Origin of the sequence: Rhodopseudomonas palustris (genome assembly GCF_034479375.1) — a bacterium.
GTDB classification, from domain to species: domain Bacteria; phylum Pseudomonadota; class Alphaproteobacteria; order Rhizobiales; family Xanthobacteraceae; genus Rhodopseudomonas; species Rhodopseudomonas palustris_M.
In genome coordinates this window covers 5,037,376-5,094,609 of sequence record NZ_CP140155.1, presented here as the reverse complement: position 1 = coordinate 5,094,609, position 57,234 = coordinate 5,037,376, and the positions used below count along the sequence as shown (strand labels likewise).

Genomic DNA, 57,234 nt, shown 5'->3' with positions numbered 1-57,234 from the left:
TGCCACGCCGCCGCGCGCGCGACGCCCGGATTCGTCAAGCGCAAGCTGTCCTACGCCGGCGACGTCAGCGGCATGAAGGTCAGCTACGCCGAAGAGCCGATGCGCAAGGACGAGTGGGTGCTGGTGCTGGTCACCGTCGCCCTGGCCGCATTGCCGCTGCTGCTGGTGTCGCCGCTGGCGCTGATCACCGGCCTCGGCTTCGGCGCGGCGCTGGCCGCGACGATCGCCTCATGGGCGAAGCGGCTGCTCGGCGGCTACACCGGCGACGTTCTCGGCGCCACCGAGCAGATGTTCGAGATCGGGTTTCTGCTGGGGGTGGCCGCGGTGCTGGCGGGGAATTAGTTAGTTCCCTGAGATTAGTCCGCCCGCTCCGTCTCCACCCCGCCGTCATGCCCGGGCTCGTCCCGGGCATCCACGAATGCGGCCTCGCGGCGCCCGAGAACGTGGATGGCCGGGACGAGCCCGGCCATGACGGAGTCGTGGGCCGCTGACGGGCCGCGCGCTGATCAGTGGCTGATCATCCACGGCCGCGCCGTCGGAAAGCCCTTGGCGCCGCTCCTGGTGCGGGTCTGCAGCCGCGCCGGCTTCTTCAGGCCGGAGCAGCAGCCGCAGCCCGGCGCGTGCTTGGCCTTGTATTCGCCGACGCTCATCGGCGCGTTCCTGCTCTTCTCGTTGGTGGCGTGCGCATTGCGCTGCGACGCCGGCATGCAGGAAAAATTCGGCGCGGTGAGAATCACCCGCGGCGACGAGGTCTCGCACACCGGGCACGGCTGCGGCTCCTCGTATTCCGACATCGGCCGCATGTCGGTGAACGGCCCGCAGGCGTCGCACATGTATTCATAAACTGGCATCGTCGTTTCCCTTGCGCTGACGATTTGGTCCCGGCGATGGAAGCGGGGCAGATGAACCGCACCGTCCCGCTCCCTTCGCGCAGGGAACACCGCCGTCATTGCGAGGAGCGAAGCGACGAAGCAATCCAGCTCAGTGCACGGCGCTCTGGATTGCTTCGCTTCGCTCGCAATGACGAACTTTCTCGTTACTTGTCCTGCGAGATCGGCATCTGGATGTCGCCCTTGATGTGTTTGACCGGCCCGGCCGACGACGGCATCATGTCGAAGTCGAAGATCTCGGTCGGCAGCCACAGCGTGGCGCAGGCGTTGGGGACGTCGACGACGCCGGAGATGTGGCCCTGCACCGGCGCGGTGCCGAGGATCGAATAGGCCTGGGCGCCGGAGTAGCCGAACTTCTTCAGATACTCGATGGCATTGAGACAAGCCTGGCGATACGCGACGGTGACGTCGAGATAATGCTGCTGGCCTTGCTCGTCGACCGAGATGCCCTCGAAGATCAGATAATCCTTGTAGTTCGGCGTCACCGGCGACGGCTTGAAGATCGGATTCTTGACGCCGTATTTCGACACGCCGTCCTTGATGATGTCGACCTTGATGTGCAGCCAGCCGGCCATCTCGATGGCGCCGCAGAAGGTGATCTCGCCGTCGCCCTGGCTGAAATGCAGGTCGCCCATCGACAGGCCGCCGCCCGGCACATAGACCGGGAAGTAGATCTTGGAGCCGCGCGACAGATCCTTGATGTCGCAATTGCCGCCGTGTTCGCGCGGCGGCACGGTGCGGGCGCCTTCCGCTCCCGCTTTCGCCTTGTCGTCGCCGGTGAGCTTGCCCATATGCGCGGTCGGCCCGAACGGCGGATTGGCGAGGCCGGGCACGCGGGTCGGGTTGGTGGCGATCAACGCGGTCTCGCGCTCGTTCCAGGTGGCCAGCAGCTTCGGATCGGGCAGACAGCCGATCAGGCCGGGATGGATCAGGCCGGCGAAGTTCACGCCCGGGATGTGGCGCGACGAGGTGTACATGCCCTTGAAGTCCCAGATCGACTTCTGCGCCAGCGGGAAGTGATCGGTGAGGAAGCCGCCGCCGTTCTGCTTGGAGAAGAAGCCGTTGAAGCCCCACAGGCTCTCCTTCATCGGGCCGACGTCGAGCAGGTCGACGACGAGAAGATCGCCGGGCTCGGCGCCCTTGACGCCGATCGGACCGGACAGGAAGTGCACGATCGACAAATCGATGTCGCGGACGTCGTCGGCGGAATCGTTGTTCTTGATGAAGCCGCCGGTCCAGTCGTAGGTCTCGACGATGAAATCGTCGCCGGGATTGACCCACGCCGCCATCGGAATGTCCGGGTGCCAGCGGTTGTGGACCATCTCGTTGTCGTAAGCGGACTGCGTGAGATCGACCTTGATCAGTGTCTCTGGCATCGGATGCTCCCCTTGTGACCAGTGGACTTGGTTGGATAGACGGACTCAGACGGACAGATATTTCGCGACCTGCGCCTCATCGACGCTGTCGCGCGCCTCGTCGCGGACGATCTCGCCGTTCTCGATCACCAGCACCCGGTCGGCGACGTCGAGCGCGAAGCTCAGCACCTGCTCGGAGACGATGATCGACAGGCCCTTGGTGTCGCGGATTCGCTTCAGGGTGCGGGCCATGTCCTTGATGATGGACGGCTGGATGCCTTCGGTCGGCTCGTCGAGCAGCAGCACTTTCGGCTTGGTGGCGAGCGCGCGGGCGATCGCGAGCTGCTGTTGCTGGCCGCCGGAGAGGTTGCCGCCGCGGCGGCTCTTCATCTCCAGCAGCACCGGAAATAGCTCGTAGAGATCGCCCGGCACATCCTTTTCGCCGGACACGACGAGGCCGGTCTCGATGTTCTCCTTCACCGTCATGGTCGAGAAGATCATCCGGCCCTGCGGCACGTAAGCCAGCCCCTTGGCGACGCGCTCGTAGCTCTTGAGGCCGCCGAGCTCGGCGCCCTCCATCGAGATCGAGCCCGAGCGCTGCGGGATGATGCCCATCAGCGATTTCATCAGCGTGGTCTTGCCCATGCCGTTGCGGCCCATGATCGCGACGATCTCGTTCGGCGCGACGTCGATGTTGAGCCCGTGCAGCACCTCGCTCTGGCCGTAGGCGACGTGCAGATCGTTGATAGCGAGCATCGGGATCTCCTCTAGCCGTGACGGCGGGCTCCCTCTCCCCGCGCGCGGGGAGAGGGTCGGGGTGAGGGGGCGCCTCCGCGAGTCGCAGAGGCTCGGCCGTGGCGAGACGCCCCCTCACCCGACCGGCCGCGCTGCGCGCCGCCGGTCGACCTCTCCCCGCACGCGGGGAGAGGTGAAGCTGCGCTTCGTCGAAACGCTTTCGTCATTGCGAGGAGCACCCGGATCGACGCTTCGCGTCGTCCGAGTACAGGCTCAGCGACGAAGCAATCCAGAGGCTCCGTGCTCGGAGCTGGATTGCTTCGCTTCGCTCGCAATGACGGGGGAGAGGCGGTGGGCATCAGCAACCTCCTAGTGGCCCAGATAGACTTCGATGACCTTGGGGTCGTTCTTGACGACGTCCATGGTGCCTTCCGACAGGATCTGGCCCTGGTGCAGCACGGTGACCTTGTGGGCGATGTCCTCGACGAACTTCATGTCGTGCTCGATCACCAGCACCGAGCGATCCTTGATGATGGTGTGCAGCAACTCGGCGGTCTTGACGCGCTCGGACACGCTCATGCCGGCGACCGGCTCGTCGAGCATCAAGAGGTCCGGGTCCTGGATCAGCAGCATGCCGATCTCCAGCCACTGCTTCTGGCCGTGGCTGAGCAAATCGGCGCTCTGGCCGAGCTTGTCCTTCAGGAAGATCGCCTCGGCGACTTCCTCGACGCGTTCGCGCACCGTCGGCGTGCGCTGAAACGTCAGCGCACCGAACACCGAGCGGCCCTGCGGATAGGAGATCTCCAGATTCTCGAACACCGTGAGGTCCTCGTAGATCGACGGCGTCTGGAACTTGCGGCCGACGCCGGCCTGGACGATCTGGTTCTCCTTCATCTTGGTGAGGTCCTTGCCGCGGAAGTGGATCGCGCCGGACGTCGCTTTGGTCTTGCCGCAGATCAGGTCGAGCACCGTGGTCTTGCCGGCGCCGTTGGGGCCGATGATCACCCGGATCTCGTTCTCCTCGACATAGAACGACAGATCGTTGACCGCCTTGAAACCATCGAAGGAGACGGTGAGCCCTTCCACCGCCAGCAGGAAGTCGGGTTGTTGATGGCCGATCAGCATGGTCACCTCCTCATTCCGCCGGTGTGCCGTCGGCGATCGGGCCGAACGATTTGCCGTTGCTGTGATCCGATCCGGATTTGCGTTTGCTGATCAGCCTGTCGATCAGCGGCTGGACGTGATCGCGCCAGATTCCGGCGAGACCGTTCGGGAAAATCAGCACCACCGCGATGAACAGCGCGCCGAGCCCGAACAGCCAGAGCTGCGGAAACGATTCCGACAGGCTGGTCTTGGCGAAATTGACCAGCAGCGTTCCGTAGACCGCGCCGAAGATCGACAGCCGGCCGCCGACCGCGGTGTAGATCACCATCTCGATCGACGGCACGATGCCGACGAAGGACGGCGACATGAACCCGACATTGAGGGTGAACATCGCGCCGCCGATCGCCGCGAACATCGCCGCGAGGCAGAACGCGAAGATCTTGAAATTGGCGACGCTGTAGCCGGAGAACCGCACCCGGTCCTCCTTCTCGCGCATCGCCACCAGGATGCGGCCGAGCTTGGCGTGGCGGACGAACAGCGCCAGCAGAATGCAGCCGAACAGGAACGCGACCTCGACGAAGTACAGCACCACCTTGGCGTGGTCGGGACGGATGTCCCAGCCCTTGAGGGTGCGCAGATCGGTGATGCCGTTGATGCCGCCGGTGTAGCCCTGCTGGCCGATGATCAGGATGGTCAGGATCGCGGCGATCGCCTGGGTGATGATCGCGAAATAGACGCCACCGACGCGCCGCTTGAACATCGCCGCGCCGATCAGATAGGCGAACACCGTCGGCACGATCAGGATCGCGAGGATCGTCAGCGTCAGGCTGTGGAACGGTTGCCAGAACAGCGGCAGTTGCGTGATCTGGTTCCAGTCCATGAAATCCGGGATGCCGGGCGTGGACTGGATCTTGGTGTTGGCGACGCTGGACGCCTCCAACTTCAGATACATCGCCATGCCGTAGCCGCCGAGGCCGAAGAAAACCCCCTGCCCGAGGCTGAGGATGCCGCCGAACCCCCAGCACAGCACCAGACCGAGTGCCACGAACGAGTAAGTCAGATATTTCGCGACCAGGTTCAGGCGGAAGACATCCAGCGACAGCGGCAGGATGACGACCAGGAGCAGAGCGAGCGCGGCGAGACCGATCAGGTCGGAGCGGCTGAGAAAGCGCGGGCTTTCCATGTCGATGACTCCTATTTGCGAACCTTGAGGGCGAACAGGCCTTGCGGACGCATCATCAGGATCGCGACGATGGCGAGCAGGGTCAGCACCTTGGCCATCGAGCCGGACATGAAGAACTCCATGGTCGACTGCGCCTGCGAGATGCTGAAGGCCGATGCGATGGTGCCGAACAGGCTCGCCGCGCCGCCGAACACCACGACCAGGAAGGTGTCGACGATGTAGAGCTGGCCCGAGGTCGGCCCGGTCGAGCCGATCATGGTGAAGGCGCTGCCGGCGATGCCGGCGATGCCGCAGCCGAGCCCGAAGGTGTAGCGGTCGACCTTCTCGGTGTTGATGCCGACGGCGCCGGCCATCACCCGGTTCTGCACCACGGCGCGGACCTGGCGGCCCCAGCGCGATTTGTACATCACATAGGCGACGGCCGCGGTGATCAGGAAGGTCAGGCACATCACGAAGATGCCGTTGATCGGCACCTCGATTGTGTCGGTGATCTGCTTGGAGCCGAGCATCCATTGCGGCAGCTCGACGCCGACCTCGCGCGCGCCGAAGATCGACCGATAGGCCTGCTGCAGGATCAGGCTGAGGCCCCAGGTCGCCAGCAGCGTATCCAGCGGGCGCTTGTAGAGATGGCGTATCAGTCCCCATTCGACCAGCATGCCGAGCGCGCCTGCGGCGATGAAGGCCAAGATCATGGCGACGAAGAAGTAGCCGGGGAACAGCGACGGCAGATAGGCCTGGAAGGCGTTCGACGTCATCCAGGTGACGTAGGCGCCGAGGATCATGAACTCGCCATGCGCCATGTTGATGACGCCCATCTGGCCGAAGATGATCGCCAGCCCGAGCGCCATCAGCACATAGACCGAGAACAGGATCAGACCCGCGAAGCCCTGCATCGCGAAGATCGCGCCGAGATCGCCAATGGAATAATCGCCGAACATGGAGGCTGGCCCCTGCTAGTTGAAGTGATCCGGACGCGGTGTTTGCCGGCGCCGCCGCCACACATTCCGGCCGTCATCGCCGGGCTCGACCCGGCGATCCATCTTCCGCGAAGAGTGATGGATGCGCGGGCAGCTTTGCGAAGACGCGCTTCGCGCTATTGCCCGCGCATGACGCGGAGTGTGTGTGGAAGCGTCTGCCGACGCTTACTGATAGCCCTTCGGGAACGGATCGGGCTCGACCAGGTCGGCGGTCTCGTAGACCAGCTCGTACTGGCCATCGAGCTTGGCTTTGCCGACGCGGGTTTTCGACCAAAGATGGTGGTTTTCGTGGACGCGAACGTAGCCTTCCGGCGCGCCCTTGAATTCCACGCCGGGCGAGGCCGCCGCCACCTTGTCGATGTCGAACGAGCCGGCCTTCTCGACGGTCAATTTCCACAGCCACGGGCCGAGATAGGCAGCCTGGGTGACGTCTCCGATCACCGTCTTCTCGCCCCACATCTTCTTGAACGCGGCGACGAATTCCTTGTTGTTCGGATTGTCGAGCGACTGGAAGTACTTCATGCAGGCGAACGCGCCCGCGATGTTCTCGCCGCCGATGCCGTCGATTTCGTCCTCGGTCACCGAGATCGTCAACAGCGTCTGCTTCGACAGGTCGATGCCGGCCGCCTTGAGCTGCTTGTAGAACGCGACGTTGGAGCCGCCGACGATGATCGCGTAGATCACATCCGGCTTGGTCAGCTTGATCTTGTTGATCACCGAGTTGAACTGGGTGTGCCCGAGCGGGAAGTACTCTTCGCCGACGACCTTGCAGCCCTTCAGATGGTTCTCGATGTGCTTGCGCGCGATCTTGTTGGAGGTGCGCGGCCAGATGTAGTCGGAGCCGAGCAGATAGAAGCTCTTGGCGTTCTTGGTCTTGTTGACCCAATCGAGGCCGGCGATGATCTGCTGGGTGGCTTCCTGGCCGGTGTAGATGACGTTCTTGGATTGCTCGAGGCCTTCGTAGAAGGTCGGGTAGTACAGCATGCCGTTGTACTGCTCGAACACCGGCAGCACCGCCTTGCGCGAGGCCGAGGTCCAGCAGCCCATCACGGCGGCGCATTTGTCGTTGACGAGAAGCTTCTTGGCCTTCTCGGCGAAGTTCGGCCAGTCGGAGGCGCCGTCTTCCTGGATGTACTTGATCTTGCGGCCGAGCACGCCGCCGGCGGCGTTGATCTGCTCGATCGCGAGCTTCTCGGCCTGCACCGAGCCGGTCTCGGAGATCGCCATCGTGCCCGTCACCGAGTGCAGGATGCCGACGGTGACCTCGGTATCGGTCACGGCGAGGCCGGTGGTGTTGACGACCGAGGTCGCCGGCGCCTGGGCGAACGACGTGCGCGGCAGCATCGTCATCGCCGGAATGGCCGCCATCCCCATCAGAAGCTTGCGCCGGAACGGCGAGTGAAGGCCCTGGTCTTTGTCGTCTGCCATGAACTACCCCTTCGTGTTGTTTGGACGCGTGTGCAGTCGGGGCAAACGATCGGCGAAATTTTCGGCTGTACCGATACGCAAGATCACGTATGTTGCATCGCAAGATCGCGACGTAGATTTTTCCACGCAACAAAGCGAGACGAACAACAAGGAGAAGCGCGTGGTTGGGCGGCAGCGCATAGACCGCGTTCGGCGCCAGTACAATCAATGGGTCGCCAACCAGACGCTCGAGGACTATGCGCTGCGCTTCACCGCCAAGAGCGCGCGACGCTGGTCGGCGCTGCGGGTCGCCAACACCGCGCTCGGCGCCATCTCGTTCCTCGCGCTGGAAGCGATCGGCGGCACCATCACGCTGAATTACGGCGTCACCAACGCCACCGCGGCGATCCTCGTCGTCAGCGTGATCATCTTCTGCTGCGGCCTGCCGATTGCCTATCATGCAGCCAGGTGTGGCGTCGATATAGACTTGCTCACGCGTGGCGCCGGATTCGGCTATATCGGATCGACGATCACGTCGCTGATCTATGCCTCATTTACGTTCATCTTCTTCGCGATCGAGGCTGTTATTCTCGCCAAGGCGCTGGAGCTATGCTTCGGCCTGCCGCTGGCATTGGGCTATCTGTTCAGCGCCGTGGTGATCATTCCACTGGTGACGCACGGCATCACGCTGATCAGCCGGTTTCAGCTCTGGACCCAGCCGTTCTGGATCCTGCTGCACATCCTGCCGTTCGCGGCGATCGCGATCAAGAGTCCGGAATCCTTCGCGGGCTGGACCGAATTCGCCGGCGCGCACGGCAGCCCCGACGGGCATCTCGACCTGCTGCTGTTCGGCACCGCCGCCTCGGTGGTGTTCGCGCTGGTGGCGCAGATCGGCGAGCAGGTCGATTTCCTGCGCTTCCTGCCGCGCGACCGCCGCACCTCCAAGGCGGCGTGGTGGACGGCGATGATCAGCGCCGGGCCGGGCTGGATCGTGCCGGGCGCGATCAAGCTGCTGGCCGGCTCGTTCCTGGCCTATTTCGCGCTGAGCCACGGCCTCGACATGGAGGATGCGGCGGAGCCGTCGCATATGTATCGCGAGGCGTTCCGCTACGTGCTGGCGCAGCCGGAACTCGCTCTGGCGCTGACCGGCGCGTTCGTGATGCTGTCGCAGATCAAGATCAACGTCACCAATGCCTATGCGGGCTCGATCGCCTGGTCGAACTTCTTCTCGCGGCTGACCCACAGCCATCCCGGCCGCGTCGTCTGGCTGGTGTTCAACGTGCTGGTGGCGCTGCTGCTGATGGAGATCGGCGTCTACAAGGCGCTGGAACAGACGCTGGCGCTGTATTCCAACGTCGCGATCGCCTGGGTCGGCGCCCTGGTGGCGGATCTGGTCATCAACCGGCCGCTGGGCCTGCGGCCGCGGCAGATGGAATTCAAGCGCGCGCATCTCTACGACATCAACCCGGTCGGCGTCGGCTCGATGGCGATCGCCACGGTGATGTCGATCACCGCGTTCTACGGCGTGTTCGGGCCGACCGCGAAGGCGCTGGCGCCGTTCGTGGCGTTGCTGGTGGCGTTCGTCACCGCGCCGGCGATCGCGATCCTCACCCGCGGCCGGTTCTATATCGCGCGCAAGCCGAAGCGTTCGTGGCAGAACCTGCCGGCGATCAAGTGTTGCATCTGCGAGCATTCGTTCGAGCCCGAGGACATGGCGCATTGCCCGGCCTATGCGGGGCCGATCTGCTCGCTGTGCTGCTCGCTCGACGCCCGCTGCCACGATCTGTGCAAGCCGCACGCGCGGTTCGACGCGCAGTTCGCCGACACGCTCGGCAAGCTGCTGCCGCAGCGCGTCCATGCGCTGCTCAATTCGCAGGTTGGGCACTATCTCAGCGTCTTCATGGTGTCGGCGGGGCTGGTCGGCCTGACGCTGATGATGATCTATCTGCAGGCCGCACCCGCCACCGACGCGCAGCAGATCCTGCTGGCGGAAATTCTCTGGAAGCTGTTCTTCGCACTGACGATCATCATCGGCGTGGTGACCTGGCTGTTCGTGCTGGCGCGGCAGAGCCGGCAGGCCGCCGAGGCGGAGACGCGGTGGCAGACCACGCTGCTGATGCAGGAGATCGACGCGCATCGCCAGACCGACGCCGAGCTGCAGCGCGCCAAGGAGGTCGCCGAATCGGCCAATCTCGCCAAGAGCCGCTACGTCGTCGGCCTCAGCCACGAGCTGCGCTCGCCGCTCAACGCCATCAGCGGCTACGCGCAATTGCTCGAACAGGACGCCAGCCTGCCGCCGCGCCCGCGCGACCAGATTCGGCTGATGCGGCGCAGCGCCGATCACCTCTCCGGGCTGATCGACGGGCTGCTGGATATTTCCAAGATCGAGGCCGGCCGGCTGTATCTGTCGCGCGACGAGGTGCGGTTCGGCGAGTTCCTGGATCAGCTCGTCGGCATGTTCCGGCTGCAGGCGGCCGCCAAGGACGTCGACTTCGTGTTCAAGCGCCCGCAATATCTGCCGCCGGTGGTCTATGCCGACGAAAAGCGGCTGCGCCAGGTGCTGATCAACCTGCTGTCCAACGCGATCAAGTTCACGCAAGAAGGCAGCGTGCATTTCATCGTGCATTATCGCAACCCGGTGGCCGAGCTCGAAGTACGCGACACCGGGCCGGGCATCCACGCCGACGACCTCGAGCGGATCTTCGCGCCGTTCGAGCGCGGCGCGCTCGGCGTGTCGCAGCCGCACACCGGCACCGGGCTCGGGCTGACGATCAGCAAGCTGCTGGCCGGCGTGATGGGCGGCGATCTCAGCGTCACCAGCACGCTCGGCCAGGGTTCGACCTTCCGCGTCAAGCTGCTGTTGTCGGAGGTCACCAATCCGACCCGCACCCGCGCCATCCGGGCGCCGATCCTCGGCTATCACGGCCCGCGCAAGACCATCCTGATCACCGACGACGACCCGGCCCAGCGCAATCTGCTGCAGGAATTGCTGGCGCCGCTCGGCTTCATCGTGCTCAGCGCGCCGGACGGCTACACCTGCGTCAGTCTCGCCGAGCACTGCCAGCCCGATCTGTTCCTGCTCGACATCTCGATGGCCGGGATGGACGGCTGGACGGTGGCCGAGACGTTGCGCACCAACGGCCATCACCACGCCCGCATCCTGATGGTGTCGGCGAGCGCGATCGAGGCGCACGGCGCGCCGCTGGCGCAGCCGTTCCACGACGGCTATCTGATGAAGCCGGTCGACATCCCGCGGCTGCTCGAACAGATCGGCCAGTTGCTCAAGATAGAATGGATCTACAAAGGCCAGACGCCCGAGACGCCGGCGGCGAGCGGCGATATGCAGAGTCCGCCGATGCAGCACGTCGAGGAATTGATCGAGCTCGGCAAGATCGGCTACATCCGCGGCATCGAATCCAAGCTCGATCAGATCGACAACGACTATCCGGAATCGGGGACGTTCGTGTCGCAGATGCGCGCGCTGGTCGAGCAATTCGACCTCGACCAGTACATGAAGACCCTGAACACGCTGTATCGCCATGACCAATGATCTGAAAAAGCGCGATATCGTGCTCGTCGTCGACGACTCGCCGGAGACGCTGCGGATGCTGACCGACGCGCTCGACGGCGCCGGCATGACCGTGATGGTCGCGCTCGACGGCGCCGCGGCGATGCGGATCGTCGAGCAGATCACGCCCGACATCATCCTGCTCGACGCGATCATGCCCGGACTCGACGGCTTCGAGACCTGTCGCCGGCTGAAGCGCAATCCGGCGGTGTCCGACGTGCCGGTGATCTTCATGACCGGGCTCGCCGAAAGCGAACACATCGTCCGCGGCCTGGAGGCCGGCGGCGTCGACTACGTCACCAAGCCGATCGTGATCGTCGAAATGCTGGCGCGGATCCGCGTGCATCTCGGCAATGCGCGGCTGAGCCAGAGCGCGCGCGCCGCGCTCGACGTGTCGGGCCGCTTCCTGCTCGCGGTCGATCGCGTCGGCAAGGTGCTGTGGGCGACGCCGCAGGCGCAGAAGCTGCTCGCCGCCGACGGCGCCTCGGCCGAAGGCTTCCGGCTCGATCTGCCGAAGCCCTGGCTCGACTGGCTGGAGCAGGTGCACAGCGGCCTCGCCCAGCCGAAGACGCCGATGAAGGCATCATTGCTACGCAACGACGAATTGCGGCTGCAATATATGGGCAAACTCGGCCCCAATGAATTCCTGCTGCGGCTGGCGCGCGACACCTCGACCGAGTCGGCGACGGAGTTCAGCGCGGAGTTCGGCCTCACCAGCCGCGAAAGCGAAGTGCTGGCGTGGCTCGCCAAGGGCAAGACCAATCGCGACATCGCACAGATTCTGGGGCTCAGCCCGCGCACCGTCGACAAGCATCTCGAGCAGATCTACGCCAAGCTCGGCGTCGAGAACCGCACCGCGGCCGCAGCGATCGCCACCAGCGCCAGCCGGCGGGATTCCTGACCCAACGCGACACGCTGCGCCGCCGACGGACCAGAGCCGTTCTGTCTCCGATGGAATCAGATTGGCGTTCAGGGATACTCGCCGCAGGCACAACCTCATGGTGAGGAGGCGCGAAAGCGCCGTCTCGATCCATACGCCGCCGGCCATCATCTGTCGCCCCATCCTTCGAGACGCCCGGCTTCGCCGGGCTCCTCAGGATGAGGGGGCAGTGCATCTGGCAAGGGCCATACCGCTTCAATCAATCGATGAAACGCTCTGGCAGAATGACGTGCCGATTAGCGCGTGGCCGACCGCAGCCTGCGGCGGCCGCCGGCCTGCGTTTCGATCTCGGCGTTGAGTTCGCCGCCCACCAGCACCACGATCGCGGTCATCCACATCCAGATCATCAAGCCGATGGCGGCGCCGAGCGAGCCGTAGGTGGCGTCGTAATTGGCGAAATTGCCGAGGTAATAAGACAGCAGCGCCGAACCGACGATCCAGGTGATCGTCGCGAACACACAGCCCGGCAGCACCCAGCGCCATCGCGGCGTGTCGCGATCGGGCGCGTGGCGATACAGCACCGCCAGCCCGGCGAAGGTGAGCAGCGCCAGCAGCGGCCAGCGACCGTAGCCGATCAGCACCGCGCCCTGGCCCTCCATCCCGATCATCGACAGCGCGATCGGAGTCGCGATCACCAGGCCGATCGCCGACAGCACCGCCACGAGGGCACCGATGGTGAAGCCCAGCGACACCGCGTTGAGCTTGATGAAGCTGCGGCTCTCCTGCTTGTCGTAGACCACGTTCAGCGCGTCGATCACCGCCTTGACGCCGCCATTGACGCTCCACAGCGCCAGCGCGAGGCTGGACAGGAACGCCACTCCGAGCCTGGTTTCGCCATTGGCGAGGACGCGGCTGACCTGATCCTCGATCACCGAATAGGTCCCCTCCGGCACGACGGCGGCGAGTTGCTGAAGATGCGCCCTGATGGTTTCGCCGTTGGTGAACAGCGCGTAGGACGACACCAGTGCGGTGATGCCGGGAAACAGCGCCAGCAGCCCGTAGAACACCACGCCCGCGGCCACCAGCAGCAGCCGGTCGTCGTTGATGCGCTCATAGGTGCCGCGCAAGAAGCCCTTCCACTGCAGGCGCAGGATCGAAAGCGGAGACGCCCCGCGAATTGGCGGCGCCGAAGGATCGGGTGTCTCTGCCGGCGATCCGTCAGCGCCGCGAGGTGGTTCGGACCCCGCCGGAGGCAGCCGGGACCCGTGCTTCAAACCGGATGTGCGAGTTTCGGAGCGGGCGTCGCCGCCGACGACTCCGCGAACAGCGCCTGCGGCCGCGACCAACGCCAGTGAAGCGAAAAATCCAGACCGCGTTGTCGTCATTGGTTGTCACTCACCCGTAGCAGCTCACTCGTGACGAGTTCGCTCCATCCCGACGGTTCGCGGCCGGCGGCGGCTGTCGAACGGCGATGAGCGGCCGGGGTCTCTCCGGCCGCCTGCCGTGCAGCTCAGTGCGTCTTGCTGTCCTGCCAACGCTCCAGGTCCGGCTTGTCGGGCGACGGCTGGGAGGTGGTCTGCGAACTCTGGTTCGGCTTGTTCCAGGGCTCCTTGGTGCCGCTCTTCATCGCGTCGCCGGGTCGGTCCGAGGGCGCCTTGTCGTCGGTATCTGCCATGATCATTCCAGACGCAGATTGTCTTCGGCCGCATCCGCCACGCGCTTGGCTTTCTGGCCGACCTCGCCGGCGGCGGACATCACGCCCTCGGGCGTCAGACCCTGTCGCCGCGCTTCCTCGGTCGCGGCATCGACCGCATCGCGCGCCGCGGCGCTGACCCGCTCCTGGGCGTGATCCACGTAGCCGCGCGCCTGCGCCTTGAACTCGTCGCTGGTTTCGCCGAACAGCTCCGCCTCGACCTTGGTGGACGGCAGCGACGCCGCGATCCCCGCGCCGATCGCCACGCCCAGCGCGCCGAGCATCAGCGGCTGCTCGTTGAACAGATCGGTCATACGGGTTCGCGCCGCGCCGAACAGCTCGGCCCCGGTTTCCGGAATCTGCCGTCCGAAATCGCTGGCGCGGTCGAGTGCGGCAGCGCCGCTGTCTTGGACACTATGCATCGCACTGGCGGCGCGCTCGCCGACATCGGCGACGGTTTCGCTGACGCGATCCCTGACGTCGTGCATCGCTGCACGTCCGGCATCGATCACACCCGACGCCGCGTCGGGGACACGATCGAGCCCGGTGCTGTGCGCCAAGCTCGCGGCGCGCTCTTTGGCTTTGCCGCCGGTGAACAGCCACAGCACACCCATGCCGATCAGCGCCGTCGACACCGGGTTGCGACGCATGGCGTCGCCGAGATCGTGAATGAAGGGCATCACTTTGCCCTGATCGGATCGATCGTTCACTGGACCATCTCCTTCGCCGCGACCTTGTCGCGCTGCAATTGCTCGATCGTCATGTTCGGCTTCAGCGAATCGGGCGACAACCGGCTGAAACCGATGCCGATCAGCGCCGCGGCGACCACGATGGTGCCGCCGCCCGTGATCAGAAAAGCGACCGACTGCGAAAATCCGTTCTCGACCAGCAGCGCGGCGAGCGCGAACAGCAGCACGACAAGACCGGGGATCAGGATCACCGCCCCCGCCCCCATCATCGCCGCTGCTCGCCCGACCTGGCCGACCTTGTCGGCCATCTCGGCGCGGGCGAGATCGAACTCGTTGCTGATCAGCTTGGCGAACTGATTGAACGCATCGCCGAACAGCTCGGGAATCGATCGATTATTTGGTGAAGTCATCACGATATCTCCGGTTGTCGTCGTCCGCGGCGGCGTCGGCCGAGGTCGCACGATAGGACGGCTCCGCGTCCGACGACGAACTCTTCAGGAAGCGCACCGCGCCGAACCCCGCGAGCACCGCAATGCCGAGAAACGCGGTGGGCTGCCGGCGGGCGAAATCCTGCACACCTTGCACCAGATCGGAAATATCTCCGCGCTGCACGGTATCGGAAATCTCCTCGACCTTGCTGGCCGCCTTGCGCATGTAGACGCCGGCGATCGGCATGTCGTTGTCGAACTCCCGCGACGCACGCCGGATGGCGTCGGCGATGCCGCCGATGTAATCGGCCCCGGCCTCGCGCTGTGCGTTGGCGCGTTCCTTGATCGTCTCGCCGGCTTCGGAGGCGAACTCCCTGGCGGCGCCGGCCAGATCTTCGGCCTTGGCGCGCGCGGCGTCGACCGATTCTTCAGCAAGACCCACGACCCGGTCCTTGATGCCGCGCCCCGCGTCCGTTGCCTGACCCGCCATGGTCTCTGCTTCCTTCTTTACCGCCTTCACCGGCTGCGACCGCGTGCCGCCAGCGCCATTCCCTGTCTTCTCGAACTGTTCGGCCATGATTGGATCTCCGTCCCTGTCTCTCAATGCTTGTTCTGCGATGGTGCCTCGAAGGTCGAGACCGCGGCATCGGCAACCTTGCGGGCGCGGTCGCCGAGATCGTGAACCTGTCCGCCGATATTCTCGCGCGTCAGCCCCTCGTCTTCGGCGGCATTGACCGCGCTCTCATAGACCTCGCGGCCCTTCTGCTTCACCGCGCCGACGGCGCGCGTCGCCGTTTCCTCGGCCTGCTCGCGCATCCGACGGCTGGCGCCGCCGAACATCTGCTTCTCGGCGCGCAGTCGCGGGATCGCACTGGCGATCAGGCCGCCGATGATGAGGCCGGCGCCGGCGACGAGCAACGGATGGGCGCTGACAGTTTCGGTAAAGGTCTTTCCGGCGCGCTGGCCCATGTCGGCAGCGCGATCACGCGCGCGCGCGGCGGCGTGCAATCCCGCATCGGCAGTCTCACCGACTTTGTCGCGGAGCCGGACGGCCGCATCCGTCGCGCTCTCGCGCATCGATGTGGCGGTGTCCCGGACCGAGGCGGCAGTGTCGCGCAGCGTATCCGTCACGGCGCCCGCGATCCCGGCCCCGCGGTTGGCGACGTCGTCCACCTCGCCCGCGAAAGCCCCGCCGGCTGCCGCCGCGGTTCGGCCGAGTTCGTCGGTCTGCGACGAGACGGTGCGGCCGAATTCCTCGCCCTTGTGCTTCAGCTCTGCGGCCGTTGTCGACGCGGCCCGCCGAAATTCATTGGCCCGGCTGCTGGCCGCTTCGCCCGCGGCCTGCAGCGCGCCGGTCGCGTAATCTCTGGCGGCCTCGACGGTGTCGGCCGCATCGGCGCCGAAGGCACGGGCCTGGCGTTCGACGTCACCGGCGAGATCGACCGCCGCGTCAGACGCGCGCTGCGTCAATTGCTGGCCCGACTTGGTGCCGGCGAGATACAGGCCGGCGCCGACCATCAGCACCGGGGTCGGAATCGCGCGAACGATCTTCCACAGCGGATAGGCCAGCGTCGCGCCGACCGCCACGGCCTGCACCGGATTGTTGCGGATGCTGTAGCTGACCTTGTCGGCCAGATCCTCGCCGCGGGTCTTGATGTAGCTGGTGACGTCGTCCTTGATCGCCTGCGGCGAGTAGCGCTCGCGCAGATCGGTCGCGGTGTCGGCCACGGTCGCCCGCAATTCGCCGACGGTTTCCGTCAATCCAGCCCGGGCGCGTTCGGTATCGCGTCGGATCTCGTCCAGGGTTCGAGCGTCGTGCGCCATCGGTTCCTCCAGAAGTTGTGAGCGTCCAACTCGATAGAGCTGGCGATGTTCCTCAGTCGCGGTACATTCATCACTTCAAATGGCCCCCCGCGGCCGGAAGCGGAAGACGCCGCCCTCGGCTGGTGCGACGAAATATCTCCTATCCTCTCCGCTCCGTCCGGCAACCCCGCAGGGCGTAGCGCGCTCCCGCGACCCGCCCGAGGTTTCGATGTCCCTCCGGGGCCGAACTTCGCTACAAGGTTGATGGTCCTGACCGCCGACTCGGCGATCGGGCACATCAATCGGGCCGACCGGGCGACCCCGGCTGAAGCCAAATAAGGGGGAAATGCATGGCGCTTCACGACTTCACCCTGGGCGACGTCTATCGCCGCAACGCGGCGCTGTTTCCGGACCGAACCGCCTTCATCTTCGATGGCGTCCACATCACCCACCGCGATTACCTCGCCCGGATCGAGCGGCTGGCCGCCGGCCTGCTGCACGCAGGCGTCCAGCCCGGCGACCGTGTTGCAATCCTGTCGCAAAACTGCCCGGAGATGGTCGAGCTGATCGGCGCGGTGGCGCTGATCGGCGCGATCCTACTGCCGGTGAACTATCGGCTCAACGCCGACGAGATCGCCTTCGTGCTCGGCGACGGCGCGCCGACCGTACTGATCGCGGGCGCCGACTATCGCGACATCGTCGCCGGGCTGCAGCCGTCGCTGGCAAGCGTTAGGCGCAGCTTCGCGATCGGCGCCGATCCCGGCCCGTTCGCGCCGTTCGCCGAGCTCGCGTCGGACGACGCCTTCGTGCCGCCGGATGTCGCCGCCGCCGACGGCTTCGTCATCATCCACACCGCCGCGGTCGGCGGCAAACCGCGCGGCGCGCTGATCTCGCAGGGCAATCTCTTGATCGCGCAGAGCTCGCTGATCGACGCATGGCGGCTGACCGAAGCCGACGTCAATCTCGGCATGCTGCCGCTGTTCCACGTCACCGGCCTCGGCCTAATGCTGACGCTGCAGCAGGCCGGCGGCGCCAGCGTGATTTCGGAGAAGTTCGATCCGGCGCAGGCGGCGCGCGACGTCGAGGCGCACCGGGTGACGATAATGGCCGAGTTCGCGCCGATGCTCGGCAACATTCTCGACCAGGCGCAACCGGAGCAATTGCACAGCCTGCGCGCGGTGACCGGCCTCGACACGCCGCAGACGATCGAGCGGTTCGAAGCCACCTGCCCCAATGCGACGTTCTGGGCGACCTTCGGCCAGTCCGAAACCTCCGGCCTGTCGACCTTCGCGCCGTATCGCGACCGGCCGGGATCGGCGGGCCGGCCGCTGTTCTGGCGCAGCGTCGCGGTGGTGGATGCCGAGGACCGGCCGCTGCCCGCGGGCGAGGTCGGCGAGATCGTGCTGCGCGGCCCGACCGTGTTCAAAGGCTACTGGAACAACGAGGCGGCGACCCAGCACGCCTTCCGCAACGGCTGGCACCATACCGGCGACATGGGGAAGTTCGACGCCGACGGCTATCTGTTCTACGCCGGCCGCGCGCCCGAGAAGGAACTGATCAAGACCGGCGGCGAGAACGTCTATCCGGCCGAGGTCGAAGGCGCGCTGAAGCAGCATCCGGCGATCGCCGACGCCGTGGTGATCGGCGTGCCCGATCCGCAATGGAGCGAGGCGATCAAGGCGGTGTGCGTCTGCAAACCCGGCCAGAGCATCGACGCCGCGACGCTCGCCGATTTCGTCGGCTCGCTGATCGCGCGCTACAAGAAGCCCAAGCACGTGGTGTTCGTCGACGCGCTGCCGAAAGACGCCAAGGGCGCGATCGACCGCGCTGCGGTGAAGGCCGCGCACGGCGGCACGTAGCAGCCACTAATCTCCGCACGACCTCGTCCTGAGGAGCGCGCCGTCCGGCGCGCGTCTCGAAGGACGGGCGACACCATCTCATCCTTCGAGACGGCCGCTACGCGGCCACCTCAGGATGAGGTGACGTGTCGTCGCGCGAGAGTCACCGCAGCGAGAAATTCACCGGCACGGTGAAACTGGCCGAGGGCTGCGTCATCTCCGGCGGGAACGACGGCAGCGGCTGGGCGCGGCGGATCATCGCCAGCGTTTCGGCGTCGAGCGCGGTGTGGCCAGAGGAACGCGCCAGCCGGCTGCCGAGCACCTCGCCGTGGCGGCCCACAGTGAATTTCAGCATCGCGGTGCCGGTCTCGCCCGCGGCCTTCGACGACGACGGATATTGCTTGAAGCGCGCCAGATGCGCGGCCAGCCGATCGCGATAGGACGGCAGCGCGGCGGCCGCCGCGGCGCGGCCGGCGTTCGGCGACGATTGCAACGCGGCCTGACGCTCGGCTTTTGGCGCGGCCGTGGTGCGCGGCGCCGGCGGCTCGCGCGTGGCCCGCTTCGGCTCGGTGCGCTCCGGCTTGCGCTTCGGCTGAGCGCGCTTTACCGGCTCGCTTGTCTGCGGCTCCGCCTTGGCGGCGACCGGCGGCGTCTCGGCCGGCGGCGGCAGCACGACGTCGGGCGTCGGCGCGACAGGCAACGGCTCGGCCTGCTGCGCGGCGATCGGCTTCACCGGCTCCGGCGGCGACGGCTCGGGCTTCGGCTGATCCTGCGCGACCGGCTCCGGCGCAGCCTTCGCCTGCTGCATCTGCGGACCCGGCGCGAGATCCTGCGGCTGCACGGCGGGCGCAGACGGCGCCGGCGCCATGTCGACCATGATCGCCGGAATCTCGACGCCGGGCGGCGACGCCTGCTGATACCAGGCGACCGCGGCGACGATCAGCCCCAGATGTGCGGCGACGATGGCGGCGGCCGACAGCGCCCATTGCGAGGCGCGGCCCTTGTCGGTCGGCTCGTGGAGCGCGAACGCGTTCATGGCGCGTCCCGGCCGTCGAGGCCGACCAGCGCGATCTTGAGATAGCCGGCGTTGCGCAGCAGATTCATCACCGCCATCAGCTCGCCGTAGCTCACCGCCTTGTCGGCGCGCAGAAAGATGCGCTCGTCCTTGTTGTTGTTCGTCGCGCTGTGCAGCGCGCCGTCGAGCGCGTCGCGGGCGATGATCGTTTCGCCGATCGCCAGCGTCAGGTCGGATTGCACCGTGAGATACACCGGCTTGTCCGGACGCGGCTGCGGCGCAGCCGTCGAGGCAGGCAGATCGACGCCGAGATCGACGGTGGCGAGCGGCGCTGCGACCATGAAGATGATCAGCAGCACCAGCATCACGTCGATGAACGGCGTGACGTTGATCTCGTGCGCGACGGCGAGATCGTCCTCGGCGCCCTGCCGCCGCCTCGCGCCGAGCCGCACGCCCATCGTCTAGCCTCCGCGCGCCATCAGCCGCGCCGAGCGGCCGCGATCGCGGCTGACCAGCAGCAGCACCTGCGCCGAGGCGTCGCCGAGCAGCGCGCGATAATTGGCGATTCCGCGGACCAGATAGTTGTAGATCACCACCGCCGGCACCGCGGCGACGAGGCCGAGCGCGGTGGCGAGCAGCGCCTCGGCGATGCCCGGCGCCACCACCGCCAGATTGGTGGTGTGCGCTTCCGAGATGCCGATGAAGGCATTCATGATGCCCCACACCGTGCCGAACAGGCCGACGAACGGCGCCACCGCGCCGATGGTCGCGAGAATGCCGGTTCCGCGCGTGATCTTGCGCGACATCGCAGCCTCGACCCGCTCCAGCCGCAGCGCCACGCGTTCCTTGAAATCATCGTCGAAGGTCCAGCCGGACAGGCTCGCCTCGCGCGCCGCGCTCTGCACCAGTTGCGCCACCGCGTCGCGTGCCTCCTCCGGGCTGCGCAGTTCGGCCAGCGTGACGTCGGCTTCGAGCTTCGCCAGCCCATCGCGGGCGCGCGCCGTCTCGCGGCGCAGTTCGAGCGTCTTCGACAGCCACACCGTCCAGGTCGCGAGCGAAGCGACCACGAGGCCGGCCATCACCACTTGCACGACGATGTCGGCGTTCGTGAACATGCCCCAGGGCGACAGGTCGCGCGGCAGGTTCGCCAGCGCATCCGCCGCCTCGGCCCCTGCGGGCACGATCAGCAGCACCGCCCCGGCCACAATGCCGAGCGATGCGGAGCGGCGGATCATCGGGGGAACGTGGAACTGCGGCATATCCACTTTCGGCTGGGAAACGCTCTGGACGCGCGACCTATCGCACGGATCGCCATGGCGAAAAAATCAAATCTGGCCGGCGCTTGCCGGCGCGCCCAACGCCCTTCGCACAATCACGCGGCGCGCGGTTTGTTCTGCCTCAAAGCCGCGCAGCCGGCCGGAAGCCGTCGAAAATCCGCCCAGCGGCCGTCCGCAGACGCCGCGTCGCGGAATATGCGCGCTCCACCGCGCCAGATGATGTTTGCGGTCGCCGCAGCGAGCTGCCAGACTAAGCGTCAACAGCACCGGCACCAACGCCGGCACAACAAGAAAAGGGAGGACGCATGGGCGGCTTCGAGACGATCCTGGTCGAGCGGCCGGATCCGGCGGTCGCGCGAATCGTGATGAACCGCCCCGAGGCGCGCAACGCGCAGAACCTGCAGATGACCTACGACCTCAACGCCGCGTTCGACGACGCGGTGCAGGACGATTCTGTGAAGGTCATCATCCTCGCAGGCGCCGGCCCGCATTTCTCCGCCGGCCACGATCTGCGCGCGCATACCAGGAACGAAGCCGGCGTCGACTTTCCGCCGATCGGGAGCTGGGGCGGCTTCCGAGAGCCGGGCGCGCATGGGCGAATGGCGCGCGAGCAGGAGATCTATCTGCAGATCACAAGGCGCTGGCGCAATCTCGCCAAGCCGATGATCGCCGAAGTGCACGGCAAGTGCATCGCCGGCGGGCTGATGCTGGCCTGGGCCTGCGACCTGATCGTCGCCGCCGACTCGGCCGAGTTCTGCGATCCGGTGGTAACGATGGGCGTGTGCGGCGTCGAATGGTTCGTGCATCCCTGGGAGCTCGGCCCGCGCAAGGCCAAGGAGCTGCTGTTCACCGCCGACAGCTGGAGCGCGCAAGACGGCTATCAGCTCGGCATGGTCAATCATGTGGTGCCGGCCGCCGAACTATCCGCCTTCACCCTGGCGCTCGCCCAGCGCATAGCCGCCAAGCCCGCCTTCGCGCTGAAGATGACCAAGGAAGCGGTCAACCGCTCGGTCGATATTCAAGGCCAGCCGGCCGCGATCGATCAGGCGTTCGCGCTGCATCAGCTTTGTCACGCTCACAATCTGCAGGAGTTCGGAATGATCGTCGACCCAATGGGACTGCATCCGTCGGTGCGCAACCAAGTGAAGGTGTAGCGATGGATCTCACGCCCAGTGACGAACAGCGGCTGCTGCGCGAAAGCGCCGACCGTTTCATCAATGAGACCTACACGACGAAGCTGCGCGAGCAGAACGCCAGGGAGCCGTTCGGCTTCAGCGAAGCGATCTGGAAGCAGTTCGCGGATCTCGGCTGGCTGGCGCTGCCGATCGCCGAGGAACACGGCGGCATCGGCGGCGGCGCGATCGAGGTCGGCATCCTGATGGAAGCGTTCGGCCGCGGTCTCGTCAGCGAACCCTATCTGTCGACCGTGGTGCTCGGCGCAGGCCTCGTCGCCGCGCACGGCCGCGCCGAACAGAAGGCGGCGCTGCTGCCGCAGGTCGCCGAGGGCACGCTGCGGCTCGCCTTCGCGCATGCCGAACGCGCCGCGCGCGCAAACCTGTCGCGCGTCGACACCACCGCCCGCAAGGACGGCGACAACTACGTCCTCGATGGCGCCAAGGTCGCGGTGCTGGACGGCGCGGCCGCCGATCAGCTGATCGTCTCGGCGCGGCTGGCGAACAACGGCAGCGGTTCGCTGCGGCTGTTCCTGGTGCCGCGCGACGCGCCGGGACTGGCGCTCGCCGACTATCCGCGACTCGGCGGCGGCCGGGCGTGCAATCTGACGCTGCAAGGCGTCCGCGTCCCAGCCGACGCGATGCTCGGCGCTGACGGCGATGCCTATCCGGCGGTCGAGACCGTCGTGGATCGCGCTCTCGCCGCGATGTCCGCCGAAGCCGTCGGGATGATGCAGACGCTCACCGACAAGACCCTCGACTACACCAAAGTTCGAAAACAGTTCGGCCGGCCGCTCGCGGCCAACCAGGTGATCCGCCATCGCCTCACCGACATGTCGGTGCAGGTGGATGAAGCCCGCTCGATGGCGCTGCGCGCGGCGCTGAAGGCGGAAGCGGACGCCGCCGAGCGCGGCCGCGCCGCTTCGGGCGCCAAGGCCAAGATCGGTAAGGGCGCGCGCTTCGTCGCCGAGCAGTCGGTGCAACTCCACGGCGGCATGGGGGTCACCGAGGAGCTCGACGTCGGCGGCTATTTCAAACGACTGTTGGCGTTCGAGACGCTGTTCGGCGGCAGCACGTATCATTATCGCCGCCACGCCGCGCTCAGCGGCCGCTCCCTCTAACGCAAGCGAGGCATCGACATGGACATGACCTTCGGCGATTCCGAGCTCGCCTTTCAGCAGGAAGTCCGCGACTTCATCGCCGCCAATCTCACCCCCGACATGAAGCGCGCGGAGTCGCTCAACGCCTCGGTGTTCTCGGAACCCGAGACCGGCGTGCCGTGGCAGCGCGCCCTCAACGCCAAGGGCTGGGGCGCGCCCGGCTGGCCGGTCGAACATGGCGGCACCGGCTGGACGCCGGCGCAGCGCTGGATTTTCGAGACCGAATGCGCCCATGCGGGCGTGCCGTCGCCAACGCCGATGGGCGTCAAGATGGTCGGCCCTGTCATCATCGGCTTCGGCTCGCCGGAACAGAAGAACTACTTTCTGCCGCGGATTCTGTCCTGCGAGGATTACTGGTGCCAGGGCTATTCGGAGCCCGGCTCGGGCTCCGACCTGTCGTCGCTGAAGACCCGCGCGGTCCGCGACGGCGACGAATACGTCATCAACGGCACCAAGATCTGGACCACCCACGCCCACAACGCCAACATGATGTTCGCGCTGGTGCGCACCAGCGACGAGCCGCGGCAGCAGGACGGCATCAGCTTCGTGCTGATCGACATGAAGAGCCCCGGCATCACCATCCGGCCGATCCTGACGATCGGCGGCGATCACGAGGTCAACCAGGTGTTCTTCGACGAAGTCCGGATTCCGGCGTCGAACCTCGTCGGCGAGGAAGGCAAGGGCTGGACCTACGGCAAGTATCTGCTCGAATTCGAGCGCGGCTCCGGCATCGCCTCGGCGAAGCTCCGCAAAGCGCTGCACCGGACGGCAGCGCTCGCCGAGTCGGAGGCGACCGGCCGGGCGATCGAGGACCAGGACATCGCGATCCGGATGTCGGAGGCCGAGGTCGATATCGACGCGCTGGAAATGACCGAGCTGCGGGTGCTCTCGGCGCTGCAGAACGGCCAGAACCCCGGCGCGGTGTCGTCGATCCTCAAGCTGCGCACCAGCGAGATCTACCAGGCGGTGAGCCGGCTCGGCGTCGACGTGATCGGCACCGACGGCCTCTATGTCGAACCGACCCGCCCGCTGCACCGGCTCAACGCGCCGCCGGCGATTCCCGAGGACGAACTCGCCGTGATGCCGACACACCTCAACGGCCGCGCCTACACCATCTTCGGCGGCACCTCCGAGATCCAGCGCGACATCATCAGCAAGCTGGTGCTGGGGCTGTAGGCAGCAATCACTCCCCATCCGTCATGGCCGGGCTTCGTCCCGGCCATCCACGAATGGGCCGTCGCAACCGCAGCAAGACGTGGATGGCCGGGACGAGCCCGGCCATGACGGATTCAGCGCCTTGGAATGCCTCCTCGATTGATCGATTCGATGCGACCTTTCCGGAGGCACTGCACCCTCATCCTGAGGAGCCCGGCGCAGCCGGGCGTCTCGAAGGATGAGGCCACGGGTGCCTGCGGCCCATGGTTCGAGACGGCGCTGCGCGCCTCCTCACCATGAGGTCTTGCAGGTGGCACAGGCTCCGGATCTTTGAATCTGGTCGGCCAAAAGCACAGCTACTTCTGGCTCAAATATTCCGCTGATCCTTGACCCGCACCGCCTTGCCCTGCGAGCGCGGGACGTCGCCCGGGGACTTCACCACCACCTTGCAGGTCACGCCGATCAGCGACTTGATGTGATGCGTCACCTCGGCCGCCTTCTTGGCGAGTGCCGCCTCGTCGCGCGGGGCGTCGGGGGCGATCTCGACTTCGACCGTCATGGCGTCGAGCGCCTTGTCGCGGGTCAGCACGATCTGGTAGTGCGGCGCGATGCCGGGGAAGCCCACCAGCACGGCCTCCACCTGCGACGGATAGACGTTGACGCCGCGGATGATCAGCATGTCGTCGTCGCGGCCGGTGACGCGCATGATGCGGACGTGGGTGCGGCCGCAGGCGCAAGGCTCGGTCGACAGGCTGGTGATGTCGCGGGTGCGATACCGGATCATCGGCAGCGCTTCCTTGGTCAGCGTGGTGATCACCAATTCGCCGACCGACCCCATCGGCAGCACCTCGAGCGTTTCCGGATCGATGGTCTCGAACAGGAAGTGATCCTCCCAGCCGTGCAGACCGTTCTGCGCCACCGCGCATTCGCAGGCGACGCCGGGGCCCATGATTTCCGACAGGCCGTAGACGTCGATCGCCTTGATGCCGAGCCGGGCTTCGAGGTCGCGCCGCATCGCGTCGGACCACGGCTCGGCGCCGAACACGCCGATCCGCAGCGGCGCAGCGCGCAGATCGACGCCCATCTGCTCGGCGACTTCGGCGATGTTGAGCGCATAGGACGGCGTGCAGCACAGCACGTTGGCGCCGAAATCGGTCATCAGCGTGACCTGCCGCTCGGTGCCGCCGCCGGAGATCGGCACCACGGTGCAGCCGAGCCGCTCGGCGCCGTAATGCGCCCCTAAGCCGCCGGTGAACAGGCCGTAGCCATAGGCGTTGTGGACGATGTCGTCGGGCGAAACCCCGGCGCCGACCAGCGACCGCGCCATCAGGTCGGCCCAATTGTCGAGGTCGGTCCGGGTGTAGCCGACCACGGTTGGCTTGCCGGTGGTGCCCGACGAGGCGTGGATCCGCGGCAATTGATTGCGCGGCACCGCGAACATCCCGAACGGATAGTTGTCGCGCAGGTCGGTCTTCTTGGTGAACGGAAACTTGGCGATATCCGCGAGCGAAGCCAGGTCCGCCGGCTTCACGCCGGCTTCGTCGAACGTCCGGCGATAATGCGGCACGTCGCGATAGGCCCGCTCGACGATTCGGCGCAGCCGCTCGAACTGCAGCGCCGCGAGCTGCGACCGCGGCATCGTCTCGATCGCGCGGTCGTGCATGTAGACGGCGGGTTCACGCAATGCGGGCTGAGCGCTCATCAAAACGATCCTTTGTCTGAAAATCAGGAGGCCGCCGCGACCACCGGCGCCTTGGCGAGGTCGTAGCCGGCTGCCAGCGCGTCCATGTTGAGATCGAGAAAGCCGCGGGGCGAACTCGCGCGCACCACCTGCTCGACCGATTTGTGCTTGCACAGCCCGGTCAGTTCGATCAGCACGCCGAGCGCGACGATGTTGGTGACGCGTTCGCTGCCGAGTTCGATCGCAGTGCGGCTGAGCGGCAGGCGATGCGGCTGGACGTCGCCGTCCGGCAGCTCCGGGCACAGCCTCGTATCGGCGATCACCAGCGCGCCGGCTTTCAGCCGCGGCCAGGACGGCTTGATGGCGATCTTGTCGAGCAGCACCAGATAATCGAAGGCGATCGGCAGCGGATAGTCGACCTCGCCGTGGGCGACGACCAGGTCGGCGTTGCAGAAGCCGCCGCGCGAGGTCGGCTCGTAGGTCTGCGACTGCGCGACGTGGCGGCCTTCCAGCGCCAGCGCGTCGGCCAACAGCTTGGCGCTGAGCACCAGCCCCTGCCCACCGGTGCCACCGAAGCGCAGTTCGATCCGGGATTTCGGCATCGTCTCGCTCCTGTTACTTGGCCGCACGCGCGGCGGCGGCGGCGCGCAACGCCGCGCCGTATTCCGGCCGGGTGTTGCGGGTGAGAATGCCGGTCGGCAGATCGGTCGAGCGGAACGGTTCGTCGACGCTGTCGCGATAGGCCGAGGGGCGCATCTCGCTCTTCTGCCGCAGCACCATTTCGGACGACGAGCCCATGTCGTTCTTGCGTCCGTAGACTTCGGTGCAATCCGACAGCACCTCGATGAAGGCGAAGCCGGGATGCTGCAGCCCGTCTTTGATCAGTTCCTTCAGCTTCGGCACGTGGCGCGTCACTTCGCGGCCGACGAAGCCGGCGCCGGCGGCGGTCGCCAGCGCGCAGGCATCGAAATTCGGCTCGCTGTTGCCGTGCGGCGTGGTGGTGGTGAGCCGCGTCTCCGACGTCGTCGGCGACACCTGGCCGCCGGTCATGCCGTAGATCTCGTTGTTGAGCATCAGGCAGGTCAGCTTGAGATTGCGCCGGCAGGCGTGGATCAGATGATTGCCGCCGATCGCCAGGCAATCGCCGTCGCCGGTGATCACCACGACATGCAGGTCCGGCCGCGCCAGCGCGAGGCCGGTGGCGTAGGCCAACGGCCGGCCGTGGGTGGTGTGAAACGTGTTGGCGTCGATGTAGGCCGACAGCCGCCCGGCGCAGCCGATGCCCGACACCACCGCGAGTCTGTCGCGGTCGATCTTCAATTCGTGCAGCGCCCAGAGCAGCGCGCGCAGCGCCATGCCGTGGCCGCAGCCGGGGCAGAGGAAATGCGGCATCATCTCCTTGCGGAGATAATCGCGGACGTCGAAATGCGGCGCGTCGCGGAACATTTCAGACCCCCGTGGCGAGTTTGGTGGCGGCGGCTGCGATCTGCGCCGGCGTGATCGGCTCGCCGCTGATCAGATGCAGGCCTTCGACGCGGCGATCGCGGAGCTGGCGTTCGATTTCGAGCCGGAGCTGGCCGATGTTGAGCTCGGGCACCAGGATCGCCTTGGCGGTCTTGGTCGCCTCGCGCAGCGCGATCTCCGGGAACGGCCACAGCGTGATCGGGCGGAACAGACCGACCTTGTGGCCGTCAGCGCGGCAGGCATCGACCGCGCGGCGCGCGGCGCGGGCGCTGATGCCGATCGCGACGATCACCACGTCCGCATCCTCGCAGCGCACCGCCTCATAACTGTCGATCAGGTCGCGATGCTTCTCGAGCTTGGCATACAGCCGGCCGAGATTGCGCGTCACCGTTTCCGGGTCCTGGCTCGGAAAGCCGCTCTCGCTGTGCGTCAGGCCCGTCGTGTGCGTGCGATAGCCGTCGCCGGGGCGCGGCATCGGCGGCACCCCATCGTCGCCGGCCGCGTAGGGCTTGTAGCTGTCGCGCGGGCCGCTCGCCCATTTGCGCGTGGCGTGCACCGGCGGACGGCCGCCGAGCGCCACCGTTTCCGACGACTGCGCGATCACCTGGTCGTACAGCAGCACGACTGGCGTGCGGCAGATCTCGGCGAGGTCGAAGGCGCGGATGGTCTCGTCGTAGATCTCACGCGCCGAGGCCGGCGCCAGCACGATGATCGGATAGTCGCCATGGCTGCCGTAGCGGGTCTGGAAGATATCGGCCTGCGATGGCCGCGTCGGCATGCCGGTCGAGGGGCCGCCGCGCATCACGTTGACGATGACGCAGGGAATTTCCGCGCCGGCCGCGTAGCCGATGTTCTCCTGCTTCAGCGAGAAGCCGGGGCCCGAGGTCGCGGTCAGCGCCTTGACGCCGCCCATCGAGGCGCCGATCACCGCGGCCATCGCGGCGATCTCGTCTTCCATCTGCACGAACACGCCGCCGGCCTTCGGCAGCAGCACCGACAGCCGCTCGGCGATCTCGGAGGACGGCGTGATCGGATAGCCGGCGAAGAAGCTGCAGCCGGCGTCGATCGCGCCCTGGGCACAGGCGGCGTTGCCGGACAGCAGCTTGGCGGCGGACCTGGCGTGCGAGCGATCGATCGCGTTCATCGCGCGGCCTCCATCACGGCAGCTTCGGTGTCGAGATGGACGCGGATGGCAAAATCCGGGCACAGCCATTCACAGAGACGACACCCGGTGCATTTTTCCGGCGCGGTCATTTCAACGATGCGGTCGGCGTTCAGCGTCAGACACCGCTCGGGGCAGAGCTTGACGCAGATCTCGCAGCTCTTGCACCACGCGTCGGTGATCTCGAGCCGCGCCGCATAATGCGCGTGCACAGGCGCAGGCCTCGTCGCGTCATCGCCGGCCGGCGGCGCGGTCTTGGCCTCGGCGATCCAGTTGCGGCCGAGTTCGAACGCGGCGCTGTTCACCGCGATGGTCTTCTTCGGCACGAAGCTGGTGACCGTCTTCTCCCACTCGGGCAGCGCGAATTCGAGCACGGTCGACAGCGCGCCGAGCAACACGACATTGGCGGCGCGGTCGTTACCGAGCTCTTCGGCCATCCGGGTCGCGTCGATCGCATAGGCCTCGGAGACATAGGCCGAGACCTGCTCGGCGGTCTCGGTGGAGTAACGCAGCGGCGCGCCCAGCCGGCGGTTGAGGCAGGCGAAGGGCGGCACGATGCGCTTGGTGTCGCAGATGAACACGCCGGTCTCGCGCTTCAGATGCGGCAGCCAGCGCAGGCCCTCGGCCCACTCCAGCGCGATCAGCACGTCGGCCTCGCCTTTGGCGATCGTCGGCGACCACACTTTCGGCCCGAAGCGGACGTGGCTGAACACCGCGCCGCCGCGCTTGGCCATGCCGTGCACTTCGCTCTGCTTGACCTCGAAGCCGTGCGCCTGCGCCAACGCGGCCAGCACCTTCGACACCATGATCACGCCCTGCCCGCCGACACCGACGATCAGCACGTTGAACGGCTCGGCCAGCGCCGCGTTGAACGCGACCGGCTCGCTGTCCGCATTCACGGCGACCTTGCTCTGCTCGTTCATGACGTCACCGCCGGGCTCGCGATCTTGATGCAGTCGATGGTGCAGACCTGGGCGCACAGCGTGCAGCCGATGCACAGCGCCGGATCGATCTTGACCCGGTGCCGGCCCTCGAACCATTCGTCGCTCCAGGTCAGCGCCGGGCAGCCGAGATTCATGCAGGACTGGCAGGCGGTGCACTCGCTGGCATTGATCTCCAGCGGCGGGCCCTTGATCTTGATCGGATCGAGCACGCAGGGCCGGTTCGAGATCAGCACCGCGACGCCGCGGTAGTTGATCGCCTCGCGCAGCGCCTGATGCGTCGCGGCGAGATCGTAGCTGTCGACCGTCTTGACCCATTGCACGCCGCAGGCGCGGATCAGCGCCTCGTAGTTGATCTGCGGCGCCGGATCCCCGCGCAGGGTCTTGCCCGTGCCGGGATGCTCCTGGCCGCCGGTCATCGCCGTGATGTGGTTGTCGAGCAGCATCACGGCGATATTGGCCTGATTGTAGACCGCGTCGATCAGCGCCGGAATGCCGGCATGCAGGAACGTCGAGTCGCCGATGGTGGCGACGATCGGCTTGGCCTCGCCGGCCTTGGCCATGCCGACGGCATTGCCGATCGACGAGCCCATCGACACGCAGGTGTCGATGCCGCGCAAGGGATCGAGCACCGCCAGCGTGTAGCAGCCGATGTCGCCGGCGACGCGGGCGCCGGAGGCGCGCACCGCCATGAAGCTCGACGTGTGCGGGCAGCCGGCGCACAGCACCGGCGGGCGCACGATCGGCTCAGGCACCCAGGCATTGAGCGACGGCGGCGCCGGCAGGATGCCGGCCTGCACCAGTCCGCCGCGCACCACTTCGGGCGAGAACTCGCCGGCGCGCGGGAAGAAGCGCTTGCCCTCGACCTTGATGCCGAGCGCGGCGATCTCCTTTTCGATCACCGGCTCCAGCTCCTCGACCACGAAAACGCGGTCGACCGAGGCGCAGAAGTCGCGCAGCAATTGTTCCGGCAGCGGCCAGGACGCGCCGAGCTTCAGCACGGTGGCGCTGGGCAGCACCTCGCGCACATAGGGATAGCAGGTGCCGGCGGTGACGATGCCGAAACTGCGGTCGCCGGCCTCCCATTGGGTGATCGCCGAGGCCGCGAAGTAGTCCTTCAGCTTGGCCTCGCGCTCCAGCACCACCAGATGGCGGGCGCGGGCGTGGGCCGGGATCATCACGTTCTTCGACGGCTGGTCGAGGAAAACGCGCGGTGGCATTTCGCAGCGCAGGCCGACCGACACGGTGCTGCGGGTATGCGACAGCCGCGTGGTGCTGCGCACGATCACCGGCGTGTCGAACTCTTCGGAAATGTCGAAGGCCAGCTTGGTGAATTCGTAGGCCTCCTGCGCGTCGCTCGGCTCCAGCACCGGCAGGGTCGCAAGCTGCGCGTAGATCCGGCTGTCCTGCTCGTTCTGCGACGAATGGATGCCCGGATCGTCGCAGACGATCAGCACCAGTCCGCCATTGACGCCGATATAGGCGAACGACATCAGCGCGTCGGCGGCGACGTTGAGGCCGACATGCTTCATCGCGCACAGCGCGCGACTGCCCGTGAACGACGCGCCGATCGCGACGTCGAGCGCGACCTTCTCGTTGGTCGACCATTGCGCGTGCAGATCCTCGGCCGGATAGGTCCCGAGGCTTTCGAGAATTTCGGTGCTCGGCGTGCCGGGATAGGCGGCGGCGACACGCACCCCCGCCTCCCAGGCGGCGCGCGCGATCGCTTCGTTGCCGGTCAGCGGACGCAGCTCTTTGGCGTCGCTTTTCAGCGCCGTCGCGGCTTGCCAAGGTGTGTGCATAACCAGCTCCCCCCAAGCGCACGCCGTGCCGGCGATCAGCTTTAAGGGGGTCTGTTTCCCAAATTTACCTTCCTTCGTATTTGCGCTAAGTCAACGGAGGTCGCGATCATGATCATCACTAAGTCCGCACACTAATCATCGCAGTGCGAAATTTTGTGCTGAGTCAATTCGGTGCGGCGCAACGAGAACTACAGCTACGCAAGAACAAATCGCAATACGACTGCTAATCGGTTGCAGTCTTGACTGACAGTGAGGACGGAATGACGACGGTCCCGGACAAGCATGTCGAAGCGCGGATGGCCCGGATCGAGGCCGCGGTGCAACGCATGCAGCTCTTCATCGTGATGGTGGTCGGCATCGTCGCCATCCTGTGGTGTCTCGATTTTGCCGTGCGGATCAATCCCGATCCGGATTCGCTCGCGTGGTTCTACGGCGGGCAGGCGGTCGGCGCGCTGATCGGCATGGCGATCGCCTTCGCCGTGGCGAAGCTGATCGGCTATCCGCTGGAGGTTCTGAAGCGCGCGTGACCCCGACGTGCGGCGCGCCCGCGCGACGTTTTTTCACGGCAGCGCCGCATCGGCAGCGGGGCCCATTTCGGCCTGAAAGCTGCTACAGTGTCGTCGGCGGATGGACGCCGCTGCGGGACGCAATGCCTCGAGTTTCCAAAAAAGTTGTGACCGCCCCGCGAGTTGCGGGACGCAAGGCGGTCGTGAAGCGCGCGTTCACGCCGGCGCGCAAGGGCGCATCGTCGGACGAGATCATTCTGGCGTCGCACAGCAGTACAACCGATGCGTTCAAGGCGGTTGCCCGCACGCTGGTCGGGTTGATGGCGGCGCAACAGCCCCCGGTGTCGGACCGCGATCCCGTCGGCGTGCATCAGATGCGGATCGCGCTGCGCCGGATGCGCGCCGCGATCGCGATCTTCGCCGATCTCGTCCACGGCCCCGAGGCCGAACGGCTCAAGACCGAGATGAAGTGGCTCACCGGACGGCTCGGACCGGCGCGCGACCTGCATCTGATGGACCTGAAACTGCGAGACATCAGCGATGTCGGATCCGCGGCGTTCAGAAAGCGGGTGGCTGCGGACCGCACCAGCGCGTTCGACACCGCGAGCCGGACGGTCGTCAGCAAGCGCTTCGACAAGCTGCTCGACGATCTGCAATCCTGGATCGACGCCGGCAACTGGGCCCAGGCTTCGAAGGACGTTCCGGAGTCCGCGAAGAAATTCGCCAGGCACGTGTTGTCGCACCGCGCCGACCGGCTGATCCGGAAACTCGACCGGCTCGACCAACTGGACGACGAGCAGCGCCACCGGGTCCGGATCGCGGCCAAGAAGCTCTACTACGCAACCGGCTTCTTCGAGAGCCTGTTCACCGGCCCCCACAGCGGCAAGCGGCTCGCCCGCTTCCGCAAGCACCTGAAAAAGCTGCTCGACGCGCTCGGCGCCCTCAACGATGCGGCGGTGCAGCGTGAGCTGGCGAGCCGCCCCGCGAACCAGCCGCGGCGCACCCCGACGGCCGATGCCACGGCGGCGCCGGATCTGGCGGCTGCCGACGACGAGGCCGCACGCAAGCAGATGAAGGCTGCGGTCAAGGCCGCGACCAAGCTCGCGGACTCGCCGCTTTTCGCTGATTGAGCAGCCGGTGACCACGCTGATGGACCCGATGCAGCCAGACCCGCACCCTCTCGTCGACGCCGCCACGCATTCGCGTTTCGCCGTCACGCGGCGGTGGCTGGCGCGGATCTCCGGCTGGTCGGCCAAGGCGACGTTCCGGATCAAGCGCGGACCGCCGGCGCTGACGATCGATGAACTCGGCAAGAGCTGGGAGCTGAGCGCCGAACAGCGCGCGGCGCTGCTGCAGCTCGGCGCCACCAAGCCGGGCGCGGCGTTCATCGACGAGAAGGTCGGCAACATCAACCGCGCCGCGTTTCATCGCTCCGCCTTCGTGCTGAACGCGGTCACGCATCTGCTGTTCGTCGATCTCGCCGCGCAACTGCTGCTGTCGCTGCCCGAACTGAAGCTGGCGCTGGTCGCGCTCAACCTGCTGCTGGCGCTGGTGGCGCATCTGCAGATGCGCGAGAATTTTCGCAGCCTGCTCGCCGGCCCGCGCGCGCTGCCGAAGAAGCGGCGGCTCTGGGGCCTGCTGTCGAACCCGCGCTACAACAAGGCGGTGAAGAAGAGCTCGAAGCCCTATGCCCGCAGCGCCTGGAAGGAACAGACGCTGTACCGCAGCGCGTACTTCTTCAACGCCGCGACGATCTTCCTCGGCTCGCAATTCCTTCTGCCGCCGGAGCGGCTGATCTTTCCGTTCGGTTTCCTGGTCGGCAAGATCACCGGATTGATCACCACGCTGGTGGTATTCTTCGACGGCTGGCGCGGCATCCGCGCCGGCGACGACGCGCGGCTGGCGCGCGAGCGCGAAGTCTCGGTGTATCGCAATCTGAAGATCTGAGCGCCGTCACGCGCGTCCGCCCCCTCGCCTTCGCGCAAGCAGCCTCGATGCACGATGCCGGGGGTCAGTGGGCGACGTCGTCGTGCTTGCCCCAGCTCAGATACAGGCCGATATCGCCGGGGAGGCCGTCGGGGAAATCCACCACGCGGGCGTTCAGCGTGAAGCCGTGCGGCCGCAGCTCCGCCTTCCAGCGCAGATAGATGTCCGCCGCCATGCCGCGCAACGTCGACGGCCATTCCGGGTCGGGCGCGTTGACGGCGCGGCCGTGGTCGCTGCACAGCTCCGCCGGAAAGCGCAGCAGCAGATGTTCTTCGTCGCCCTTTTTGGCGGTGGCGCGGGCGTTGTGCATCATGTGCTCCCAGGCTTCCTCGGTGAGATGCTGCGCCAGCATCTGCCCGGCCTGCCGATGGTGCTTTTCGTCGGCGATCCGTCTCGCCTCCCGGCGCAGCTCTTCTTCGTGCCGCTCGTGCTCGACGCGCAGCGCCTGGAACGCCGACGCTGAGAACTCATCCTCGGCCGGATCGTGCGGCGGCGGCGCGCCATTGTGCCGATGGGCCAGCGCCTCGAGCTTGTCGGAGGCGATCGGGATCGCGCTGCCGTCGTCATGGACCGGATCGCGGACCGGAACGTGGCCGGGCCGGGCGAGAGTCTTGAGCAGATCGGCGCGGCTGACGATGCCGACTATTCGCCCCCCACGCAGCACGGGTACGCGCTTGATCCTGTTCTCGAACAGAACGTCGGCGATCTCGGCCAGCGACACGTTCTCATCGACGGTGACGACGGGCGACACCATGATCTGCGCAGCGGTGCGGTGGTCCGACTTCAGCAATTGCAGATAATCCGGATGCACCTCGCCACCGTCGGACAGGATCTGCAGCCACCAGTCCCGGCGCGCCTCGCGGGCCCTCTCGTTGCGCGGCATCAGGTCGCCCTCGCTGATGATGCCGAGTGGCGTCCCCTGGTCGTCGACCACCGGCACCGCGCTGATGCCGTATTTCAGCAGGGTCTCCGCGACCGCCCGCACCGATGCGTCGGGCGGCACCGTCACGATATTGGTCGTCATGACGTCGAGTGCTTTCATGCTGCTGTCCTCTGCCGGAATGTCGTTGCGATCCGCATCGCAGCCTAGCTTCGGTTTCGATCGGATTGACGAAACCGGGACGACACGAGCGGCATGGCGGCCATGCCGGGCAGCCGGTACCAGGCCGACGGTCCGATCCCGGTCAGGACCTGCGGCGACGGCCACGGCAGCCGCCGACGGCGGCGGGATCCGATCGAGTCCATCGATGTCATCGGGGCGGCATCAACCATGCCGTTGTGGCGGGAAAGGAAAGTTAACGGCCGCGACAAAGCAGCCTTTGATCTGGATCACATGACAGGAACCCATTCCGACCGGCGGCATTGAAAACAGGCGGGCTCGCGCAGAATCCGCCGGGTGAGCAGCAGGGACGGAGCATAAACCATACCTGATCGTGCAGCTCTCGCGTGCGATGACGCGACCTTATCACCTGTGCTACACGCGGATCAGGCCGGAACAGGTTTGATTTACCTCAACGCTGGCCGGAAGGTGCATGTTCTTTTGATTTTCGACAATGCGATCCGCGACGAACGCTCTCTATACACGCGCGCCGCGCATGACACGGATGGAAAGACATCGACATGGAGTATCTCTCCGCGATCGGGCCGCTTCTGATACTTATTTTCTTCGGGGGCGGCTTCGTCATAGTGGCTTACCTCGCGATCGATGACATGCGCACCCGCGGTGTGTCCTGGCAGGCCGGTTCGTTCTCCGCCAGCCTGGCCTCGGTCACCGACAGACTGAAGGCGGTGCCGCCGGGACCGGCCATCGTCGCCGCAGCGATCCTCGCCGGCGCTGTCGTGGTGTACATGGCGGCCGGCAGCTTCGCGCGTGCCCCGAGCGCGCCGCAGGCTGCCGCCTCGGAAACCGCGGCGCCGGACAGCGCGCCGGCAACCCAGGCCGCCGCACCGGCAACACCGGCCCCCGCTGCTGCTCCAGCGCCGGCCCCCGCTACTGCAGCGGCAGCCCCGCCCGCAGCGCCCGCACCCGACCGAAAGGCCGCCGGCGAGCCGGCCTCCAGCGCGATGGCGAGCATGTCGGCCAATGGCGCGGTGCGCATGCTCACATCATCGAGCTGCGCGTCGAACGGCTGTCCGCTGGCGTGCGGGGCCGACGAAGTCCTCGCCTCGGCCTATTGCATCAATGGCGCCGCCGCGCGGCTGGCCGATCAGTTGCAGGTCAAGGACGGCGTGGTGACGGCGAAATGCAGCCCGACCGCCAGCAGCATCTCGCTCGCCTGCGCCCGCAAGTAACAATTCAACGACGGATTTGTGACGACGAGAAAGCCCGGCGCCCGCGCCGGGCTTTCCGTTGGTTGGATGATCGGCGCGTTCGACACGGCTCTGGGTCCGTTCTGTTTCCGATGGAATCAGCACTGACGTTCGAGACACTCACCACAGGCACAACCTCATGGTGAGGAGGCGCGAAGCGCCGTCTCGAACCATGCGCCGCCGGCACTGCGCCGTCGCATCCTTCGCGGCGCCCGGCTCCGCCGGGCTCCTCAGAGGCTGACTGAAAATGCAGGCAGCAAAATCGGTCGCTTGCGCAAGTCTTTCACTTCGCAATTCACTCCGTCATGGCCGGGCTTGTCCCGGCCATCCACGCCTTGCTTGCGGCTTCCGCTGCAGAACGTGGATGCCCGGCACAAGGCCGGGCATGACGAGTTGAAATGAAGTGCTCTACGGCGCTTCTCGGCAATTCGCCGCCCCGCGGAAGCGGGACGGCGAGACTCGTGTCGAACGATCGATGCGAAGGCCGGAGTGGAGGCTGCGCCTACTCCTTCTTCTCGATGTTCCAGAACACCGGGGTCGCCGGGCCGGTGAGTACGCCGGTCAGCTCTTTTCGCCACACGCTCGGCTGTGTGTATTGCCCGAGCGGGATGTAGATCACCTTGTCGTAGACTTCCTTCTGGATTTCCGCGGCGAGCTTCTTCTGCTCCTCCGGCGAGGTCGAGCGGGCGAACTTGTCGCGCAACTCTTCGATCTTGGCGTCTTCCGGCCAGCCGAACCAGCCGCCGTTCTTGCCCCGGCCGCCGGTCGAAACGTTGGCGATCGGGTTGAGAATGTCAGGGCCGGCCCAATTGGTGAAGAACATGTTCCAGCCGCCTTCCGCGGGCGGCTTCTGGCTGGCGCGCCGCGTCACCACGGTCTGCCAGTCGGTGGCCTGGACATCGACCTTGAAGCCGGCCTCGCGCAGCAGTTGCGCCGCGACGATCGGCTGCGCCTTGAGCGAGACCACATCGCCCGGCGCCATCAGCGCGACCGGCGTGCCGTCATAGCCGGCCTCGGCGAGCAGCTTCTTGGCCTCGGCCATGCCGTTGCCCTTCACCAGTGACTCCGAGCCGACGTCGCTGGCCAACGGCGTGTCGCAGCCGAACACGGCGCCGCACACCTTGTAGTAATCTGGATTGCCGACCAGCGCGTCGAGCACCGGCTTCTGGCTCAGCGCGAGAAACGCGGCTCGCCGGACCTTCTGATTATCGAACGGCGGAAACAGGAAGTTCATCCGGCCGAGCGTCTGGAAGCCGAGCGGACTGAGCGTCTGGATCGTCAATTCCTTGTCGGCCTTCAGCACCGGCAGCATGTCGAAGGACGGGTTCTCGATGAAATCGATGTCGCCGGATTGCAGCGCGTTCACCGCGGTCTGCGCGTCCGGCATGGTGATCCATTCGACGCGGTCGACCTTCACCACCTTGCCGCCGGAGGTCCAGCTCGGCGGCTCCTTGCGCGGCACGTAGTCGGTGTTCTTGACATACACCGCCTTGACGCCCGGCTGGAATTCAGCCGCGACGAACTTGAAAGGACCGGAGCCGATCTGCTCGGGGATCGCCTTGTCCGGCGAGGTTTCGGCCAGACGCTTCGGCATCATGAACGGCACCAGCGACGACGGCTTGCCGATCGACTCGAGCACCAGGCCGTAGGGCTCCTTCAGCTTCAGCGTGATGGTCTTGGCATCGGTGGCCTCGAGGCTGGCCGTGAAGTCCATGAGCTTCTGGCCCATACCGTCCTTCTTGCCCCATCGCTTCAGCGACGCGACGCAATCCTCGGCGGTGACCGGCGTGCCGTCGTGCCATTTCAGGCCGTCGCGCAGCGTGAAGGTGTAGGTCAGCTTGTCGTCGGAGACCTTCCACTCCGCCATCTGCGGCTGGACCTTGAAGTTGGAGTCCATCGCCAGCAAGGTGTCGTAAACCATGTAGCCATGGTCACGCGTGATGTAGGCGGTCGTCAGACCGGGATCGGTGACGCGCAGATCGGAATGCATCACCGCTTGGATGGTCTTGGCATCGGCAAACGCAGGCAGTGTCAGCGAGGCTGCGAGCGCCAGCGCCGGCAGCGCGAATTTCGACGCAGCTACTGAACGCAGCCAATGCGACGTTTGAATCATTCTGATTTCTCCTGGCGTGAAACTGACCAAACGAAGCTGATTGCTTGGGCAGCGTGAGAGACGATAGGGCATCGAGGCTCACCTATTGCGCGCCGCAATACCCTGATCGGCAAGACTTGCACCAAGCGTGCCAAGCGTCAATCTGGTCCCGCAGAGCAGCATGCCGCCGGCCGGCATGGCCGGTCGCGCATCTTTCACTTTACAAATTCGTGCACAGTCATTCTCGTAGCAGCACCCCGAACCGTGAGTGTACGAATGAACCCAGCCAATCTGCCGTTCGATTCCGAAGCAATGCTGCAGGGCCTGCGCGCCTGGGTCGCGTGCGAAAGCCCGACCTGGGACGCCGCCGCGGTCGAGCGGATGCTCGACCTCGCCGCGCGCGACATGGCGGTGATGGGTGCGTCGATCGAACGCATCGCCGGACGACAGGGCTTCGCCGGCTGCGTCCGTGCGCGCTTTCCGCATCCGCGGCAGGACGAGCCCGGCATTCTGATCGCCGGCCATCTCGACACGGTGCATCCGGTCGGCACGATCGAGAAACTGCAGTTTCGCCGCGAGGGCAACAAGGCGTTCGGCCCCGGCATCTTCGACATGAAGGGCGGCAACTATCTGACGCTCGAAGCCATCCGGCAGCTCGCCCGCGCGTCGTTCACGACGCCGCTGCCGATCACCGTGCTGTTCACGCCGGACGAGGAAGTCGGTACGCCATCGACCCGTGACGTCATCGAGGCCGAGGCCGCGCGCAACAAATACGTGCTGGTGCCGGAGCCCGGCCGTCCCGACAACGGCGTCGTCACCGGCCGCTACGCGATCGCGCGATTCAATCTGACGGCGACCGGCAAGCCCAGCCACGCCGGCGCGACGCTGTCGTCGGGCCGGTCCGCGATCCGCGAGATGGCGCGGCAAATTCTGGCGATCGACGCGATGACGACGGAGGACTGCACGTTCAGCGTCGGCATCGTGCATGGCGGCCAATGGGTCAATTGCGTCGCCACCACCTGCAGCGGTGAAGCACTGAGCATGGCGAAGCGCCAGGCCGATCTCGACCGCGGCGTCGAACGAATGTTGACGCTGTCCGGCACCAGCAACGACGTCACCTTCGAGGTGACGCGGGGCGTCACGCGGCCGGTTTGGGAGCCCGACGCCGGCACCATGGCGCTGTATGAAAAGGCCTCCGCGATCGCCGACCAGATCGGGTTGAAGCTGCCGCACGGCAGCGCCGGCGGCGGCTCCGACGGCAACTTCACCGGCGCGATGGGGATCCCGACTCTCGACGGCCTCGGCGTGCGCGGCGCCGACGCCCACACGCTGAACGAGCATATCGAAATCGACAGTCTGGCGGAACGCGGGCGGCTGATGGCCGGCCTGCTCGCGACTCTCGAATGAGCGTTGCTGACGGCGGAGCATTCATTGCCATGCCACACTCCGTGGCATGGGAATTGCTCACGATTGTGCTGACGATCACTGAATCTCGTTCACCGCAGGTCCATTCGATAATGACGCACACCAGCCTCCGAATAAATTCTGCTAATCGGCATCCTGCATCAGCGATGGAGCCCCGATGCTCGGCTATCTGATCCGCCGCATTCTCGCGGCGATTCCGGTGATGGGCGTGGTCGCGCTCGTCGTTTTCCTGCTGCTGCGGCTGACGCCGGGCGATCCGGCCGCGATCCTCGCCGGCGACAACGCCTCACCCGAACAACTCGCGCGCATCCGCGCGTCGCTCGGCCTCAACGAGCCGCTCTACATCCAGTTCGTCACCTGGGTCGGCAAGCTGCTGCACGGCGATCTCGGCGTCTCGCTGATTTCGCAGGTGCCGGTGCTGAAGATGATCAGCCAGCGGATCGAGCCGACGCTGAGCGTCGCGATCTTCACCATCATCCTCTCGATCGTCGTCGCGGTGCCGCTCGGCGTCGTCGCCGCGTGGAAGCACGGCACCTGGATCGACCGCTTCGTGATGGGGCTGTCGGTGATCGGATTCTCGGTGCCGGTGTTCGTGATCGGCTATGTGCTGATCCAGATCTTCGCCATCGAGCTGCGCTGGTTTCCGGTGCAGGGCTTCCGCACGATGGCGCGCGGCTTCGGCCCGTATTTCGAGCGGCTGGTGCTGCCGACGCTGACGCTGTCCTTCATCTACATCGCGCTGATCGCGCGGATGACCCGCGCGGCGATGCTCGACGTGCTCGGCGAGGACTATGTCCGCACCGCGCGCGCCAAGGGCATCACCGAAAGCCGCGTGCTACTGCGCCACGCGCTGCGCAACGCCGCGGTGCCGGTGATCACCGTGATCGGCACCGGCTTCGCGCTGCTGATCTCCGGCGTCGTCGTCACCGAAAGCGTCTTCAATCTCCCCGGCATCGGCCGCCTCACCGTCGACGCGGTGCTGGCGCGCGACTATCCGGTGATCCAGGGCATGATCCTGCTGACCTCGGGCATCTATGTCGCCGTCAACCTGCTGATCGACGTGGCCTATACGCTGCTCGATCCGCGGATCAGATATTAAGGGGCGCGCGATGGCCATCGACAGTCTCCCCGAATCCTCGATCCCGATCACGCGGCCGTTCGGGCACAAGCTCGGATTCCTGTACTCGAGCCCGATCATCGCCGCCGCGTCGGTCTGCCTCGCGCTGGTCGTCGCGTCCGCGGTGTTCGCGCCGTGGCTCGCGCCGCACGACCCGCTGCTGCTGGCGCCGGCGCAGCGGCTGAAGCCGCCGAGCGCGGAATTCCTGCTCGGCACCGACGCCTACGGCCGCGACGTGCTGTCACGGATTCTCTACGGCGGCCGGATCTCGCTGCTGATCGGCGTCGGCGCCGCGATCGTCTCGATCGCGATCGGCCTCGTCATCGGCCTTGTGTCCGGCTTCTTCAAATGGATCGACGCCGTGATGATGCGGCTGATGGACGGCCTGATGGCGATCCCGAGCATCCTGCTGGCGATCGCCGTGGTGTCGCTGTCGGGCGCCAGCCTGACCACGGTGCTGATCGCGATCACCATTCCGGAAATCCCGCGTGTCGCGCGGCTGGTGCGCTCGGTGGTGCTGTCGGCGCGCGAGGAGCCTTATGTCGAGGCCGCGATCTCGCTCGGCTCCAGCCTGCCCAAGATCATGGTGAGGCATCTGTTGCCGAACACCATCGCGCCGCTGATCGTGCAGGGCACCTATATCTGCGCCTCGGCGATCCTCACCGAAGCGATCCTGTCGTTTCTCGGCGCCGGCATCAGCCCGGAGACGCCGACCTGGGGCAACATCATGGCCGAGGGCCGCGCGCTGTTCCAGATCAAGCCGTCGCTGATCTTCTGGCCCGGCGTGCTGCTGTCGATCGCGATCCTCAGCGTCAACCTGATCGGCGACGCCGCCCGCGACGCGCTCGATCCGCGCATGAAACAGCGGGAGGGCGCACGATGACAACGAGCGACGCGCGATCAGATTTTGCACATGCCCTGCTGAGCGCACCGCCCTCACCTCTCCCCGCGCGCGGGGAGAGGTCGACAGGATTCGCGCAGCGAAGCCTGTCGGGTGAGGGGGCGCATCGACGCAGCCGAGCCTCTCGGCCTCGCGGAAACGCCCCCTCACCCCGGCCCTCTCCCCGCATGCGGGGAGAGGGAGCGCACGCGCTCACTTGCGGATGTCCGACATGACCGACAACGTCCTCGAAATCGACAACCTCGTCGTCCGGCTCGGCAGGAGCGGCGACGGCGACAAGGTGATCGACGGCATCTCGCTGTCGGTGCGCCCCGGCGAGACGATGTGCCTGGTCGGCGAAAGCGGCTCCGGCAAATCGGTGACCTCGCTGGCCACCATGGGGCTGCTGCCGAAGGGCGCGCTGCACGCCACCGGCGGCGAGATCCGCCTTACCGGCGAGAATGTGCTCGCCGCCAGCGAGCGGCGGCTGCGCCAGTTGCGCGCCTCCAGGATGGCGATGATCTTCCAGGAGCCGATGACCGCGCTCAATCCGGTGGTGCCGGTCGGCAAGCAGATCGACGAGGTGCTACGCTTCCACACCGATCTCGGCGCCCGCGCCCGCCGTCAGCGCATCCTGGACATGATGGAGCAGGTGCGCCTGCCCGAGGTCGAGCGCATCTTCGCGTCCTATCCGCACCGCCTCTCCGGCGGCCAGCGCCAGCGCATCATGATCGCGATGGCGCTGGTGCTCGAACCGAAATTACTGATCGCCGACGAGCCGACCACCGCGCTCGACGTCACCACCCAAAAGCAGATCCTGACGCTGATCCGCGAATTGCAGCAGGCGCACGGCACCGCGGTGCTGTTCATCACCCACGACATGGGCGTGGTCGCCGAGATCGCCGACCGCGTCGCGGTGATGCGGCACGGCCGGCTGGTCGAGACCGGGCAGCTCGACGCCGTGCTGCGGACGCCGACCATGGACTACACCCGGAATTTGCTGTCGGCGGTGCCGAGCCTGGTGCCGCGGGCGCCGCGCGAGGCCACAAGGCAGCCGGTGGTGCTCGAAGCCAACGAACTCGGCAAAGTGTACCGCGAACGATCCTTCCTCGGCGGCACCCGCGAAGTCGTCGCCGCGCAGGATGTGACGCTGACGCTGCACAAGGGCCGCACGCTCGGCATCGTCGGCGAGAGCGGCTCCGGCAAATCGACCGTGGCGCGCTGCATCGTCCGGCTGATCGATCCGACCTCGGGCGGCATCCGCCTCGCCGGGCGCGAGATCTCCGATCTGTCGCGGCGGCTGCTGCGGCCGCACCGCAAGAAGATCCAGATCGTGTTCCAGGACCCGTATCGGTCGCTCAATCCGCGCGTCAGCGTCGGCGAGAGCATCGCCGAGGGCCCGATCAATTACGGCATGTCCCGCAGCGACGCGATGGAGAAGGCGCGGCAATTGCTGGAGCTGGTGCATCTACCGACGGACGCGATCTCGCGCTATCCGCATCAGTTCTCCGGCGGCCAGCGCCAGCGCATCGCCATCGCCCGCGCGCTCGCGCTCGATCCGGACGTGCTGGTGGCCGATGAGGCGGTCTCGGCGCTCGACGTCTCGGTGCAGGCGCAGGTGCTCGATCTGCTCGACGAAATCCAGACCCGGCTCGGCATCGCGCTGTTGTTCATCACCCACGATCTGCGCGTCGCCGCCCAGATCTGCGACGACGTCGCGGTGATGGAGAAGGGCCGCGTCGTCGAACAGGGCCCGGCCGCCGAAGTGCTGACCAATCCCAAACAGGCCTATACGCGGCAACTGCTCGAAGCCGCCCCCGGCCGCGGCTGGGATTTCGCGAATTTCCGGCCTGTCAGCGAGGCGCCGCAGGCGGCGGCGAACTAAGCACCACCCCTCCCCGAGTCATTCCGGGGCGCGCGTCGCGCGAACCCGGAATCTCCCTTTTCACCACCTCTGGATTCCGGGTTCGCTCACTGCGTGAGCGCCCCGGAATGACAAACGCAGACTCAGCAAGAGAAACACGACATGACCCGTATCGCCGTCGGCGGCTTCCTGCACGAGACCAATACCTTCGCACCCACCAAGGCCACCTGGGAGGCGTTCGTGCACGGCGGCGGCTGGCCGGCGATGAGCACCGGCGCCGACGTGCTCAAGGTGATGCGCGGCATCAATGTCGGGCTCGCCGGCTTCGTCGAGGACGCCGAGCGCAACGGCTGGGAAATGGTGCCGACCATCGCCTGCGGCGCCAGTCCCTCCGCGCATGTCACCGAGGACGCGTTCGAGCGCGTCGTCAAAGCGATGATCGACGGCATCGCGGCTGCCGGTCCGCTCGACGCGGTGTATCTCGATCTGCACGGCGCCATGGTCACCGACCATCTCGACGATGGCGAAGGCGAGATTCTCGCCCGCGTCCGCCGATTGATCGGCCCCGATTTGCCGCTGGTGGTCAGCATCGATCTGCACGCCAACGTCACGCCGGCGATGATCGAGCACGCCGATGCGCTGATCGCCTACCGCACCTATCCGCATGTCGACATGGCCGACACCGGCCGCGCCGCGGCGAAGCATCTCGCCCTGCTGTTGAGCAGCGGCCAGCGGTTCGCCAAGGCGTTCCGGCAATTGCCGTTCCTGATCCCGATCTCGTGGCAATGCACCTTCGACGAGCCGACCAGGGGCATCTACGCGAAGCTCGCCGCGCTGGAGAGCGACGCGGTGCCGACGCTGTCGTTCGCGCCGGGCTTTCCCGCCGCCGATTTCCCCGATTGCGGTCCCAGCGTCTTCGCTTATGGCCGGACGCAAGCCGACGCTGATGCGGCTGCCGACAAGGTCGCCGCTTTGGTGATCGGCCACGAGAACGATTTCGACGGCACCATCCATTCGCCCGACGACGGCGTCCGTCTGGCGATGGAGATCGCACGCGGCGCGGCGAAGCCGGTGATCATCGCCGACACCCAGGACAATCCCGGGGCCGGCGGCGATTCCGACACCACCGGCATGTTGCGCGCGCTGGTGCGCAACAATGCGCAGCGCGCCGCGATCGGCGCGATCTACGATCCCGCCTCGGCGCAAGCCGCGCACGCCGCGGGCGTCGGCGCGACCATCAGGCTCGCGCTCGGCGGCAAGTCGGGCATCGCCGGCGACGCGCCTTACGAAGAGAGTTTCGTCGTCGAGCGCTTGTCCGACGGCCGTTTCGTCGCACCCGGTCCTTATTATGGCGGCCGCGAGATGGAGATGGGGCCGTCGGCGTGCCTGCGCATCGGCGACGTTCGAATCGTCGTCAGTTCGCACAAGGCGCAGCTCGCCGATCAGGCGATGTATCGCTATGTCGGCATCGAGCCGACCGAACAGGCGATCCTCGTGGTCAAGAGCTCGGTGCATTTCCGCGCCGACTTCCAGCCGATCGCGGAGCGGCTGCTGATCTGCGCCGCGCCCGGTGCGATGCCGGCGGACACCGCGTCGCTGCAGTGGACACGCCTGCGCCCGGGCGTGCGTGTCAAGCCGAATGGACAGCCGTTTCTCGGCGGCAATGCCAACTAATCAGTTGACGTCAATCGCGCGTGACGCGCGGATTGTCTCAGAAAGTACGGGCGGAGTCGCGTCGTGACGCCGCACTCACTCCGCCTCATATACGCAGATACCAATTTTCATTGATTAGTTTCATTTCACGCTTTCAGCACTGGAACTGAACGAGTTCCACGCCATTTGCTCCCTCAGATTCACTCTCCAAGGGGACGCAAATGTCAGTCGTCAGCGGCGAAACATTCGAGACGGAAACGGCCACGCAAAACTACGCGCGGTCGAGTCTTGCCAATCCGGTCGGAGGCACCCGCGCCGACATCGTCACCAAGGTCGGTCGGCTCGCGACCTATTCGCTCGGCTTCGCGTCGAGCGACGATACGACGCGGCCGCTGCTGCTGGTGCACAGCGTCAACGCCGCCGGCTCGGCGTTCGAGATGAAGACGCTGTACGACCACTACGCCAAGCACCGCCCTGTTCACGCGGTCGACCTCCCCGGCTTCGGCCAGTCGGATCGCGATGATCGCGAATACACCGCGCGGATGATGACCGACGCGGTGCACGCCGCCATCGCGCGCGTGCAGGAAATTCACGGACCGCAGCCGATCGACGTGCTGGCGCTGTCGCTGTCGTGCGAGTTCGCTGCCCGCGCGGCGGCCGAGAAGCCCGAAGCAATCGCCACCCTCGGCCTGATCAGCCCGACCGGCTTCGAAGGCAAGGCGCGCGACGAACGCGCGCCCGCGACGCGGGGCCAATCCTGGCTGCTGAGCGCGCTGCGCTTCCGGCTGTGGGACGAGGGCTTCTTCAAGCTGCTGACGGCGAGGCCGGTGATTCGCAAATTCCTCGAGAAGGCGTGGGGCTCGAAGAACATCGACGAATCGATGCTCGAGTACGACTACCATACTACCCATCAACCCGGCGCGCGTTATGCGCCCTACTACTTCGTCGCCGGCTACATGTTCAGCAAGGACATTCTGAGCGTCTACGAGTCGCTGCGCCTGCCGGTCTGGATGGCCTACGGCGTCCGCGGGGATTTTGTCGATTACCGCCACAAGAGCCGCGTCGCCGGACGATCGAACTGGACCATCGTCCAGTTCGATGCTGGTGCGATGATGCATTTCGAAATCCTCGATCAGGTGGCGCGTTCGTACGACCAGTTTCTGGCTGTGTCAGCGAAGTCTGACGCACCTGTTATGAGTGCATGACACTGTCGGAGCGCCGCACGCATATGTGATGCGGTGCTCCCTGCGATCATTACATGGCTCTTGATTTCGGGTTGCAATCAGCAGCGCGAACGCTGTTAATTGCCAATGCAAGTCATGTGGTGAAGCACCGATGCGGAGGTGTTGAACGATAATGAACTACGCAAGGCTTTTGACCGCCTCGGCCGGTCACGACGATTCATCGGCACATCCACTGACGCACCACGAAATCCTCGGACTGGTGCAGCCGTTCACTCGCCGCGACTTTCACGTCGATCTCGCCGCCAGCGATCGAATCGGGCGGCGACTGGTGTTCAAGCCGGTGACGCACGAGCATGACGAGGCCGATCCCGATCTCGCCGGCAACGACGTCCGCGAAATCCTGCAGCTCGACCATCCGCGCCCCGGCTTCAGTGTTCTCACGCGCACTCTGACGCTGGACAGCGGCCTGACGGCGACGCTGGAAACCCAGGGTGAAGATCTCGGCGTGCTGTTGGCGCGGATCGAGAGCGTGCCGCCGCAGCAGCAATTCCCCTCGATCGATGGCACGACCGTGGCGTTGAGCTATCGCCTGGTGCCGCGCAGCGGTGCCAGGACGCCCGACCCGGCCGGTGTTGATCGCGAATTCCTGCGCGGCGTGGCCGAGATCTCGAACTTCACCCTGGTGATGCGCGCGCCGCTGGTGAAGGGGTATCCGGCCGAGATCGACCTCACGCCGAAAACGGCCGGCGTCGCAGTCCCGGAGGATTTGCTCGCGGTGATCGGCTGGGCGTGGTCGCCGCTGCGCAAGAGCAAGGCCGGCTGGAGCGGCAAGGTCAAGGTGCGCGGCTCCGGGCCGGAATTGAGCCGCCTGATCGAACAGCGGCTGGAGAGGACCGTCTCGCATCTTACACGCACGCTGTCGCAGCCGCCGGCCGCCTACCACGAGTCGCTGGCGCGGGCGCGCTGGGGTGTCGCGCTGCGCCGCGCGCTGCCGCTGTTGTTCTTCGCGAGTCTGATCCTCGGCGCCGCGAGCCTGACGCTGGTCGAGATCCCGCAGGACTCCATCGTCAATCTGCTGCTGATGGGGGCGCCGCCGCTGCTGATGATCGGCGCGTTCGGCATGCGCGATATTCCATCGATGGAGATCCCGCCGTTCCCGCGCCGCATGACGCACGCCGCCTGGCATCCGGAGATCGAGACGGCCGCACCGCAGACTCTCGACGTTCAGCAGACCTAAGCGAGGATTCGATCGATGCACGGCAACCCGATGAACATCCCCCCGGTCTCGATTGCGGCTGCCAAGGCGGCGCTGATCGAGCAATACGGCGAGCCGACGCTGCGCAGGCGCGCGTCGATGCTGTGGGGGACGCGCGGGGTCGGCAAGTCGTCGGTCGTCCGTCAGGTCGCCGAGCACTACAAGGTACCGCTGGTCGATCTGCGCCTCACCACGATCGAGCCGGTCGATATCCGCGGCGCGATCTACGCCGACGAGGCGCTGGCCAAGACAGTGTGGTTTCCGCCGGAATTCCTGCCGTCGCCCGACCAGCCGGAGGGGCTGCTGTTCCTCGACGAACTCACCGCCGCCGATCAGCGGCTGCAGATCTCGGCCTATTCGCTGATCCTCGACCGCCGCGTCGGCAATTACGAACTGCCGGACGGCTGGCTGGTGGTCGCCGCCGGCAATGCGAGCTTCCACGGCGCGATCAGCCACGACATGGGCACCGCGCTCGCCGACCGCATGTTCCACTTCAACGTCCAGACTGCGATCGACGCCTTCCTCGCCCACGCCATGGCGCGCGACTTCGCCCCGGAAGTGATGGCCTATCTGAAGATCCGCCCGGACAAGCTCGACGACACCCAGGCGCAGCTCGCCGGCGATCATCTGATCGGCGCCAGCCCGCGCGGCTGGGAGGACATCTCCAACGTGCTGAAGTCCGGCCTGTCCGATGCGGCCAAGCGGCTGTTCGTGCAGGGCCGGATCGGCGCCGCCAATGCGGCGGAGTTCTTCGGCGTGCTGCGCGAGATCAAGGCCGGCACCGACGTGGTGCGATTGCTGGCCGCGCGGCCGGGCCCCGAGACGGCGGCGCTGCTGCCGAAGACGCTCGATGCGCTGTACGGCATGCTGTACGGCCTGCTGGCGGCCTGCACCGATCAGCCGACGCTGGCCCGCGCGCTGGAGATCATCGAGCAACTGCCCGATATTCGCGGCAACGTCCCGCTGCCGATTCGCGAGGCGCAGACGCTGGCGATGGAACTGCTGATGCAGCGCGCGCTGGAGCACGGCCTCGAGGCGGCGATCTTCGACAGCCCGGCCTACGCCCGTTACGGCGAACGCCGGCAGATGGACCTGCAGGATGCGTGACGCCGCCGCGCTGTATTGCCATCGCGGAACCCGCGCGATCCAGCGCATGGTCGAATTCGCGCCCTCCACCGGCGGGCTGGCGCTGTGGGTCCGGCATCAGGACCTGCCCGCGGACGGCGATACGGCGGCGGTGGTGGCGATCACCGACGGCGCCACGGTGTATTACGGCGCGGCGTTCGAGAAACTGCCGCTGCCCGAACAGGTCGGTCTCGTCGCCCACGAGGTGCTGCACATCGCGCTGCGCCATCCGCAGCGCTTCGTCGAACTGCAGCGCGTGATCGGCGACGTCGACCTCGAACTGTTCAACGTCTGCGCCGACGCCATCGTCAACTCGACGCTGGCGCATCTGAGCTGGCTGACGCTGCCGGAAAAGTCCGTGATGCTGGAGCAGATCCTCGCCAAGGCGCTGAAGCGCGAACAGGACGTCGAGGCGGCGCTGCTGGAATGGGACGTCGAGAAACTGTATCGCGCGATCGACGACCGCGACAGCGACAGCAACAACGGCAAGTCGAAATCCGGCAACAAGTCGCAGGCGGGCTCCGAGGCCGATGCGTCCGGCTCCGGCGGGCGTGACCAGTCCCAGTCGCAGTCCGAATCTCAACAACAAAGTACGGAGCAGCGCGCCGACGGCTCCCGCTCCGCCAAGGTCCGCGAACTCGGCGCCGGCAGCGCCCGCGATCTGGTGCCGAACCCGGAATCGCAATCCGCGCCGGAGCACGAGGCCGAGCACGCCCGCGAATGGAGCGAGCGGATCCTGCGCGGCCACGCCGGCGACGGCGCATTCTCGATGCTGCGGGCGCTGATCGCCGACCTGCCGCGCACCCGCACGCCGTGGGCGCAGGTGCTGCGCGTGCAGCTCGCGCGCGGGCTGGCGAAGAAGCCGTCGCTGACCTGGTCGCGGCCGGCGCGCTCCTACATCGCCAATCAGGGCCGCGCCGGCCAACACCGGATGCCGTTCGAACCGGGTTTCTCCGCCACCAAAAACGAGCCGCGGCTGGCGCTGATCATCGACGTCTCCGGCTCGATCGATGATAGGGTGATGGAGCGGTTCGCGCGCGAGATCGAGACCATCACGCGGCGGCAGGAAGCGGGGCTGGTGCTGATCATCGGCGACGAGCGGGTGCGGCAGGTCGAGTTCTTCGAACCCGGCCGCCGCTTCGTGCTGAGCGAGATCGAATTTGCCGGCGGCGGCGGCACCGACTTCACGCCGCTGCTGGCCGAAGCCGACCGCCACAGACCGGACATCGCCGTGGTGCTGACCGATCTCGAAGGCCCGGCCGATTTCAAGCCGCGCTGGCCGGTGATCTGGGCGGTGCCGGAGAGCCACGCGAATGCCGTGCAGCCGTTCGGCCGGCTGCTCGCGTTGAACTAATCGAGGCCTCGGTGCCGCCGACGGTCAGGAGCACGACATGCTGCAGATCACCGGAATTCCGGACGCGTGCGATAATCTGGCGCCGATCCCGATGGAATGCGACGCGCCGCATCTCGTCGTCAGGGGCGAGCTGCCGCGCGAATTGAACGGCACGCTGTATCGCAACGGCGCCAATCCGCAATTCGCCTCGCCGAACGCGCACTGGTTCTTCGGCGACGGCATGCTGCACGCCTTCCGGCTGGAAAACGGCCGCGCTTCCTATCGCAACCGCTGGGTCCGCACCCCGAAATGGCTCGCCGAACACGAGGCCCGCAGGCCGCTCTACGGCGAGTTCAACCTCAAGCTGCCCGACGCGCCACGCTCGACGCCCGACGACGGCAACGTCGCCAACACCAACATCGTGTTCCACGCCGGCAAGCTGCTGGCGCTGGAAGAGGCGCATCTGCCGATGCAGATCGAGCGCGATACGCTGGCGACGCGCGGCTATTGCGACTACGGCGGCGCGCTGAAGGGGCCGTTCACCGCGCATCCGAAGATCGATCCGGTCACCGGCGAGATGCTGTTCTTCGGCTACAACGCCGATGGCCCGCTGAAGCGGACGATGTCGTTCGGCGCGATCGATGCCTCCGGCCATGTGACGCGGTTCGAGCGCTTCAAGGCGCCCTACGCCGCGATGGTGCACGACTTCATCGTCACCGAGCACTACGTGCTGTTCCCGATCCTGCCGCTGACCGGCAGCATCTGGCGCGCGATGCGCGGCCGGCCGCCTTATGCCTGGGACCCCGGCAAGGGCTCCTATGTGGGCGTGATGAAGCGCACCGGCACGACGCGCGACATCCGCTGGTTCCGGGGCGACGCCTGCTTCGTTTTCCATGTCATGAATGCGTGGGAGGACGGGACCAAGATCGTCGCCGACGTGATGCAATCCGAGGAAGCGCCGCTGTTCACCCATCCGGACGGCCGCCGCACCGACCCGGAGAAGGGCCGCGCCCGGCTGTGCCGCTGGAGCTTCGACCTCGCCGGCAATACCAACGCCTTCAAGCGCAGCTATCTCGACGACATCAGCGGCGAATTCCCGCGGATCGACGAGCGCCGCGCCGGCCTGCGCAGCGGCCATGGCTGGTACGCCTGCGCCAGCCCGGAGACGCCGATGCTCGGCATGCTCACCGGCCTCGTGCATGTCGACGGCAACGGCCATCGCCGCGCGCGCTATCTGCTGCCGACCGGCGACACCATCGGCGAGCCGGTGTTCGTGCCGCGCAAGCCGGATTCGGCGGAAGCCGATGGCTGGCTGCTGACCGTCATCTGGCGTAGCTGCGAGAACCGCAGCGACCTCGCGGTGTTCGACGCCGCCGACATCACGAGCGGCCCGATCGCCCTGGTGCAACTCGGCCACCGCGTCCCCGACGGCTTCCACGGCAATTGGGTGGCGGCGGGGTGAGCGCTCCGCTTAGTGCTGCATTCGCCGCTTCGCCGCTCTGGGGCGCTCACACTCCGTCATTCCGGGGCGCGCCGTCAGGCGCGAACCCGGAATCCCGAGCTGTTCATCCTCGTTACAATCACTCCTGGATTCCGGGTTCGCCGCTGCGCGGCGCCCCGGAATGACGAACGAAAGGTCGTGCGCTGCACGCGCCCCGGAATGACGAACGAGAGGCTGAGTTGACTACCGCCCCCACCTGTCCTGCCAGATCTTCTCGCCGGCGAGGCACGACACCCGCGGCGGCTGCTCCCTGTCGGCGGCGGGCACGATGCGGCCTGGCGGGGTCAGGCCGGCGACTTCCATCACCAGCTTGGTGCGGATCGCCTCCTTGAACTTGGCGCGGTCCTTGATCGTCACGACGAACGCACCCGGCCCGCCGATCACGCAATCCTCGTAGTAATAATCGAGGTTCTCGATATCCATCGTCGAATAGGACGGCTCCTTGACCATGATCGGCAGGCCGTTGATGACGATGCCCTTCCCGATCGCGGCGTCGCGCGCCAGCGTCACCGGCTCGCCATTGTTGTTGGGGCCGTCGCCGGAAATGTCGATGACGCGGCGCAGGCCGTGATACGGGTTCTGGTCGAACAGCGGCACCGCGAAAGCGATCGCACCGGAGATCGAGGTGCGCGACGCTCGCCGCAGCGGCGCCTTCATGATTTCGGCCGCAACCGCATCGGCGGATTCCGGGCCGTCGATCACCTGCCACGCCAGAATGATCTTCTGATCGCCGGCGGCGGCCCATTCGAAATAGGTCACGGCGATGCGGCCGTTCGGCCCGGTCTTCAGGGTCTTGAGAAAATCGGGGGAGCGCAGCGCCTCGGCGTAGCCCTCGCGCTGCACCGCGAGTTCGTCGACATCCATCGAGTAGGAGACGTCGACCGCGAGTATCAGCTCGACGTCGACCTCTTTGGCGCCGTCGGACCGGTCGGCGACCTGCCCGAGCCGGTTGGGCGCCGCGAGGCCTGCAACCATGCCGGCCGCTGTAACGGCGGCGACCACTGCTCCGATCGAGACCCACCAGCGCATCGCAGCCCTCCGGTCGAGGTGACATGATCGTGACACGCTATGCTGTCGACGGAAAGCGGCAAAGCCGGTTCCTCCGCGATCACGTTTCAGTCACTGCTAGTATCGGTCGCCGGAACATGCCGCGCTGCACTGAAATCGCGCAGCCGGCCGCTCCGTCCGCGGTTTCGTGATCGCGAGCGGAGTTGTAAACTGCGCGGAGATCAGACCGGTGCACCGCATGAGCAACGTCGTCACCAAGCCGAAAGCCAAGGCCAAGCCGAAGCTCGAGCGGCCGAAACTGCACAAGGTGATTCTCGTCAACGACGACTTCACGCCGCGCGACTTCGTGGTGATGATCCTGAAGTCCGAGTTCCGGATGACCGAGGAACAGGCCTATAAAGTCATGCTGACCGCGCATCAGCGCGGCGTCTGCGTGGTCGCGGTGTTCACCAAGGACGTCGCCGAAACCAAGGCCACCCGCGCCACCGACGCCGGCCGCGCCAAGGGCTACCCGCTGCTGTTCACGACGGAGCCGGAGGAGTAGCGAGCGCCGGCGGCGTATCGCTCGAACTAACTGTCGGGTTCGTTGCGGGCAGCCGCAGCGCGGCTCCTCTTCACCCTCCCCTGGAGGGGGAGGGTCGGCACGCAGCCCGCGTAGCGGGATGCGGGACGGGGTGGGGTGAGCCGCGGGCACGGCGGACGAACTCTTCGCCACCCCACCCCGCTCGCTGACGCGAGCGACCCTCCCCCTCCAGGGGAGGGTGAAGCGCGGCGACCGCCAACTTTCAAATACGACTGCCGCCGCAAGAGCGGGGCGAGGGAGCGCGCCGTGCATTGCTGATCGTCCGCGCTCTCTCGAGAGCGATCTACAAGCCTTCCGCCGCCTGCAGCGTCTCGGCTTCGAGGCCGTAGACGCGTTCGACATGCGACAGGCCTTCGATCGGGAACTCGCCGATCTCGACGAAGCCCTCACTGCACAGACCGACGAAATCCGACGAGGCGACGACGGTGCGGCCGAGCCGGCCGGCGATCCGCTCCAGCCGCGCGGCGAGATTGACGGCGGGGCCGATGCAGGTGAAGTCGAGCCGGTTGCCGCCGCCGATATTGCCGTACAGCACCTGCCCGACATGCAGCGCGACGCCGAAACGAAACGTTTCGATGATGTGATTGCCCTCGATATAGTTCATCGCCGCGACGGTGCCGCGGCATTCCTGCGCGGCGGCGAGCATGCGCGCGCAGACGTCGGCTTCGTCGCCGCCGTCGGCGGCGATCGGAAACACGGCCAAGAGGCCGTCGCCCATGAATTTCAGCACTTCGCCGCCGTTGCGCAGGATCGGCCCGACCTGGCAATCGAAGTAAGCGTTGAGCAGCTTGACCACGACCTCCGGCGGCAGCCGGTCCGACAGCGCGGTGAAGCCGCGCAGATCCGACAGCCAGATCGCGGTGCGCATGGTGTCGGCGTGGCCGCGCCGGATCTGGCCGGACAGGATGCGCGCGCCGGCGCGGTTGCCCACATAGGTGTCGAGCAGCGTGGTGGCGATCGCGCGCAGGCTGATCACCTCGATCAGCCGCGCCAGCGGCCCGGTCAGCCGCCGCAACGCCACCAGTTCGTCATCGCTGAAACCGCCCGGCCGGCGTGTGCTGAAGCTGGAGCCGTTGATGCTGCCGTCCATGAATTTGAGCGGCAGCGCCAGATAGTCGGTGACGCCTTCGCGGCGCATGTCGTCGAAGAACGGAAACGTCCTGCTGACGGGATCGTCGAGACGGAAACGGACCTCGACGCCGGTGTCGTACATCAGCTTCAGCGGGCTGCGCTGATATTCCTCCAGGCTCTCGACGTCCACCGTGGTTTCGCTGGTCACGGTCTCCTGACCGTCCCGCCAGACGAAGCCGTAGCCGTAGACGTCCGGATGCAGCGTTTCGACGAACACGCCGACGCGGTACAGCGGCAGCCCGGCCGCGACCAGCCGCTCGCAGGTTCGCGTCATCATGGCGACCGGCTCGGCCTCGGAGCGCGCGCCGTCGATCAGCCAATCGATCAGGTCGTGAAATGGTTGCGATTGCATCGCGCCATCCTAGCGGAACGCATCGGCATTGGGACCGTGTTACCGCTCATGGCAGGTCCCCAGACGCTGAGCCGACACACCGGCGGAACTGAGCGATACGGCCGTTTCAACAAGCACTGATTCCTCATCCTGAGGAGCCCGGCGAAGCCGGGCGTCTCGAAGGATGGGGCCGCGCTGCCCGCCGCCCATGGTTCGAGACGGCGCTTCGCGCCTCCTCACCATGAGGTCCTGCCGGTCAGAAGTCCCAAAGAAAAACTGCCTTACCCGACCTGCCCGCGATGACGCAGCAAATGATCGGCCAGCACGCAGGCGACCATCGCCTCGCCGACCGGAACCGCCCGGATGCCGACGCAGGGGTCGTGGCGGCCCTTGGTCAGGATGTCGGTGTCGTGGCCGTCGCGATCGATGGTCTTGCGCGGCGACAGGATCGACGAGGTCGGCTTGACCGCGAACCGCGCCACCACCGGCTGGCCGGTGGAGATGCCGCCGAGAATGCCGCCGGCGTGGTTCGACAGGAATTGCGGGCCATGGTTGCCCATCCTCATCTCGTCGGCGTTCTCCTCGCCGGTCAGCGCCGCGGTGGCGAAGCCGTCGCCGATCTCGACGCCCTTGACGGCGTTGATGCTCATCAGCGCCGCGGCGATGTCGGTGTCGAGCTTGGCGTAGATCGGCGCGCCGAGGCCCGCGGGCACGCCTTCGGCGACCACTTCGATCACCGCGCCGATCGACGAGCCGCTCTTGCGGATGCCGTCGAGATAGTCGGCGAAGAACGCCGCCTTGTCCTTGTCGGGGCAGAAGAACGGGTTGTTGCCGATCTCGGCCCAGTCCCATTTGTCGCGGTCGATCTTGTGCGGGCCGATCTGCACCAGCGCGCCGCGCACGCTCATGCCACTGATCACCTTGCGCGCCACCGCGCCGGCGGCGACACGGCTCGCGGTCTCGCGCGCCGAGGAGCGGCCACCGCCGCGATAGTCGCGGATGCCGTATTTCGCCTCGTAGGTGAAGTCGGCATGGCCCGGCCGAAACTTGTTCTGGATCTCGGAATAATCCTTGGAGCGCTGGTCGGTGTTCTCGATCAAGAGCGCGATCGGCGTCCCGGTGGTGACCTGCGCGCCGGTCTCCGGATGCGCCATCACGCCGGACAGGATCTTCACCTGATCGGCTTCCTGGCGCTGGGTGGTGAAGCGCGACTGGCCCGGCCGGCGGCGGTCGAGGTCGCCCTGGATGTCGGCCTCGGTCAGCGGGATCAGCGGCGGACAGCCGTCGACCACGCAGCCGATCGCCACCCCGTGGCTCTCGCCGAAGGTGGTGACGCGAAACATGTGGCCGAAAGTATTGAACGACATGGCGGACCCGCCTCTCAAGAAATGCGCCGGTGTGGTAACGCGCCGGCCGGACAGGGTCAAACCGACCCTCTCCCCCTGGGGGAGAGGGTGGCGAGCGAAGCTCGCCAGGTGAGGGGGGGCCACGCGCAGCGCGTAGGGTGGGCAAAGTCGCGCAGCGACGTGCCCACGCGGACGCTGGTTGCTGCATCCGCGTGGGCACGGTGCGCCTGCGGCGCACCTTTGCCCACCCTACAGTCTCTCTGATGATCAAGCAGCAAACGCCATGAACTCGCAACCGGGGTCCCGGCGCTGCGCTGCGGCACTCCGTGCCGCAGCGCAGCGGGACACGAGACAGATCATGTCTTGACAACATTCCTATTGTGATTATAATCCGCACTGTCCTGTCCGTGAGGGGCGCTTCGCGAGGCGTCGTACAAGCGGGACAGATCGACGGGCTGGGCAACCAGCCCGGAACGATGGTTCGATGAAGCCGGCGCTGTGCCGGTGGAGTCGGACAGACGCGGCGTCCTGCGCGTTGCGGTTCGCACCCGCACGTCCGGGAGGCTTCGGGGACCCGTCCGGGCCTACTACGAGGCTCTGCGACTTGTTAGTTCGCTGCACGGGGGCAGGCGAAGGCGGCGAAATCCGCCGGACCGTGGGGTTTCATTACCCTTGCCTGTCAACGGAAGCACGGGCCCGAAGACAGAAAGCGCCGCGGTGGGCGCGCCGGAAGGCGTTACGCGATGACTTCGCAAGTCATCGCGAGAAACCACCAAACCCTGCGCCGACCGGCGCGCCCCCACCCCTCGCTGTGACAGCGACGGGTGCACAACTCGGGCTCAGCGAGCCGCGAGGAGGATTTGGCGTGGCTGTTTGATAATTGAATCGGACGTCGCGATGGGGCACGATCTTTGCCCCCGCACTCCCGTCATGCGCGGGCTTGACCCGCCTGCGGGGCCGAAGCCCCTTCGGCGCGGCGGAGGCCCGCGCATCCATCGCGCGCGTCAGCGCGCCATGGAGGAGTTTTTGCGAAGAGGATGGATTGCCGGGTCGAGCCCTACGACATTCACACATCTGCTTTGGCTGTTGCGGGCGGCAGCTTTCTCTGACTCGATAGTGGTCGAGATCTGAGGAGGAGCAGATGGACGTTGGTTTGGGACGGTTCGGTGACCGGCGCCTGGAAAAAGGGGGGCCTGCTTGCTGGCTCGGCTGGTCGACGTCGGTC

51 protein-coding genes (2 of these 51 cut by a window edge) are annotated in these 57,234 nt (G+C 66.5%); 24 read left to right on the top strand and 27 right to left on the bottom strand.

Annotation, left to right across the window (positions count from 1 at the left end; genetic code table 11):
* A protein-coding gene (gene cobS, locus SR870_RS23155) for an adenosylcobinamide-GDP ribazoletransferase (RefSeq protein ID WP_322515837.1) crosses the window boundary here: on the top strand, nt 1-342 show its final stretch. 459 nt of this gene lie to the left of the window's left edge; only the last 342 of its 801 coding nucleotides appear in the window; its start codon lies off the left edge, out of view; the stop codon is at nt 340-342.
* A 164-nt stretch (nt 343-506) separates the two neighbouring features.
* On the opposite strand, the gene SR870_RS23150 is transcribed toward cobS, so the two are convergent.
* From SR870_RS23150 to urtA, 7 genes are all read right to left on the bottom strand, one after another.
* Nucleotides 507-851, bottom strand: coding sequence for a zinc ribbon domain-containing protein (locus SR870_RS23150; RefSeq protein WP_322515836.1), 345 nt, complete (start codon nt 849-851; stop codon nt 507-509).
* A gap of 185 nt (nt 852-1,036) precedes the next feature.
* Nucleotides 1,037-2,266 (bottom strand): formamidase, encoded by a 1,230-nt coding sequence (gene fmdA / locus SR870_RS23145; protein ID WP_322515835.1) that lies wholly within the window; start codon nt 2,264-2,266, stop codon nt 1,037-1,039.
* 45 nt (nt 2,267-2,311) lie between these two features.
* The gene (gene urtE / locus SR870_RS23140; RefSeq protein WP_322515834.1) at nt 2,312-3,001 is read right to left on the bottom strand and encodes an urea ABC transporter ATP-binding subunit UrtE; all 690 of its coding nucleotides are present in this window, start codon (nt 2,999-3,001) and stop codon (nt 2,312-2,314) included.
* Between the two features lie 348 nt (nt 3,002-3,349).
* On the bottom strand, nt 3,350-4,105 hold the full coding sequence (gene urtD / locus SR870_RS23135) for an urea ABC transporter ATP-binding protein UrtD (protein WP_322515833.1): 756 nt from the start codon (nt 4,103-4,105) through the stop codon (nt 3,350-3,352).
* 10 nt (nt 4,106-4,115) lie between these two features.
* On the bottom strand, nt 4,116-5,267 hold the full coding sequence (urtC, locus tag SR870_RS23130) for an urea ABC transporter permease subunit UrtC (protein WP_322515832.1): 1,152 nt from the start codon (nt 5,265-5,267) through the stop codon (nt 4,116-4,118).
* 11 nt (nt 5,268-5,278) lie between these two features.
* Nucleotides 5,279-6,205 carry an urea ABC transporter permease subunit UrtB gene (urtB, locus tag SR870_RS23125; RefSeq protein ID WP_322515831.1) on the bottom strand — a complete coding sequence of 309 codons (927 nt, stop codon included), beginning with the start codon at nt 6,203-6,205 and terminating at the stop codon, nt 5,279-5,281.
* Between the two features lie 204 nt (nt 6,206-6,409).
* Complete coding sequence (urtA, locus tag SR870_RS23120) at nt 6,410-7,672, bottom strand: urea ABC transporter substrate-binding protein (RefSeq protein WP_322515830.1); 1,263 nt, start codon at nt 7,670-7,672, stop codon at nt 6,410-6,412.
* Between the two features lie 160 nt (nt 7,673-7,832).
* Between urtA and SR870_RS23115 the strand changes: the two genes are divergently transcribed.
* Complete coding sequence (locus tag SR870_RS23115; RefSeq protein WP_322515829.1) at nt 7,833-11,201, top strand: ATP-binding protein; 3,369 nt, start codon at nt 7,833-7,835, stop codon at nt 11,199-11,201.
* The gene (locus tag SR870_RS23110; protein WP_322515828.1) at nt 11,191-12,120 is read left to right on the top strand and encodes a response regulator transcription factor; all 930 of its coding nucleotides are present in this window, start codon (nt 11,191-11,193) and stop codon (nt 12,118-12,120) included. Before SR870_RS23115 ends, SR870_RS23110 begins: the two co-directional genes overlap by 11 nt.
* A 275-nt stretch (nt 12,121-12,395) precedes the next feature.
* Here SR870_RS23110 and SR870_RS23105 read toward each other — a convergent pair whose 3' ends face one another.
* The 6 genes from SR870_RS23105 to SR870_RS23080 all read right to left on the bottom strand — a co-directional run bounded on the left by SR870_RS23105 (nt 12,396) and on the right by SR870_RS23080 (nt 16,733).
* A complete protein-coding gene (locus SR870_RS23105; RefSeq protein WP_322515827.1) occupies nt 12,396-13,226 on the bottom strand; it encodes a YihY/virulence factor BrkB family protein in 831 nt (276 codons plus the stop codon).
* A 383-nt stretch (nt 13,227-13,609) separates the two neighbouring features.
* A complete protein-coding gene (locus SR870_RS23100) occupies nt 13,610-13,774 on the bottom strand; it encodes a hypothetical protein (protein ID WP_322515826.1) in 165 nt (54 codons plus the stop codon).
* Nucleotides 13,775-13,776: 2 nt separating this feature from the next.
* Nucleotides 13,777-14,502, bottom strand: a complete 726-nt coding sequence (locus tag SR870_RS23095) for a hypothetical protein (protein ID WP_322515825.1) — start codon at nt 14,500-14,502, stop codon at nt 13,777-13,779.
* A complete protein-coding gene (locus tag SR870_RS23090) occupies nt 14,499-14,891 on the bottom strand; it encodes a phage holin family protein (RefSeq protein ID WP_322515824.1) in 393 nt (130 codons plus the stop codon). Before SR870_RS23090 ends, SR870_RS23095 begins: the two co-directional genes overlap by 4 nt.
* Complete coding sequence (locus SR870_RS23085) at nt 14,875-15,486, bottom strand: hypothetical protein (protein ID WP_322515823.1); 612 nt, start codon at nt 15,484-15,486, stop codon at nt 14,875-14,877. The genes SR870_RS23090 and SR870_RS23085 overlap by 17 nt, the downstream gene beginning before the upstream one ends.
* A gap of 23 nt (nt 15,487-15,509) precedes the next feature.
* Nucleotides 15,510-16,733 (bottom strand): hypothetical protein, encoded by a 1,224-nt coding sequence (locus SR870_RS23080; protein WP_322515822.1) that lies wholly within the window; start codon nt 16,731-16,733, stop codon nt 15,510-15,512.
* A 329-nt stretch (nt 16,734-17,062) separates the two neighbouring features.
* On the opposite strand from SR870_RS23080, the gene SR870_RS23075 reads away from it, so the two are divergent.
* Nucleotides 17,063-18,571 carry an AMP-binding protein gene (locus tag SR870_RS23075; RefSeq protein WP_322515821.1) on the top strand — a complete coding sequence of 503 codons (1,509 nt, stop codon included), beginning with the start codon at nt 17,063-17,065 and terminating at the stop codon, nt 18,569-18,571.
* Nucleotides 18,572-18,713: 142 nt separating this feature from the next.
* Here SR870_RS23075 and SR870_RS23070 read toward each other — a convergent pair whose 3' ends face one another.
* The 3 genes from SR870_RS23070 to exbB are packed head-to-tail and all read right to left on the bottom strand — an operon-like array spanning nt 18,714 to nt 20,800.
* A complete protein-coding gene (locus SR870_RS23070; RefSeq protein ID WP_322515820.1) occupies nt 18,714-19,586 on the bottom strand; it encodes a TonB family protein in 873 nt (290 codons plus the stop codon).
* Nucleotides 19,583-20,023 (bottom strand): TonB system transport protein ExbD, encoded by a 441-nt coding sequence (gene exbD, locus SR870_RS23065; protein WP_322515819.1) that lies wholly within the window; start codon nt 20,021-20,023, stop codon nt 19,583-19,585. The genes SR870_RS23070 and exbD overlap by 4 nt, the downstream gene beginning before the upstream one ends.
* 3 nt (nt 20,024-20,026) lie before the next feature.
* On the bottom strand, nt 20,027-20,800 hold the full coding sequence (gene exbB / locus SR870_RS23060) for a tonB-system energizer ExbB (protein WP_322515818.1): 774 nt from the start codon (nt 20,798-20,800) through the stop codon (nt 20,027-20,029).
* Between the two features lie 347 nt (nt 20,801-21,147).
* Between exbB and SR870_RS23055 the strand changes: the two genes are divergently transcribed.
* From SR870_RS23055 to SR870_RS23045, 3 genes are read left to right on the top strand one after another with little or no spacing between them, the layout of a single operon-like run.
* A complete protein-coding gene (locus SR870_RS23055; protein WP_322515817.1) occupies nt 21,148-21,996 on the top strand; it encodes an enoyl-CoA hydratase in 849 nt (282 codons plus the stop codon).
* Between the two features lie 2 nt (nt 21,997-21,998).
* Entirely contained in the window at nt 21,999-23,135 is a 1,137-nt protein-coding gene (locus tag SR870_RS23050; RefSeq protein ID WP_322515816.1) for an acyl-CoA dehydrogenase, read from the top strand.
* A gap of 18 nt (nt 23,136-23,153) precedes the next feature.
* Complete coding sequence (locus tag SR870_RS23045; protein WP_322515815.1) at nt 23,154-24,350, top strand: acyl-CoA dehydrogenase family protein; 1,197 nt, start codon at nt 23,154-23,156, stop codon at nt 24,348-24,350.
* 346 nt (nt 24,351-24,696) lie between these two features.
* Here the strand turns inward: SR870_RS23045 and SR870_RS23040 are convergent, their stop codons facing one another.
* The 6 genes from SR870_RS23040 to iorA are packed head-to-tail and all read right to left on the bottom strand — an operon-like array spanning nt 24,697 to nt 31,379.
* Nucleotides 24,697-26,031: a phenylacetate--CoA ligase gene (locus tag SR870_RS23040; RefSeq protein ID WP_322515814.1), complete on the bottom strand. Its 1,335-nt coding sequence runs from the start codon at nt 26,029-26,031 to the stop codon at nt 24,697-24,699.
* A 23-nt stretch (nt 26,032-26,054) separates the two neighbouring features.
* On the bottom strand, nt 26,055-26,612 hold the full coding sequence (locus SR870_RS23035) for a 2-oxoacid:acceptor oxidoreductase family protein (RefSeq protein ID WP_322515813.1): 558 nt from the start codon (nt 26,610-26,612) through the stop codon (nt 26,055-26,057).
* 13 nt (nt 26,613-26,625) lie between these two features.
* Nucleotides 26,626-27,456, bottom strand: coding sequence for a thiamine pyrophosphate-dependent enzyme (locus tag SR870_RS23030; protein ID WP_322515812.1), 831 nt, complete (start codon nt 27,454-27,456; stop codon nt 26,626-26,628).
* A 1-nt stretch (nt 27,457) separates the two neighbouring features.
* Nucleotides 27,458-28,618 carry a 2-oxoacid:acceptor oxidoreductase subunit alpha gene (locus tag SR870_RS23025; protein WP_322515811.1) on the bottom strand — a complete coding sequence of 387 codons (1,161 nt, stop codon included), beginning with the start codon at nt 28,616-28,618 and terminating at the stop codon, nt 27,458-27,460.
* Nucleotides 28,615-29,559: a 2-oxoacid:acceptor oxidoreductase family protein gene (locus tag SR870_RS23020; RefSeq protein WP_322515810.1), complete on the bottom strand. Its 945-nt coding sequence runs from the start codon at nt 29,557-29,559 to the stop codon at nt 28,615-28,617. Before SR870_RS23020 ends, SR870_RS23025 begins: the two co-directional genes overlap by 4 nt.
* A complete protein-coding gene (gene iorA, locus SR870_RS23015) occupies nt 29,556-31,379 on the bottom strand; it encodes an indolepyruvate ferredoxin oxidoreductase subunit alpha (RefSeq protein ID WP_322515809.1) in 1,824 nt (607 codons plus the stop codon). Before iorA ends, SR870_RS23020 begins: the two co-directional genes overlap by 4 nt.
* Nucleotides 31,380-31,639: 260 nt before the next feature.
* Here iorA and SR870_RS23010 point away from each other — a divergent pair, with 260 nt between their 5' ends.
* Genes SR870_RS23010 through SR870_RS23000 form a run of 3 tightly spaced genes read left to right on the top strand, consistent with a single transcriptional unit; the run spans nt 31,640 to nt 33,832 of the window.
* Nucleotides 31,640-31,906, top strand: coding sequence for a hypothetical protein (locus SR870_RS23010; RefSeq protein WP_322515808.1), 267 nt, complete (start codon nt 31,640-31,642; stop codon nt 31,904-31,906).
* Nucleotides 31,801-33,015: a CHAD domain-containing protein gene (locus SR870_RS23005; RefSeq protein WP_322515807.1), complete on the top strand. Its 1,215-nt coding sequence runs from the start codon at nt 31,801-31,803 to the stop codon at nt 33,013-33,015. Before SR870_RS23010 ends, SR870_RS23005 begins: the two co-directional genes overlap by 106 nt.
* A 28-nt stretch (nt 33,016-33,043) precedes the next feature.
* Nucleotides 33,044-33,832 (top strand): hypothetical protein, encoded by a 789-nt coding sequence (locus SR870_RS23000; RefSeq protein ID WP_322518353.1) that lies wholly within the window; start codon nt 33,044-33,046, stop codon nt 33,830-33,832.
* A gap of 64 nt (nt 33,833-33,896) precedes the next feature.
* Here the strand turns inward: SR870_RS23000 and SR870_RS22995 are convergent, their stop codons facing one another.
* The gene (locus SR870_RS22995; protein WP_322515806.1) at nt 33,897-34,913 is read right to left on the bottom strand and encodes a CBS domain-containing protein; all 1,017 of its coding nucleotides are present in this window, start codon (nt 34,911-34,913) and stop codon (nt 33,897-33,899) included.
* 93 nt (nt 34,914-35,006) lie between these two features.
* On the opposite strand from SR870_RS22995, the gene SR870_RS22990 reads away from it, so the two are divergent.
* Together SR870_RS22990 and SR870_RS22985 are read left to right on the top strand one after the other, a co-directional pair.
* Nucleotides 35,007-35,237 (top strand): hypothetical protein, encoded by a 231-nt coding sequence (locus SR870_RS22990; RefSeq protein WP_322515805.1) that lies wholly within the window; start codon nt 35,007-35,009, stop codon nt 35,235-35,237.
* 254 nt (nt 35,238-35,491) lie between these two features.
* Entirely contained in the window at nt 35,492-36,163 is a 672-nt protein-coding gene (locus SR870_RS22985; protein ID WP_322515804.1) for a hypothetical protein, read from the top strand.
* Nucleotides 36,164-36,683: 520 nt separating this feature from the next.
* Here SR870_RS22985 and SR870_RS22980 read toward each other — a convergent pair.
* Nucleotides 36,684-38,294 (bottom strand): ABC transporter substrate-binding protein, encoded by a 1,611-nt coding sequence (locus tag SR870_RS22980; protein ID WP_322515803.1) that lies wholly within the window; start codon nt 38,292-38,294, stop codon nt 36,684-36,686.
* A gap of 255 nt (nt 38,295-38,549) precedes the next feature.
* Between SR870_RS22980 and SR870_RS22975 the strand changes: the two genes are divergently transcribed.
* The 10 genes from SR870_RS22975 (at nt 38,550) to SR870_RS22930 (ending at nt 51,571) form a co-directional block, all read left to right on the top strand.
* Nucleotides 38,550-39,680 (top strand): M20/M25/M40 family metallo-hydrolase, encoded by a 1,131-nt coding sequence (locus tag SR870_RS22975; protein WP_322515802.1) that lies wholly within the window; start codon nt 38,550-38,552, stop codon nt 39,678-39,680.
* Between the two features lie 175 nt (nt 39,681-39,855).
* Entirely contained in the window at nt 39,856-40,797 is a 942-nt protein-coding gene (locus SR870_RS22970) for an ABC transporter permease (RefSeq protein WP_322515801.1), read from the top strand.
* 10 nt (nt 40,798-40,807) lie between these two features.
* Entirely contained in the window at nt 40,808-41,698 is an 891-nt protein-coding gene (locus tag SR870_RS22965) for an ABC transporter permease (protein ID WP_322515800.1), read from the top strand.
* A gap of 229 nt (nt 41,699-41,927) precedes the next feature.
* Nucleotides 41,928-43,580: an ABC transporter ATP-binding protein gene (locus tag SR870_RS22960; protein ID WP_322515799.1), complete on the top strand. Its 1,653-nt coding sequence runs from the start codon at nt 41,928-41,930 to the stop codon at nt 43,578-43,580.
* A 141-nt stretch (nt 43,581-43,721) separates the two neighbouring features.
* Nucleotides 43,722-45,233, top strand: a complete 1,512-nt coding sequence (locus SR870_RS22955; protein WP_322515798.1) for a M81 family metallopeptidase — start codon at nt 43,722-43,724, stop codon at nt 45,231-45,233.
* Nucleotides 45,234-45,433: 200 nt separating this feature from the next.
* Nucleotides 45,434-46,417 carry an alpha/beta hydrolase gene (locus SR870_RS22950; protein ID WP_322515797.1) on the top strand — a complete coding sequence of 328 codons (984 nt, stop codon included), beginning with the start codon at nt 45,434-45,436 and terminating at the stop codon, nt 46,415-46,417.
* A gap of 238 nt (nt 46,418-46,655) precedes the next feature.
* A complete protein-coding gene (locus SR870_RS22945; protein WP_322515796.1) occupies nt 46,656-47,633 on the top strand; it encodes a hypothetical protein in 978 nt (325 codons plus the stop codon).
* Between the two features lie 15 nt (nt 47,634-47,648).
* On the top strand, nt 47,649-48,758 hold the full coding sequence (locus SR870_RS22940) for an ATPase (RefSeq protein WP_322515795.1): 1,110 nt from the start codon (nt 47,649-47,651) through the stop codon (nt 48,756-48,758).
* Entirely contained in the window at nt 48,751-50,130 is a 1,380-nt protein-coding gene (locus tag SR870_RS22935) for a DUF2201 family putative metallopeptidase (RefSeq protein WP_322515794.1), read from the top strand. The genes SR870_RS22940 and SR870_RS22935 overlap by 8 nt, the downstream gene beginning before the upstream one ends.
* A 37-nt stretch (nt 50,131-50,167) precedes the next feature.
* Nucleotides 50,168-51,571, top strand: coding sequence for a carotenoid oxygenase family protein (locus tag SR870_RS22930; protein WP_322515793.1), 1,404 nt, complete (start codon nt 50,168-50,170; stop codon nt 51,569-51,571).
* A 222-nt stretch (nt 51,572-51,793) separates the two neighbouring features.
* On the opposite strand, the gene SR870_RS22925 is transcribed toward SR870_RS22930, so the two are convergent.
* Nucleotides 51,794-52,639: a DUF1194 domain-containing protein gene (locus SR870_RS22925; protein WP_322515792.1), complete on the bottom strand. Its 846-nt coding sequence runs from the start codon at nt 52,637-52,639 to the stop codon at nt 51,794-51,796.
* Nucleotides 52,640-52,856: 217 nt separating this feature from the next.
* Between SR870_RS22925 and clpS the strand changes: the two genes are divergently transcribed.
* Nucleotides 52,857-53,162, top strand: a complete 306-nt coding sequence (gene clpS / locus SR870_RS22920) for an ATP-dependent Clp protease adapter ClpS (protein ID WP_322515791.1) — start codon at nt 52,857-52,859, stop codon at nt 53,160-53,162.
* Between the two features lie 322 nt (nt 53,163-53,484).
* On the opposite strand, the gene SR870_RS22915 is transcribed toward clpS, so the two are convergent.
* The gene (locus SR870_RS22915) at nt 53,485-54,684 is read right to left on the bottom strand and encodes an adenylate/guanylate cyclase domain-containing protein (protein WP_322515790.1); all 1,200 of its coding nucleotides are present in this window, start codon (nt 54,682-54,684) and stop codon (nt 53,485-53,487) included.
* A 260-nt stretch (nt 54,685-54,944) separates the two neighbouring features.
* On the bottom strand, nt 54,945-56,030 hold the full coding sequence (gene aroC / locus SR870_RS22910; protein ID WP_322515789.1) for a chorismate synthase: 1,086 nt from the start codon (nt 56,028-56,030) through the stop codon (nt 54,945-54,947).
* A 1,176-nt stretch (nt 56,031-57,206) separates the two neighbouring features.
* Here aroC and SR870_RS22905 point away from each other — a divergent pair.
* On the top strand, nt 57,207-57,234 hold the 5' end (the start) of the coding sequence (locus SR870_RS22905; protein WP_322514554.1) for an IS4 family transposase. Its footprint extends 1,235 nt past the window's final position; 28 of the gene's 1,263 nt are visible here — the first part of the coding sequence; it begins with the start codon at nt 57,207-57,209; the stop codon falls past the right edge of the window.

Excerpts from the sequence above, each read along its gene's own strand:
- SR870_RS23150 (WP_322515836.1), bottom strand. The coding sequence starts at position 851 with ATGCCAGTTTATGAATACATGTGCGACGCCTGCGGGCCGTTCACCGAC.
- fmdA (WP_322515835.1), bottom strand. The coding sequence starts at position 2,266 with ATGCCAGAGACACTGATCAAGGTCGATCTCACGCAGTCCGCTTACGAC.
- urtE (WP_322515834.1), bottom strand. The coding sequence starts at position 3,001 with ATGCTCGCTATCAACGATCTGCACGTCGCCTACGGCCAGAGCGAGGTG.
- urtD (WP_322515833.1), bottom strand. The coding sequence starts at position 4,105 with ATGCTGATCGGCCATCAACAACCCGACTTCCTGCTGGCGGTGGAAGGG.
- urtC (WP_322515832.1), bottom strand. The coding sequence starts at position 5,267 with ATGGAAAGCCCGCGCTTTCTCAGCCGCTCCGACCTGATCGGTCTCGCC.
- urtB (WP_322515831.1), bottom strand. The coding sequence starts at position 6,205 with ATGTTCGGCGATTATTCCATTGGCGATCTCGGCGCGATCTTCGCGATG.
- urtA (WP_322515830.1), bottom strand. The coding sequence starts at position 7,672 with ATGGCAGACGACAAAGACCAGGGCCTTCACTCGCCGTTCCGGCGCAAG.
- SR870_RS23110 (WP_322515828.1), top strand. The coding sequence starts at position 11,191 with ATGACCAATGATCTGAAAAAGCGCGATATCGTGCTCGTCGTCGACGAC.
- SR870_RS23100 (WP_322515826.1), bottom strand. The coding sequence starts at position 13,774 with ATGGCAGATACCGACGACAAGGCGCCCTCGGACCGACCCGGCGACGCG.
- SR870_RS23090 (WP_322515824.1), bottom strand. The coding sequence starts at position 14,891 with ATGACTTCACCAAATAATCGATCGATTCCCGAGCTGTTCGGCGATGCG.
- SR870_RS23085 (WP_322515823.1), bottom strand. The coding sequence starts at position 15,486 with ATGGCCGAACAGTTCGAGAAGACAGGGAATGGCGCTGGCGGCACGCGG.
- SR870_RS23080 (WP_322515822.1), bottom strand. The coding sequence starts at position 16,733 with ATGGCGCACGACGCTCGAACCCTGGACGAGATCCGACGCGATACCGAA.
- SR870_RS23075 (WP_322515821.1), top strand. The coding sequence starts at position 17,063 with ATGGCGCTTCACGACTTCACCCTGGGCGACGTCTATCGCCGCAACGCG.
- SR870_RS23070 (WP_322515820.1), bottom strand. The coding sequence starts at position 19,586 with ATGAACGCGTTCGCGCTCCACGAGCCGACCGACAAGGGCCGCGCCTCG.
- exbD (WP_322515819.1), bottom strand. The coding sequence starts at position 20,023 with ATGGGCGTGCGGCTCGGCGCGAGGCGGCGGCAGGGCGCCGAGGACGAT.
- exbB (WP_322515818.1), bottom strand. The coding sequence starts at position 20,800 with ATGATCCGCCGCTCCGCATCGCTCGGCATTGTGGCCGGGGCGGTGCTG.
- SR870_RS23055 (WP_322515817.1), top strand. The coding sequence starts at position 21,148 with ATGGGCGGCTTCGAGACGATCCTGGTCGAGCGGCCGGATCCGGCGGTC.
- SR870_RS23050 (WP_322515816.1), top strand. The coding sequence starts at position 21,999 with ATGGATCTCACGCCCAGTGACGAACAGCGGCTGCTGCGCGAAAGCGCC.
- SR870_RS23045 (WP_322515815.1), top strand. The coding sequence starts at position 23,154 with ATGGACATGACCTTCGGCGATTCCGAGCTCGCCTTTCAGCAGGAAGTC.
- SR870_RS23040 (WP_322515814.1), bottom strand. The coding sequence starts at position 26,031 with ATGAGCGCTCAGCCCGCATTGCGTGAACCCGCCGTCTACATGCACGAC.
- SR870_RS23035 (WP_322515813.1), bottom strand. The coding sequence starts at position 26,612 with ATGCCGAAATCCCGGATCGAACTGCGCTTCGGTGGCACCGGTGGGCAG.
- SR870_RS23030 (WP_322515812.1), bottom strand. The coding sequence starts at position 27,456 with ATGTTCCGCGACGCGCCGCATTTCGACGTCCGCGATTATCTCCGCAAG.
- SR870_RS23025 (WP_322515811.1), bottom strand. The coding sequence starts at position 28,618 with ATGAACGCGATCGATCGCTCGCACGCCAGGTCCGCCGCCAAGCTGCTG.
- SR870_RS23020 (WP_322515810.1), bottom strand. The coding sequence starts at position 29,559 with ATGAACGAGCAGAGCAAGGTCGCCGTGAATGCGGACAGCGAGCCGGTC.
- iorA (WP_322515809.1), bottom strand. The coding sequence starts at position 31,379 with ATGCACACACCTTGGCAAGCCGCGACGGCGCTGAAAAGCGACGCCAAA.
- SR870_RS23010 (WP_322515808.1), top strand. The coding sequence starts at position 31,640 with ATGACGACGGTCCCGGACAAGCATGTCGAAGCGCGGATGGCCCGGATC.
- SR870_RS23000 (WP_322518353.1), top strand. The coding sequence starts at position 33,044 with ATGCAGCCAGACCCGCACCCTCTCGTCGACGCCGCCACGCATTCGCGT.
- SR870_RS22995 (WP_322515806.1), bottom strand. The coding sequence starts at position 34,913 with ATGAAAGCACTCGACGTCATGACGACCAATATCGTGACGGTGCCGCCC.
- SR870_RS22990 (WP_322515805.1), top strand. The coding sequence starts at position 35,007 with ATGGCGGCCATGCCGGGCAGCCGGTACCAGGCCGACGGTCCGATCCCG.
- SR870_RS22985 (WP_322515804.1), top strand. The coding sequence starts at position 35,492 with ATGGAGTATCTCTCCGCGATCGGGCCGCTTCTGATACTTATTTTCTTC.
- SR870_RS22980 (WP_322515803.1), bottom strand. The coding sequence starts at position 38,294 with ATGATTCAAACGTCGCATTGGCTGCGTTCAGTAGCTGCGTCGAAATTC.
- SR870_RS22975 (WP_322515802.1), top strand. The coding sequence starts at position 38,550 with ATGAACCCAGCCAATCTGCCGTTCGATTCCGAAGCAATGCTGCAGGGC.
- SR870_RS22970 (WP_322515801.1), top strand. The coding sequence starts at position 39,856 with ATGCTCGGCTATCTGATCCGCCGCATTCTCGCGGCGATTCCGGTGATG.
- SR870_RS22965 (WP_322515800.1), top strand. The coding sequence starts at position 40,808 with ATGGCCATCGACAGTCTCCCCGAATCCTCGATCCCGATCACGCGGCCG.
- SR870_RS22960 (WP_322515799.1), top strand. The coding sequence starts at position 41,928 with ATGACCGACAACGTCCTCGAAATCGACAACCTCGTCGTCCGGCTCGGC.
- SR870_RS22955 (WP_322515798.1), top strand. The coding sequence starts at position 43,722 with ATGACCCGTATCGCCGTCGGCGGCTTCCTGCACGAGACCAATACCTTC.
- SR870_RS22950 (WP_322515797.1), top strand. The coding sequence starts at position 45,434 with ATGTCAGTCGTCAGCGGCGAAACATTCGAGACGGAAACGGCCACGCAA.
- SR870_RS22940 (WP_322515795.1), top strand. The coding sequence starts at position 47,649 with ATGCACGGCAACCCGATGAACATCCCCCCGGTCTCGATTGCGGCTGCC.
- SR870_RS22935 (WP_322515794.1), top strand. The coding sequence starts at position 48,751 with ATGCGTGACGCCGCCGCGCTGTATTGCCATCGCGGAACCCGCGCGATC.
- SR870_RS22930 (WP_322515793.1), top strand. The coding sequence starts at position 50,168 with ATGCTGCAGATCACCGGAATTCCGGACGCGTGCGATAATCTGGCGCCG.
- SR870_RS22925 (WP_322515792.1), bottom strand. The coding sequence starts at position 52,639 with ATGCGCTGGTGGGTCTCGATCGGAGCAGTGGTCGCCGCCGTTACAGCG.
- clpS (WP_322515791.1), top strand. The coding sequence starts at position 52,857 with ATGAGCAACGTCGTCACCAAGCCGAAAGCCAAGGCCAAGCCGAAGCTC.
- SR870_RS22915 (WP_322515790.1), bottom strand. The coding sequence starts at position 54,684 with ATGCAATCGCAACCATTTCACGACCTGATCGATTGGCTGATCGACGGC.
- aroC (WP_322515789.1), bottom strand. The coding sequence starts at position 56,030 with ATGTCGTTCAATACTTTCGGCCACATGTTTCGCGTCACCACCTTCGGC.